General features: G+C 72.1%; 49 protein-coding genes, 2 tRNA genes and 2 pseudogenes (1 of these 53 cut by a window edge). 24 read left to right on the forward strand and 29 right to left on the reverse strand.

Annotation, left to right across the window (positions count from 1 at the left end):
- Positions 1–131 precede the first annotated feature (131 nt).
- The 7 genes from ACZ5WC_RS09930 to ACZ5WC_RS09960 form a co-directional block, all read right to left on the reverse strand.
- The gene (locus ACZ5WC_RS09930) at positions 132–1,121 is read right to left on the reverse strand and encodes a clavaminate synthase family protein (protein ID WP_468540320.1); all 990 of its coding nucleotides are present in this window, start codon (positions 1,119–1,121) and stop codon (positions 132–134) included.
- Positions 1,118–3,010 carry a WD40 repeat domain-containing protein gene (locus ACZ5WC_RS09935; protein WP_468540321.1) on the reverse strand — a complete coding sequence of 631 codons (1,893 nt, stop codon included), beginning with the start codon at positions 3,008–3,010 and terminating at the stop codon, positions 1,118–1,120. Before ACZ5WC_RS09935 ends, ACZ5WC_RS09930 begins: the two co-directional genes overlap by 4 nt.
- 128 nt (positions 3,011–3,138) lie before the next feature.
- The gene (locus tag ACZ5WC_RS09940; RefSeq protein WP_468540322.1) at positions 3,139–4,329 is read right to left on the reverse strand and encodes a ubiquitin family protein; all 1,191 of its coding nucleotides are present in this window, start codon (positions 4,327–4,329) and stop codon (positions 3,139–3,141) included.
- A complete protein-coding gene (locus ACZ5WC_RS09945) occupies positions 4,326–5,645 on the reverse strand; it encodes an MDR family MFS transporter (protein WP_468540323.1) in 1,320 nt (439 codons plus the stop codon). The genes ACZ5WC_RS09940 and ACZ5WC_RS09945 overlap by 4 nt, the downstream gene beginning before the upstream one ends.
- Positions 5,642–6,847: a glycosyltransferase family 2 protein gene (locus ACZ5WC_RS09950; protein WP_468540324.1), complete on the reverse strand. Its 1,206-nt coding sequence runs from the start codon at positions 6,845–6,847 to the stop codon at positions 5,642–5,644. The genes ACZ5WC_RS09945 and ACZ5WC_RS09950 overlap by 4 nt, the downstream gene beginning before the upstream one ends.
- Positions 6,844–7,917 (reverse strand): bifunctional diaminohydroxyphosphoribosylaminopyrimidine deaminase/5-amino-6-(5-phosphoribosylamino)uracil reductase RibD, encoded by a 1,074-nt coding sequence (ribD, locus tag ACZ5WC_RS09955; protein ID WP_468540549.1) that lies wholly within the window; start codon positions 7,915–7,917, stop codon positions 6,844–6,846. The genes ACZ5WC_RS09950 and ribD overlap by 4 nt, the downstream gene beginning before the upstream one ends.
- Before the next feature lie 49 nt (positions 7,918–7,966).
- Positions 7,967–8,611, reverse strand: coding sequence for a GTP cyclohydrolase II (locus ACZ5WC_RS09960; protein WP_468540325.1), 645 nt, complete (start codon positions 8,609–8,611; stop codon positions 7,967–7,969).
- A 316-nt stretch (positions 8,612–8,927) separates the two neighbouring features.
- Here ACZ5WC_RS09960 and ACZ5WC_RS09965 point away from each other — a divergent pair, with 316 nt between their 5' ends.
- The 7 genes from ACZ5WC_RS09965 (at position 8,928) to ACZ5WC_RS09995 (ending at position 17,911) form a co-directional block, all read left to right on the forward strand.
- Complete coding sequence (locus ACZ5WC_RS09965) at positions 8,928–9,947, forward strand: LuxR C-terminal-related transcriptional regulator (RefSeq protein ID WP_468540326.1); 1,020 nt, start codon at positions 8,928–8,930, stop codon at positions 9,945–9,947.
- A gap of 208 nt (positions 9,948–10,155) precedes the next feature.
- Complete coding sequence (locus ACZ5WC_RS09970) at positions 10,156–11,256, forward strand: radical SAM protein (protein WP_311120398.1); 1,101 nt, start codon at positions 10,156–10,158, stop codon at positions 11,254–11,256.
- An 88-nt stretch (positions 11,257–11,344) separates the two neighbouring features.
- Positions 11,345–13,429: a DegT/DnrJ/EryC1/StrS family aminotransferase gene (locus ACZ5WC_RS09975; RefSeq protein WP_468540327.1), complete on the forward strand. Its 2,085-nt coding sequence runs from the start codon at positions 11,345–11,347 to the stop codon at positions 13,427–13,429.
- Positions 13,426–14,634 carry a hypothetical protein gene (locus tag ACZ5WC_RS09980; protein WP_468540328.1) on the forward strand — a complete coding sequence of 403 codons (1,209 nt, stop codon included), beginning with the start codon at positions 13,426–13,428 and terminating at the stop codon, positions 14,632–14,634. The genes ACZ5WC_RS09975 and ACZ5WC_RS09980 overlap by 4 nt, the downstream gene beginning before the upstream one ends.
- Positions 14,631–15,767, forward strand: a complete 1,137-nt coding sequence (locus tag ACZ5WC_RS09985; RefSeq protein ID WP_468540329.1) for a hypothetical protein — start codon at positions 14,631–14,633, stop codon at positions 15,765–15,767. The genes ACZ5WC_RS09980 and ACZ5WC_RS09985 overlap by 4 nt, the downstream gene beginning before the upstream one ends.
- Before the next feature lie 63 nt (positions 15,768–15,830).
- Positions 15,831–16,700: a phytanoyl-CoA dioxygenase family protein gene (locus tag ACZ5WC_RS09990; protein WP_468540330.1), complete on the forward strand. Its 870-nt coding sequence runs from the start codon at positions 15,831–15,833 to the stop codon at positions 16,698–16,700.
- Between the two features lie 29 nt (positions 16,701–16,729).
- Positions 16,730–17,911: a glycosyltransferase family 2 protein gene (locus ACZ5WC_RS09995; RefSeq protein ID WP_468540331.1), complete on the forward strand. Its 1,182-nt coding sequence runs from the start codon at positions 16,730–16,732 to the stop codon at positions 17,909–17,911.
- Here the strand turns inward: ACZ5WC_RS09995 and ACZ5WC_RS10000 are convergent.
- The 3 genes from ACZ5WC_RS10000 to ACZ5WC_RS10010 are packed head-to-tail and all read right to left on the reverse strand — an operon-like array spanning position 17,892 to position 21,227.
- Positions 17,892–18,857, reverse strand: a complete 966-nt coding sequence (locus tag ACZ5WC_RS10000) for a Gfo/Idh/MocA family protein (RefSeq protein WP_468540332.1) — start codon at positions 18,855–18,857, stop codon at positions 17,892–17,894. The two genes, ACZ5WC_RS09995 and ACZ5WC_RS10000, sit on opposite strands and share 20 nt — an antisense overlap.
- The gene (locus ACZ5WC_RS10005) at positions 18,854–19,849 is read right to left on the reverse strand and encodes a zinc-dependent alcohol dehydrogenase (RefSeq protein ID WP_468540333.1); all 996 of its coding nucleotides are present in this window, start codon (positions 19,847–19,849) and stop codon (positions 18,854–18,856) included. The genes ACZ5WC_RS10000 and ACZ5WC_RS10005 overlap by 4 nt, the downstream gene beginning before the upstream one ends.
- Positions 19,836–21,227 carry an MFS transporter gene (locus tag ACZ5WC_RS10010; protein WP_468540334.1) on the reverse strand — a complete coding sequence of 464 codons (1,392 nt, stop codon included), beginning with the start codon at positions 21,225–21,227 and terminating at the stop codon, positions 19,836–19,838. The genes ACZ5WC_RS10005 and ACZ5WC_RS10010 overlap by 14 nt, the downstream gene beginning before the upstream one ends.
- Positions 21,228–21,522: 295 nt before the next feature.
- On the opposite strand from ACZ5WC_RS10010, the gene ACZ5WC_RS10015 reads away from it, so the two are divergent.
- Entirely contained in the window at positions 21,523–23,037 is a 1,515-nt protein-coding gene (locus ACZ5WC_RS10015; RefSeq protein WP_468540335.1) for a glycoside hydrolase family 3 protein, read from the forward strand.
- A 20-nt stretch (positions 23,038–23,057) separates the two neighbouring features.
- On the opposite strand, the gene ACZ5WC_RS10020 is transcribed toward ACZ5WC_RS10015, so the two are convergent.
- A complete protein-coding gene (locus tag ACZ5WC_RS10020; protein ID WP_468540336.1) occupies positions 23,058–23,804 on the reverse strand; it encodes a formylglycine-generating enzyme family protein in 747 nt (248 codons plus the stop codon).
- Positions 23,805–24,301: 497 nt separating this feature from the next.
- Between ACZ5WC_RS10020 and ACZ5WC_RS10025 the strand changes: the two genes are divergently transcribed.
- The 5 genes from ACZ5WC_RS10025 (at position 24,302) to ACZ5WC_RS10045 (ending at position 27,937) form a co-directional block, all read left to right on the forward strand.
- Positions 24,302–24,466 carry a hypothetical protein gene (locus ACZ5WC_RS10025; protein WP_468540337.1) on the forward strand — a complete coding sequence of 55 codons (165 nt, stop codon included), beginning with the start codon at positions 24,302–24,304 and terminating at the stop codon, positions 24,464–24,466.
- 42 nt (positions 24,467–24,508) lie between these two features.
- Positions 24,509–24,802 (forward strand): Dabb family protein, encoded by a 294-nt coding sequence (locus ACZ5WC_RS10030; RefSeq protein WP_218525555.1) that lies wholly within the window; start codon positions 24,509–24,511, stop codon positions 24,800–24,802.
- A gap of 198 nt (positions 24,803–25,000) precedes the next feature.
- Positions 25,001–25,870 (forward strand): RNA polymerase sigma factor SigF, encoded by an 870-nt coding sequence (locus tag ACZ5WC_RS10035; RefSeq protein WP_468540338.1) that lies wholly within the window; start codon positions 25,001–25,003, stop codon positions 25,868–25,870.
- A gap of 234 nt (positions 25,871–26,104) precedes the next feature.
- A complete protein-coding gene (locus ACZ5WC_RS10040; protein WP_096626612.1) occupies positions 26,105–26,971 on the forward strand; it encodes an RNA polymerase sigma factor SigF in 867 nt (288 codons plus the stop codon).
- A gap of 63 nt (positions 26,972–27,034) precedes the next feature.
- Positions 27,035–27,937: a hypothetical protein gene (locus ACZ5WC_RS10045; RefSeq protein ID WP_468540339.1), complete on the forward strand. Its 903-nt coding sequence runs from the start codon at positions 27,035–27,037 to the stop codon at positions 27,935–27,937.
- 56 nt (positions 27,938–27,993) lie between these two features.
- Here ACZ5WC_RS10045 and ACZ5WC_RS10050 read toward each other — a convergent pair whose 3' ends face one another.
- On the reverse strand, positions 27,994–28,209 hold the full coding sequence (locus ACZ5WC_RS10050) for a hypothetical protein (RefSeq protein ID WP_468540340.1): 216 nt from the start codon (positions 28,207–28,209) through the stop codon (positions 27,994–27,996).
- 228 nt (positions 28,210–28,437) lie between these two features.
- Between ACZ5WC_RS10050 and ACZ5WC_RS10055 the strand changes: the two genes are divergently transcribed.
- The 3 genes and pseudogenes from ACZ5WC_RS10055 to ACZ5WC_RS10065 all read left to right on the forward strand — a co-directional run bounded on the left by ACZ5WC_RS10055 (position 28,438) and on the right by ACZ5WC_RS10065 (position 31,649).
- Positions 28,438–28,944, forward strand: coding sequence for a MarR family winged helix-turn-helix transcriptional regulator (locus tag ACZ5WC_RS10055; protein WP_468540341.1), 507 nt, complete (start codon positions 28,438–28,440; stop codon positions 28,942–28,944).
- A gap of 136 nt (positions 28,945–29,080) precedes the next feature.
- Positions 29,081–30,640: pseudogene (locus ACZ5WC_RS10060) on the forward strand (MDR family MFS transporter); the annotation flags it as partial.
- Between the two features lie 10 nt (positions 30,641–30,650).
- A complete protein-coding gene (locus tag ACZ5WC_RS10065) occupies positions 30,651–31,649 on the forward strand; it encodes a D-2-hydroxyacid dehydrogenase (protein ID WP_468540342.1) in 999 nt (332 codons plus the stop codon).
- On the opposite strand, the gene ACZ5WC_RS10070 is transcribed toward ACZ5WC_RS10065, so the two are convergent.
- Positions 31,643–32,431: a TetR/AcrR family transcriptional regulator gene (locus tag ACZ5WC_RS10070; RefSeq protein ID WP_468540343.1), complete on the reverse strand. Its 789-nt coding sequence runs from the start codon at positions 32,429–32,431 to the stop codon at positions 31,643–31,645. The genes ACZ5WC_RS10065 and ACZ5WC_RS10070 overlap by 7 nt on opposite strands.
- 85 nt (positions 32,432–32,516) lie before the next feature.
- Positions 32,517–34,103 (reverse strand): MFS transporter, encoded by a 1,587-nt coding sequence (locus ACZ5WC_RS10075; RefSeq protein WP_468540344.1) that lies wholly within the window; start codon positions 34,101–34,103, stop codon positions 32,517–32,519.
- 220 nt (positions 34,104–34,323) lie between these two features.
- On the opposite strand from ACZ5WC_RS10075, the gene ACZ5WC_RS10080 reads away from it, so the two are divergent.
- The gene (locus ACZ5WC_RS10080) at positions 34,324–35,181 is read left to right on the forward strand and encodes an endonuclease/exonuclease/phosphatase family protein (RefSeq protein WP_468540345.1); all 858 of its coding nucleotides are present in this window, start codon (positions 34,324–34,326) and stop codon (positions 35,179–35,181) included.
- Between the two features lie 98 nt (positions 35,182–35,279).
- Here ACZ5WC_RS10080 and ACZ5WC_RS10085 read toward each other — a convergent pair.
- The 4 genes and pseudogenes from ACZ5WC_RS10085 to ACZ5WC_RS10100 form a co-directional block, all read right to left on the reverse strand.
- Positions 35,280–35,511 (reverse strand): annotated as a pseudogene (locus ACZ5WC_RS10085) (two-component sensor histidine kinase); the annotation flags it as partial.
- Between the two features lie 24 nt (positions 35,512–35,535).
- Positions 35,536–36,282 carry a response regulator transcription factor gene (locus ACZ5WC_RS10090; protein WP_468540346.1) on the reverse strand — a complete coding sequence of 249 codons (747 nt, stop codon included), beginning with the start codon at positions 36,280–36,282 and terminating at the stop codon, positions 35,536–35,538.
- A gap of 90 nt (positions 36,283–36,372) precedes the next feature.
- A complete protein-coding gene (locus tag ACZ5WC_RS10095) occupies positions 36,373–37,290 on the reverse strand; it encodes an amidohydrolase family protein (RefSeq protein ID WP_468540550.1) in 918 nt (305 codons plus the stop codon).
- Complete coding sequence (locus ACZ5WC_RS10100) at positions 37,268–38,158, reverse strand: DUF2797 domain-containing protein (protein ID WP_468540347.1); 891 nt, start codon at positions 38,156–38,158, stop codon at positions 37,268–37,270. Before ACZ5WC_RS10100 ends, ACZ5WC_RS10095 begins: the two co-directional genes overlap by 23 nt.
- Positions 38,159–38,244: 86 nt before the next feature.
- On the opposite strand from ACZ5WC_RS10100, the gene ACZ5WC_RS10105 reads away from it, so the two are divergent.
- Complete coding sequence (locus ACZ5WC_RS10105) at positions 38,245–39,189, forward strand: RNA polymerase sigma-70 factor (RefSeq protein ID WP_468540348.1); 945 nt, start codon at positions 38,245–38,247, stop codon at positions 39,187–39,189.
- Positions 39,190–39,283: 94 nt separating this feature from the next.
- Positions 39,284–40,498, forward strand: coding sequence for an NAD(P)/FAD-dependent oxidoreductase (locus ACZ5WC_RS10110; RefSeq protein WP_468540349.1), 1,215 nt, complete (start codon positions 39,284–39,286; stop codon positions 40,496–40,498).
- Here the strand turns inward: ACZ5WC_RS10110 and ACZ5WC_RS10115 are convergent.
- The 5 genes from ACZ5WC_RS10115 to ACZ5WC_RS10135 all read right to left on the reverse strand — a co-directional run bounded on the left by ACZ5WC_RS10115 (position 40,485) and on the right by ACZ5WC_RS10135 (position 44,605).
- Positions 40,485–41,036, reverse strand: coding sequence for a YcxB family protein (locus tag ACZ5WC_RS10115; protein WP_468540350.1), 552 nt, complete (start codon positions 41,034–41,036; stop codon positions 40,485–40,487). The genes ACZ5WC_RS10110 and ACZ5WC_RS10115 overlap by 14 nt on opposite strands.
- A gap of 306 nt (positions 41,037–41,342) precedes the next feature.
- Positions 41,343–41,558, reverse strand: a complete 216-nt coding sequence (locus ACZ5WC_RS10120; protein WP_468540351.1) for a hypothetical protein — start codon at positions 41,556–41,558, stop codon at positions 41,343–41,345.
- 144 nt (positions 41,559–41,702) lie between these two features.
- Complete coding sequence (locus ACZ5WC_RS10125) at positions 41,703–42,443, reverse strand: class I SAM-dependent methyltransferase (protein WP_468540352.1); 741 nt, start codon at positions 42,441–42,443, stop codon at positions 41,703–41,705.
- Positions 42,440–43,153 carry a hypothetical protein gene (locus ACZ5WC_RS10130; RefSeq protein ID WP_468540353.1) on the reverse strand — a complete coding sequence of 238 codons (714 nt, stop codon included), beginning with the start codon at positions 43,151–43,153 and terminating at the stop codon, positions 42,440–42,442. Before ACZ5WC_RS10130 ends, ACZ5WC_RS10125 begins: the two co-directional genes overlap by 4 nt.
- Before the next feature lie 1,224 nt (positions 43,154–44,377).
- Positions 44,378–44,605, reverse strand: coding sequence for a hypothetical protein (locus ACZ5WC_RS10135; protein WP_468540354.1), 228 nt, complete (start codon positions 44,603–44,605; stop codon positions 44,378–44,380).
- Between the two features lie 149 nt (positions 44,606–44,754).
- Between ACZ5WC_RS10135 and ACZ5WC_RS10140 the strand changes: the two genes are divergently transcribed.
- Genes ACZ5WC_RS10140 through ACZ5WC_RS10150 form a run of 3 tightly spaced genes read left to right on the forward strand, consistent with a single transcriptional unit; the run spans position 44,755 to position 46,754 of the window.
- On the forward strand, positions 44,755–46,098 hold the full coding sequence (locus ACZ5WC_RS10140) for a tetratricopeptide repeat protein (protein WP_468540355.1): 1,344 nt from the start codon (positions 44,755–44,757) through the stop codon (positions 46,096–46,098).
- A gap of 48 nt (positions 46,099–46,146) precedes the next feature.
- A complete protein-coding gene (locus tag ACZ5WC_RS10145) occupies positions 46,147–46,548 on the forward strand; it encodes a hypothetical protein (RefSeq protein ID WP_468540356.1) in 402 nt (133 codons plus the stop codon).
- Positions 46,509–46,754: a tyrosine-type recombinase/integrase gene (locus ACZ5WC_RS10150; RefSeq protein WP_468540357.1), complete on the forward strand. Its 246-nt coding sequence runs from the start codon at positions 46,509–46,511 to the stop codon at positions 46,752–46,754. The genes ACZ5WC_RS10145 and ACZ5WC_RS10150 overlap by 40 nt, the downstream gene beginning before the upstream one ends.
- Before the next feature lie 103 nt (positions 46,755–46,857).
- Here ACZ5WC_RS10150 and ACZ5WC_RS10155 read toward each other — a convergent pair.
- A tRNA-Arg gene (locus tag ACZ5WC_RS10155) sits at positions 46,858–46,930 on the reverse strand.
- 229 nt (positions 46,931–47,159) lie between these two features.
- A tRNA-Ser gene (locus tag ACZ5WC_RS10160) sits at positions 47,160–47,250 on the reverse strand.
- A gap of 287 nt (positions 47,251–47,537) precedes the next feature.
- On the opposite strand from ACZ5WC_RS10160, the gene ACZ5WC_RS10165 reads away from it, so the two are divergent.
- Positions 47,538–48,104 (forward strand): SSI family serine proteinase inhibitor, encoded by a 567-nt coding sequence (locus ACZ5WC_RS10165; RefSeq protein WP_468540358.1) that lies wholly within the window; start codon positions 47,538–47,540, stop codon positions 48,102–48,104.
- 405 nt (positions 48,105–48,509) lie between these two features.
- A complete protein-coding gene (locus ACZ5WC_RS10170) occupies positions 48,510–52,775 on the forward strand; it encodes a PAS domain-containing protein (RefSeq protein ID WP_468540359.1) in 4,266 nt (1,421 codons plus the stop codon).
- Between the two features lie 99 nt (positions 52,776–52,874).
- On the opposite strand, the gene ACZ5WC_RS10175 is transcribed toward ACZ5WC_RS10170, so the two are convergent.
- From ACZ5WC_RS10175 to ACZ5WC_RS10190, 4 genes are all read right to left on the reverse strand, one after another.
- The gene (locus ACZ5WC_RS10175) at positions 52,875–54,527 is read right to left on the reverse strand and encodes a long-chain fatty acid--CoA ligase (protein ID WP_468540360.1); all 1,653 of its coding nucleotides are present in this window, start codon (positions 54,525–54,527) and stop codon (positions 52,875–52,877) included.
- Positions 54,528–54,730: 203 nt separating this feature from the next.
- A complete protein-coding gene (locus ACZ5WC_RS10180) occupies positions 54,731–55,297 on the reverse strand; it encodes a SigE family RNA polymerase sigma factor (protein WP_468540361.1) in 567 nt (188 codons plus the stop codon).
- 158 nt (positions 55,298–55,455) lie between these two features.
- Positions 55,456–56,622: a lipid-transfer protein gene (locus ACZ5WC_RS10185; RefSeq protein ID WP_468540362.1), complete on the reverse strand. Its 1,167-nt coding sequence runs from the start codon at positions 56,620–56,622 to the stop codon at positions 55,456–55,458.
- On the reverse strand, positions 56,619–56,699 hold the end of the coding sequence (locus ACZ5WC_RS10190) for a MaoC family dehydratase (RefSeq protein WP_468540363.1). 459 nt of this gene lie beyond the right edge of the window; 81 of the gene's 540 nt are visible here — the last part of the coding sequence; its start codon lies off the right edge, out of view; its stop codon occupies positions 56,619–56,621. Before ACZ5WC_RS10190 ends, ACZ5WC_RS10185 begins: the two co-directional genes overlap by 4 nt.

A 56,699-nucleotide genomic window follows, 5' to 3' on the forward strand; every position in this document is an offset into this window, starting at 1 on the left:
ATGCGATGTTGCGGTTCGTGTTTCGCTTGTCTATCGTTTGTGTCTTGTTTTGTTGCTATGTTGGCGTCTGCTCTTCCCCTCCCCCCCTCCACCCCCCCCCCCCCCCCCCCCCCCCCCCCCCGCCGAGGTGCTCAGTGGCTCAGTACGTAGCCGTCGCCGGGGCGATGGCTACGGGAGCGGCGCAGGTCGGCCACCGCGAAGGTGCGCAGCAGCCAGCGGTCGCCCCCGTCGTAGCGCGGCCGGAACGCGGTCCTGCCGTGCGTGGTCACCCGGTTGTCCACGATCGCCAGGTCCCCCGGCGTCAGCCGGACCGTGTGGGAGGTGGCGTTGACGGCCGCCTCCAGCTCGACGAGCGCCTGGCGCGCTTCGAGCGTCAGAGCCGTCGTGGCGGAGAAGTCCACCCGCAGATCGGGGTCCTCCGGGTCGCCGTACAGCACCGGGCGCGGCGGAGTGGTCCCGTCCGCCGACCCGAAGGAGGGAGGCGGCTGGGTGCTGAACTCCGGGCGGGCGAGGACTTCCCTGGTCCGCTCCGAGAGCGTGGGCAGCGCCTGGCGTATCGATCCGGTACGCAGGCCCGCCGTGCCGTCGTGGTCCGCCCGCAGGCACAGCAGCATCACGAAGTCCGGGCGGTGGACGTGGAAGGCGTTCTCGATGTGGAAGGAGAGCAGGGTGGAGCCCGCGTTGCCCTCGAAGTCCTCCCTGCCCGGCACCGGTACGACGTCCTGCACCAGCGCGCCGGACTTCTCCGGTGCGTAGGCGGCCGGGTCGCCCAGACCGCCGGCGGCGGTCATCAGCAGGGCGGCGGCGGGCACGGTCGCCTCCCGGCGGACCGAGCCGTCCACCGTCGGGGTGGGCGGCAGCAGGGCCTCGTCGACGGGCAGGCCCCGGAACAGCATCACCCCGCAGTCGCCCGAGTCCCGGCGGAAGTCGCGTACGGCCGACCGGAACCGGCCCGGCAGCTCCTCCCAGCCGCCGCGTGCCGCGGCCGCCGTATCGGGGTCGTCCAGCCGGCCGCCCCCGGCCCGGCACACCACCTCCGCGGCCCGCCGGAATGCCGCCGTCTCGGCGTCGGACAGGGCGAAGGAGGGGGGTGAACTCAGTTTCAGGCTGAGGGATTTCATCGGGAGACCTCCGTGGCCTTCCAGTCCGTCGCCAGCTCTGCCTGGGCCGGCGCCCGGGTGGGGTCGGCGTCCGGCGTCCAGGCAACCACCCTGCTGTCCCAGGAGGCGGTGACCGCGTCGTCGCCGCGCCAGGTCACGGCGCTGACCGCGCTGCCGTGGCCCTCCAGCACATGGCTGTGGAGCGGGGCGAGGGTCTCCGGGTCGAGGACCCACAGCCGGCCGGTGTAGTCGTACGAGCCCGTGACGAGCAGCGGCTTCCCGCCCGGGTGCCAGGCCGCGCACTTGGCCGACTCGTCGTGGCCGACCAGCACCTGGAGCAGCTCCCCGGTGTCCAGGTCGTAGACGCGGCTGGTCCGGTCGCGGGAGACGGTGGCGAGCAGCGCCCGGCCCGCCACGCTGGTCACCGAGCCGCCGTTGATCAGCTCGCCGTGGCCGCCGAAGGAGCGGATCAGCTTGCCCTCGGCGGTGATCAGGTGGGCCTGGCGGTCGGTCGAGTAGGTGACCAGGCGGTCCGCGTCCACCCAGGAGACGTCCTTGATGGACCCGTCGTGGCCCTCGTAGTGGATTCCGGGCACCAGCTCGCTGCCCGTCCAGGTGTAGAGGTCGAGCCCGCCCTCGTAGTCGGCGACGGCCAGCCGCTTGCCGTCCGGCGACCAGGCGGCCCGGTTCACGGGATGCGCGCGCTCGACGGCGGCCACATCACGTCCGGTGACGGCGTCGGCGACGCCGACCCGGCCGGAGAACGAGCCGTAGGCGACGAGCCCCGGCAACTGCTCGGACACGGCGACGGTGTTGATCAGGCTGCCGTTGCCCACCGGCACCTCGGTCGCGGTGGCCCCGCGGTGGCTCCAGACCCGGACCGTACCGTTGTCGCTGCCCGCCGCCAGCACCTCACCGGCGGCCGAGACGTGGTTGACGCCGTGCGTGGAGACCGGCGATTCGAGGGTGATCTCCCGGACCTCGCCGGGCAGGGCGTCCGCCGGGACCTCGGGTACGTCGATCACTGCGGGCAGGGCCGAGAACGTACCGGCGATGATGGTCCTGCCGTCCACGGACCAGTCGACCGAGCGGGGCCACAGGTGCGCCCCGTACCAGCGCACCAGCGGGCGGCAGTCGGCGATGTCCCAGAGGGTGATCGTGCTGTCGTAGGCGCCGATGACGATGCGGGAGCCGTCCTGGGACCAGGCGACCGACTTCACGGCGGCGGTGTAGGGGCCGACCTTGGTGACCAGTTCGCCGTCGGTCCGCACGATGTGCACGAAGCCGTCGTCGCAGCTGGCGGCGAGCAGGGTGCCGTCGGGCGACCAGCGGCACATCTCGGCGTGCCCGGCCTGCGGCAGGTCGCGCAGCAGGGCCCCGTTGGTGTCCCAGAGGCGGATGGTGGCGTCCTCGCCACAGCTGGCCAGGACGCCGGTGGGCGCGGCGTCGACCGACATGCAGTGGTCGGCGTGGAAGATCACGCCCTCTTCGAGAACGCCGGTACGGATGTCCCAGATGCGGCCCGTGCCGTCCTGCGAGACGGTGACCACGCGGTTCTCGTCCAGCCAGGCCAGGGCGTTGAGGTCGTCGGGCTGCCGGGCGAGCAGCTGGATCTGGCGGCCGGTGGCCACGTCCCAGATGCGGCAGGTCTTGTCGGCCGAGCCGCTGGCGAGGAGTCGGCCCGACGGCGAGAACCGCACACCGTTGACCAGCCGTGCGTGATGCCCGACCCAGCGCGGGGCGGTGCCGGAGCGGTCCCACAGGGCCACCCGGCCGTCGTACCCGGCGCTGGCGTAGTGGACGCCGTCCGGGCTGAACGCCACGGAGGTCTGGGGGGAGGCGTGCACAGCGGTGGTGTCGCCGGTGCTGTCGCCGGTGGCCTGCGGGTGGAATACGTCGACTGTCCGCATGATCTTCGAACTCCTGACAGAGCGGATGGATGGGCTGAGGAAGGAAGAGGTGGAGAGGGAGAGCAGGTCTGGGGCGAGCAGGGCAGAGGAGGGCAGGTCCAGGAAGGACGGGCCCGGGGCGAGCAGGTCTAGGGAGCGGTGCCGAGGGGTGCGGCCGACGCCAGTTCCGCACCGGCGTTCAGGCCCTCCTCGGTCAGCCTGCGCAGCGGGTCCATGACCCGGCGCAGCAGCGGGAGCCCGACCACCTGTGCCAGGCCGCCCAGCGGGATGGTCTCGACGGCACCCGCGCGGACAGCGGGGTCCGGCGTCCGGCTGTCGGCCGGGGCGGTGCCCGTGGTGGCCGTGAGGCGTTCCAGGGCGGCCCCGTACAGCACGGCCGCGGTCCAGGCAGCGGTGGCGTGGTGGATCTGGAGTCCGGCGCCCGCCAGGTCGCGGAAGAGCATCGCGGGGGTCGGCTCCCACCGGGCCAGTTCCCTGATCCGGTCGGGGTCGATGCCCAGCGTCTGGACGCTCTCGTCCCAGTAGGTCTTGACGTAACGGCCGCCGGGCCCCGTGGGGGTGAGGCCGTAGACGTGCCCCTTGAAGAAGTGGGGGTAGAAGTCCAGCGCCCCCAGCGTGCCCGTCCCGGTCCGCCGGGCGCCCGGCGCGTCGTCCACGAAGCAGGGCGAGAGCCTCGGCCCCTGGTTGTCGTTGCCCACCAGGCTGCCGCCCCCCTTGTGTTCGACCAGGTTGGGCACGGCGATGAACAGGGCGGTGTCGCGCCCCCGCAGGAACGCGGCCAGGGCCTCGTCGTCCGGAGGCGTGTCGCTGCGCAGCAACTCCTGTGCGTAGTGGGCGAATTGCTCGGCCAGGGCGCGGGGAAGCGCCACGGCGAGGGAGGGCGCGTACTCGTCCGGGATCGCCCGGGCCCAGCCGGCTCCGCTGAGTGCGGCGAGCCGCACGGCGGAACCGTTCCAGTGGTTCCAGTTGCTGTAGAAGGCGATGGGGTCGCGGGGCCGGTTCCCGATGGCCTTGGCCACCAGGTCCAGGAAGCCCTCGGCGGGCAGGACGTCGTCCTGGAGGACGAGCCGGTGGCTCGCCGTGCCGTACGGTCCGGCCCAGGCCGCCGCCGCCGTACGCAGGGGGCTCGGCGGACCGTCCGGGTCCGGATCGAGGACGAGCAGCGGGTCGTCGGCGGGGAGCCGGTCGTCGGCGTGCGGGCCTTGGGCGTACGGCAGTCGGGCTTCGGCGTTCAGCTCGGCCAGCAGGGCTTCCGCCTGCTTCCGCCGCCGGGGGTGCGCCATGACCCTGATGCCGGGGTACCGGGACGTCTCCGTCATGTCACATCCTTCGTGGTTGCGGGGGCGAGTCCGGCGTCCGGGCCGCTCCCGGGGGAGGCCGGTCCGTCGTGCGGCTCGTCGTGCGGTTCCGCCTCTTCCTCCTCCGTGCCGGCCGGGGCGATCCGGTACGCGGTGAGCTGGACCCCGACCGCCGCCAGCAGGGCGATCCCGCCGAACGCGGCGCACACCCACAGGGCCCCGCGGTCGAGGACGAATCCGGCGAGCAGGGGGATGAAGAGGCCGGAGATTCCCCAGGAGAGCTGGAAGAGCGACATGTACCGGCCGCGGATCGCGGCGGGCGCACTGCTCGCCACCAGGGCGTTGGCCGCGGGCAGGCTGATCATCTCGCCGAGCGTGAAGATCAGCATCACGGGGACGAGCACCACGATCGCGGTGGTCGCCGGGAGTTCGGTCACCAGGTACAGCCCGGTGAAGACCACGGCGAAGATCAGTCCGGCCCGGACGATCAGCCGCTGCCGGGGGACGTGGGAGACCTTCGCCGTCACCGGCATCTGGGCGAGCATGATGGCGACGCTGTTGACGCCGAGGAAGAAGGCGGGCGCCCAGCCGGGCAGCTTCATGATCTCCACCGCGTAGGCGGGCAGGATCGTCGCGGGCAGCGCCCAGGCGAAGGTCAGGAGCATGAAGGAGAAGCAGAAGCCGGTGAACGCGTGGTCCTTGAACGCGGCCCGCCAGCCGGGCTCCTTCCCCCCGCCGCCCGCCTCCTCGGCCGGACGGTTCGACGAGACGCGTACCCCGGCCAGGAGCACCGCCGCGATGAGCGAGGTGACCACGTTCAGGGCCAGGACCAGGTCGGCGGCGCCCCGGCCGAAGAGGATGGTCAGTCCGGAGCTGGCCAGGGCCCCGGTGGCGACGGTGAAGTTCTTGATGGTCCCGACCGCCGCGTAGGTGGCGTCGAGCTTGCGGCCCGATGCCAGGTCCACCACGATCACCGGCCAGCTCGCCCAGTACAGCCGGTCCCCGGCCATCACGAGGAACGTCGCCACCGCGATCAACATCCACTCGGAGGCGAACGGGTAGAGGCCGTAGCCCACTGCCGTGACCAGGTTGCTGGCCACCAGCACGGACTTCGGGGAGAACCGGTCGACGAGCCAGCCCGCCAGCAGGGCCACCGGCAGGGAGGCGAGCGTTCCGGCGCTGACCGCCGAGCCGATGGCCGAGAAGGACAGCCCGGTGCCGAAGGAGAAGTAGAGGAAGGCCAGCGGGGCGAACAGGCCCCAGCCGAAGGTGTCGATGAAGACGGAGGAGAAGATACGGCCGCGCTGCGGGATGCGGGGCAGACCCAGATCGATCATGTCGGGCCCTTCCCCGGCGTCGGGCTCTGCCCCGTCGTCGTCACGTCCCTCTCGGTCGTCGTCGGGCCCTCCCCCGTCGTCGGGCCCTTGCCCGCCTCCGGCCGGACCGAGTGCCAGGTGTCACGACCCGTCGCCAGCTCCCAGACCGCGCGCCAGGCCGAGGTCGACTCCAGGAGTTCGAACGGCAGCAGGAACACCCACCCCGAACCGACCCGGAGGACCTCCCACACCGGGTCGCGGGAGACGCTGCGGATGCGCAGCGCCTCTCCGGCGAGCAGCGCGGCGGCGGGCAGGCGGAGCGAGCGGTAACGCACGGCCCCGGCCATCACGGGCAGCACACTGAGCTGGCCGAGCAGGCTGAGGGTCATCAGCGTCACGGCGGTCCGCGGCCGGGCGGGCAGCGGCTCTCCGCCCAGGAACCGGAAGCCGATGTCGAGCTGGCCCCTGATCCACCGGGTGCGCTGGCGCAGCGCGGGCCCGACCACCGAGGTCCGGGTGCCGTACGAGAAGGAGACGATGCGCCCCATGCGTACGCCCGCGGCGGCGGCCCGCACCGCCCACTCGTACAGCTCCTCGACGCCGTCCTCGCAGAGCGGTCCGACCTCCTCCAGCGCCTTGCGGCGGAAGTAGATCGAGCTGCCGAGCAGCATGTGCATGCCGGTGCGGCGGTTGACGTACTCCATGGCGCCGAAGAACGCGGCCGACTGCGCGAGCGTGATCCGGTTGACCAGGTCGCCGCCCGCCTCGGGCAGTTCGATGGCGTCGACGACGTCGAGGTCGCGGGCCTCCAGCGCGGCGACGGCCTGGCGGAGCTGGCCCGGGTCCGGCACGGTGTCCGCGTCGTAGACGGCGACGATCGGGTCGTCGACCTCGCGGAGCACATGGTTGAGGGCCTTCGCCTTCGGGGTCATCGAGGGAACGGCCACCACCCGCAGGTCACCGCCGAAGCCGGCCCGGGCCGGCCCGGCGACTGCCTCGGCTGCCGCCACGTCCTCGGACCGGCGAGCGTCCACGAGCCAGCGCACGGACAGCTTCTCGTGCGGGTAGTCCAGGAACTGGAGCATCCCCGCGGAGCGCCGCAGGATCTCCGGGGTCTCCCGGTAGAAGGGGATGAGGAGGGTGACCGGGGGCAGCTCCGACGCGTCGGCCCTGGGCTGCTCCCGTGGTGCGAGACGGGCGTTGGGGAGGAGAAATCCAGTCACTGTGTTCCTCTGGTCCAGGCGGCGGGCCGGAGTTCGACCCGCAGATCACTTCCGATCCGGTCCACGGCGGTGATGCGGAGCCGGTGCGCCTCACCGATCGATCCGACGCCCAGCTCGCCGACGGCGCTGACGCCTTCGGAGCCCAGCAGCAGTGGTGCGACGTAGGCGACGACGCGGTCGGTGAGCCCGGCGGTGACGAAGGCGGAGGCGAGGGCGGGGCCGCCCTCGACCAGCACGGAACGCACACCGCGGGTCCCGAGCGCTTCGAGCAGGCCGAGCGGGGGGAAGCGTCCGCGTGCGTCGGTCTTCAGACGCAGGACGTTCTCCTCGTCGACGCCCGCGAGTCCGGTGCCCGGCTCGGTCACCACGAGCGTGGGGATGCCGCCGTCCAGCAGCCGGGAGTCCGGCGGCAGTTCGCCCCGGGCGTCCAGCGCCACCCTCAGGGGCGGTTGCCCCACGACGCCGTGGCGCAGGTCGAGACGGGGATTGTCGGCCCGCCAGGTTCCGGACCCGACGAGGATCGCGTCGTGCCGGGCGCGCAGTGCGTGTGCGTCGGCCCGGGACTCGGCGGAGCTGATCCAGCGGGAGGACCCGTCGGCGGCGGCGCTGCGGCCGTCCAGGGTGGTGGCGAACTTCCAGGTGACGAAGGGCCGTCCGGTCCGTACGGCGGTGAGCCACATCTCCAGGACGGCTTCGGCCTCCTCCCTCAGGACCCCGCCGACGACGTCGATGCCCGCCTCGGCCAGGCGTCGGGCGCCGCCGGCCGCGACCCGGTTCGGGTCGGGCACCGCGTACAGGACACGCCGGACCCCGGCCTCGATCAGCGCGCGGGAGCAGGGGCCCGTACGGCCCTGGTGGTCGCAGGGTTCCAGGGTGACCACGGCGGTGGCGCCACGGGAGCGTTCCCGCGCCTGCCGCAGCGCGTCGGCCTCCGCGTGCGGGGTACCGGGGCCGCGGTGGACCCCCGTGGCGAGGGTGGTGCCGTCCGCGTCGAGGAGGACGCAGCCGACCGCCGGATTGACGCCGGTCGATCCCACCCGGTCCGCGGCGATTTCCAACGCCCGGCGCATGGCGGCCTGTTCATAAGGAGTCACGTCTCCTGCGGGGCCGGCGTGCGCCTCAGACCTCAAGGGCATGACCGGCTCGTTCGCGCTTGGCCGTCAGGTAGGCGTGGTTGTTCTCGTTGACGAAGGTCCCGGTCGGGACGATGTCGGATATCGCGACGCCGTGTGCCCGCAACTGGGCGCCCTTCTCCGGGTTGTTGGAGAGGAGCCGGATCTCGGGGACATCCAGGGCCCGCAGCATTTCGGCCGCCACCCGGTAGTCCCGCATGTCGTGGCCGAAGTTGAGGACCGCGTTCGCTTCGAAGGTGTCGAGCCCCTGGTCCTGAAGGAGGTAGGCGTCGAACTTGTTGTAGAGGCCGATACCGCGCCCCTCCTGCCTCAGGTACAGGATGATGCCGCCCTCGTGCGAGCAGATCGCGAGGGCCTCGTGGAGCTGCGGGCCGCAGTCGCAGCGCTGCGAGCCGAAGACGTCGCCGGTAAGGCATTCGGAATGCACCCTGACCAGCGGATCGCTCCTCCTGTCCCAGCCGGGGAGGAGGACCGCGATGTGCTCGCGATTGTCGTGCAGCCCATGAAAACTGACCATGGTGCTCGGCCGGCGCCCCAGGCCGGGAACATTGATCGGGACCTCGACCCGCGCCCTCACCCGTACGGCATCGGCGGGCGCGACGATGACGCCTTCATTTCCTTCTGTGCGCATTCCTGACCACCCTGCAGCTGGATTTACGAGTGACAAACATCGAGCGGACCGAGGAGGGTCATCCCCACTGCGAGTCATTCGTCCCGACGGACGAGGCGGTGACCACGGACTGCGGCTCGGAAGAAATCGCGGTGAACGATCCGAGAGCCACGGAAGCGGCAACGGCAAACGCGCCGATAACCTTAAGGAAATTCGCGTTCCTGAACATGCGGCTACCCCCTGTGCTTACCCGCCGTCAACGCCGGGTCGAGTTGTCGTGTTGCCTGCCGAGAATCTTGCTTCTTGTTTCAACCTTGCGACAGGGGAAATTTGTGGCATGATCATGCATCGCGAGAACCTGAAGGATGTACAGATGTGCACGAAAACGGACAAACTGAATAATGTCCAGGCGTCTGAGATCTGCGAGAGGGGGCTGGAGTTCTATGCGCGATTTTTGAAAGGTCACTCAATAAATCAGGAATGCCCCGAGTGCCTGACGCGCCTGGGACTTCTGCGGCGCACCGAGGACGGCCGGCTGGTCGCCATTCCGCCGGGGCTGGCCGCCGGCAGCCTGGTGCGGCCGATGGAAGCGGCCATCGACCGGCAGCAGCACGCGCTCGACGCCGTACGCACATCGATCCAGCGTGCCGAGCAGGTCTACCGCGACACCTACCGCGAGGACGGGGTCCAGGCCGCCCGCGTGATCAGCGGCGCGGACATCATCAGCACCACGCTCGCCTCGGCCGTGGAGTCCTGCCAGGAGGAACTGCTCACCGCCCAGCCCGGTGGCGGCAGACCGCAGGAACTGCTGGCGAAAGCGCTCGACACCGATCTTCCGGCGCTCGCCCGCGGGGTGCGGCAGCGCACGATCTACCAGCACACCGTGCGCACCCACAGCCCCACTCTTTTCTACGTCGAGCAAATATCGGCCGCAGGGGCGGAAGTACGGACCCTGGACGAGGTGTTCGACCGGATCATCGTGTGCGACCAGCGAATTGCCTTCGTGCCCGACCCGGGAGAACAGCGGAGCCAGACCGCCCTGGCCATAGAGCATCCGGGACTGATCCGCTATCTCGTCGGCATGTTCGAGCACGCCTGGGAACGCGCCACCCCGCTCCAGTACTCTCCCGGCGCGCACCGACCGCCGCTGCTCGCCGACGAAACACGCAGGTCCGTCCTTCAGCTCATGGTCAACGGCTATACCGACGAGGCCATCGCCGGGCGGCTCGGCATGAGCGTCCGCACCGTCGCCACCCATGTGCGCAAGGCGTCGGAGATCTTCAACAGCCGAAGCCGCGCCCAGCTCGCCTATCTCATCGCCAAAGCCGGAGTTCTCGACGAGGGTATCGATCCATGAAATCCCCGTCGTAGCCTGACTGTTGACACCCTTGAGAAGCTGCTCCTAGGGTCGGGAGCAAGGTCATCGAATAGGCGGCTGAACAGCCATATTTGGGGGTTCCGTGAATAGCTTTGGTGATTCTCAGGACAGCGCTGCGAAAGTTACGGAAGATCCGGTTCCGCTGCTCCCCGTCAGCCTCGATCAGGCCCATTCCCCCCAGAAGGTCATGGCCCACGGCGACCTGCTGAGACGGTTCGTGGCGGGCGACGAGTTCAAACCGATCCATATGCGCATCGGGATCATGGGCGCCTGCAACATGCGGTGCAACTTCTGCAACTTCCACTCCCCCAACGAGGAGCAGTTCTACGACCTGTTCTCGTTCAAGGACTCCATCAAGACCGACAAGGCCGTCACCCTGATGCGGGAGTTCGCGGCCAACGACGGCCGCGCCGTGACCTTCTGCGGCAGCGGTGAGTGCACCATCCATCCCGGGTACGCGCAGATCAGCCGGGCCGCGAACGAGGCCGGGCTCCGCATCGGGCTGATCACCAACGGCTCCCGGCTCGGCCGCCCGGCCATCGCCGAGGCCGTCGCGGACACCCACACCTGGGTGCGCATCGGGCTGAACGCCGGGACCGAGGCCACGTTCAACGAGATCACCCGGGACCGCGAGCAGACCTTCGCGTCCTTCATCGGGGCCGTGGGACGGCTGCGCGAGACCGCGGTGGCGCCGGACTTCCGGATCGGCTTCAACTTCGTCATCACGCAGGCGAACCACCGGGAGATCCTCGACGCCGCCCGCATCGGCCTGGCGTCCGGGGCCCACTACGTCCGCTTCGAGCCGGAGTTCTACAGCGCGCTCGGCCACGAGACCATCGAGGCGGTCATGCCGGAGATCACCGAGGCCCTCCGGGAGGCCGCGGAGCTGTCCACCGACGACTACGAGGTCTCCGTACCCAAGCTCGACCGGGGCCCGATGGACCAGGTCGAGGATGTCGAGGGCGACTTCGAGCGGTGCCACTACAGCCGGTTCGTGACGGCGGTCGGCGCCGACGGCAACCTCTACCCGTGCCCGCAGGTCCACCTCAACAGCCGCTATCTGATCGGCAACGTGCTGGACCAGGGCTACGCGGAAGTGCTGGAGGGCGGCCCGCGCGCCGAGTGGGAGGCCGCCAACCCCCGCCGCACGGACCTGTGCAAGTCGTGCTTCTACCGGCCGCAGAACGAGCTGCTGGAGCATCTGCACCGCGGCCAGATCCAGCTGGACCGGGCGCTGGACTCCTACGCCGTGGAAGTCCCCAGCACCCTGCACGCCGACTTCATCTGACCCGACGTCACAGGGGCGGGCCGAACGCCCGGCCCCTGGTGTCCAGGGCCGTCCGCTCCCCTCTCACGAAACCGGTCCCACCATCACCATGCAGATCAGCTCCCTGCGCCGGCTCCTCGACACCGGGCCCACCGGTCACCCCGCCCCGCTCCGCTCCCGGGTCGAGCGCCTGGCCCGGGTCGAGGACGCCCACCGCGACGTCCGCGTCACCGCCTCCACCGTCACCGTGTCCGACGGGCTGCGGCGCGAGCGGATGACCCTCGGCTCCCCGGCACGCGGCGAGTTCCCCGCCGTCCTGCTCTCCCCCGACGACGAGGACACCGCCCCCCGCCCGGGCATCCTCGTCCTCGGCGGGAAGAACGCCCGGCTGGACCACCTCACCGGCGAGACGCCCCCCGACCACCCCGACCGCAACGTGGCCGAACGGCTGGCCCGGGCCGGGTTCACCACCCTGACCTTCGCGTACGGCATCGGCGGCGGGCTCGACCCCGAGCGGCTCGCGGGCCGCGACGAAGGGGCCCTGCTCGCCCACGCCTTCGCGCTCACCGGCCGCTCCCTGCTCGGCGCCCTCGTCGGCGACGCGCTCGGAGCCCTCGACGTACTGCGCAGCCACCCGCTGGCCGACGCGGACCGCACCGGGCTGTTCGGCCACAGCCTGGGCGCGGCCGTCGCCCTGCACACCGCGCTGCTGAGCGACGGTCCCCTCCCCGTCTGCGCGGCGAGCCACCTCGGCACCTATCCGGCGCTGTACGGGCGGCTGTTCACCGGATTCGAGGGGGCGGTCCTGCCCGGCATCCTCGAACACGCCGACCTTCCCGACCTCTATACGGCCCTGGCCCCCGCGCCCCTCCAGCTCCAGTACGGCACGGAGGACCCCTATCTGGAGACGGCCGACACCCGCGCCGCCGCCGAAACGATCCGCCTGGGCTACGGGACGGCGGGCGCCCCGAAGCCCGAGATCCTCGAACTCCCCATGGGACACGGCACGCACGCGGGCCACGCGGCGGAGTTCTTCGCCCGGGAACTGGCCGACGCCCCGGCGCACCCGGCCCCCGTGCCCGCCCAGCGCATCCGCTTCGACGTCACCGACCGGCGCACCGTGCTGGAGCGCGTCGACGGGGCGCTGGCCTCCGGCGTCCTCACCCAGGGCCCGCTGGTCGCCCGCTTCGAGGAGCTGAGCCGTACGTGGACCGGCACCCCGGGCGTCGCCGTCGCCTCCGGCTCCGCCGCCCTGGAGATCGCCCTGCGGGCCATCGGCGTGGCGGGCCGCACGGTCCTCGTGCCCGTCAACACGTTCTTCGCGACGGCGGCCGCGGCCGTGCGCGCCGGGGCCCGGGCCCGCTTCGTCGACATGGAACCCGACGGACTCGGCATGGACCCGGACGCCCTGCGCACCGCACTGGAGCGGTATCCGGACACGGCGGCCGTGGTGCCCGTCCACATCGGCGGGATCGTCTCCCCGGCCGTCGACGGGGTCCTCGCCGCGTGCGCGGAGCGCGGCATCCCCGTGCTGGAGGACGCGGCGCACGCCTTCGGCAGCACCCTGGGCGACCGCCCGTCGGGCAGCCTCGGCCGGTTCGGCGCGTTCTCGTTCTTCCCCACCAAGGTCGCCATCAGCGGTGAGGGCGGGCTTCTCACCTCCGCCGCGCCGGAGGACCGGGAGGACGTACGGCGCTGGCGCGACCACGGCAAGAGCGCCCAGGGCTCCACCCTGCACGACCGGCCGGGCAGCAACTGGCGGCTCAGCGAACTGCACGCCGCCGTCGGCACCGTGGACCTGGAGCGCTTCGCCGGGACCCTGGCCCGGCGGCGGTCGCTCGCCGCCCACTACGACACCCTGCTCGACGGCGTCAGCTCCCTGCGGGCGCACGCGGTGCCCGGGGACTCCCGGAGCAACTACTACAAATACCTGGTGTACGCGGACGGTTCCGTGGACCGCGACGCGCTGAAGCAGCGGCTGCGGGAACGGCACGGCGTCCAGCTCGCGGGCGAGGTCTACGACCGTCTCCTGTGCGACCACCCGTACTTCCGCGACGGCGGAGCGGACCCGGAGGAGGCCTTCGCGCGCGGCCGGTGGTTCGCCCGCCACCACATCGCGCTGCCGCTGTACCCCTCCCTCACCCACGCCGAACAGATACGGGTGGTCTCGGCGCTCCGCAGCGAGCTGCCGTGACGCGCCTCCTCCACGCCTTCCGCCGCGGCCACTGGCACCCGTCCCTCGACACCGCGCCGCTCCCCGGGCCCACGGGGACGCACCTCGCCCTCGTCCCGGAGATCGTGGCCGCCGCCGACCGCCGCCGCTGGGACACCGTCGCCCCCGGCCTGCCGCCCGCACCGACGGGCCGACGCCGGCTGCTGCTGCGCGCACTGGATCTGTTCGAGCACGGGACCCTGGACATCGGGGGGCTCGGGCCGCAGAGCGGCGAGGACTTCAGGGACGCCCTGTGGGAGACGGCCGGGATACCCGGCCCGCTGGCCGAGCGCTGGTGCGGGATGCTCCGTTCGACCCTGACGGCACGCCCCGAACCGTCGCCGGACAGCGCCCTGGCCCTCGTCTCGCTGCCCGGCAACACCTTCACCTGCCTGGAAGCGGTCCTCGATCAGCTCGAACGCTCGGCGGCCGTATGGGTGCGCCCCAGCCGACGCGAACCGCTCTCCGCCGCCCGGCTGGCGGCCGCCCTGCTGGCGGTGGGCTGGCCGCCGGAGCGGATCTCCCTCTACCCGACCGGGCAGGGCGCGCTGCGCGGCCTGATCCGGCTCACCGACCGGCACGTGGTCTTCGGCGGCTCCTCGCTCGCCGGTTCCGTCCGTGCCTCGGCCGGTCTCACCCTGCACGGCCCCGGCCGGGGCTGTGCGCTGGTGCCCGAGGACCTGGGGACCGAAGCGGCGGCCGACTGGCTGCTGCCGCTGATCGCCGCCGACTCCGGGCGGTTCTGCAGCAACGTGCGTACGGTCGTCACCGCGGGCCCGCCCGAACCGCTGGCCCGCGCCCTGGCGGCCCGGCTCGACGCGATGGGCCCGGAACTTCCGGGCAGCCCATGGCCGTTGACCGCGTTCCGGGAGCCGGGGGCGGCCGCCCGGGCGGCCCGCTCCGTGCCGGACCTGATGCGGCCGGGCGACCGGCTGCTCACCCGCAGGCCGCCGGTCGTGGAGACCGCGGAGGGCGATACGTACGTCACCGCGCACCTGGTGCTGGTCGACGGGGGGCCGCACGGCCGGCACGGCCCGCCCGGTCACCCGCTGCTCGGCCACGAGGTCCCGTTCCCGTTCGCCGCCGTCGTCCGGGCCACCGGACCGGCCGCCGAGGCGGTCGCCGCCCGGTCACTGTTCGTGTACCGCCCGCTGCCCGCAGCGGCCGCCCGGAGGGGAACCCCATGACGACCGTCCCGAGCACCCGGACCGGGCCCGCCGCGGCCTACCCGGCGATGCGCGAACGCGTCCCGGAACTCACCGTGGACCTCGACGCCTGGACGCGCCGCATGATGCGGTGGCACTTCTCGCCGGAGACGGGCTCCCCCTTCTGGGTCTCCCGCCGCGACTCCCTCGGCTTCGACCCCGAGAAGGACGTCGACGGCTTCGCGGCCCTGGAGCTCTTCGGCCTCTTCGACAAGGCCTCACTCCGCGCCGCCCGCGCCCGGGACCTCAGGCCGCGCGGCTACCGCGACCGCCCCTTCCGGATCTTCGAGACCGGCGGCACGACCGGCACCCCCTGCCGGATCGTCAACGTCACCCGGCTCGCGTACGACGTGGAGATCTACCGGCTCATGCTGGAGGCCCGCGGCCTGGTCGGCGGCGACGTCCTCGCGATGACCCCGATGGGACCGCACGCCTACGGGCACTTCGTGGAAGGGCTCGCGGACTCCTGGAACGGGGCCGTGCACGCCATCGACTTCGACCCGCGCTGGGTGAAGGCCGCACTGCGGTCGGGCGGCGAGGCGGACACGTACACCGACCATCTGGTCGCCCAGACGCTGCCGCTGCTCACCGCCGAGCGGCCCGCGCTCCTGTTCACCACCCCCCGGCTGCTCGTCGAGCTGGCCATGCGGCTGCCGGAGCCCCTGCACACGTACGGGGTCCGCGCCGTCTGCACCGGCGGGACGTCCTGCACCCCGGCCGAGGCACAGTTCCTGCGCGAGGAGCACCTGGTGGGCGTGGAGTGGATCGACACCTACGGCAACACGCTCGTCGGCCACGCCCTCCAGGCCGACGCGGTGCCGGGCGGCCCCCTCCTGCCCCCCGGCAGCACGCACTCGTACCATCTGCCGCCGCCCTTCGCGGTGCTGACGGTCGTCGACCCGGACGACCCGTGGCGGGAACTGCCCGTCGGGGAGCGCGGCCGGGTGCGGGTCACCACGCTCCTGGAGGACCTGTTCATCCCCAACCTGCTGGAGCGGGACAGCGCCGTCCGGACGGGGCCGCACCCCTGGTTCCCCTGGGACGGGGTGGCGGCGGTTCGCCCGTTCGAGCAGGACGAGGGCGGCGAAGAGGAAGCCGTGGAGGGCGTGTACTGACCGGCCCCCTCCCCGCCGCCACGGTTTGGACCCCGCCCGCTCGCCCGTGCCGAAGGACACCCCATGCCGGAATCGACGCTGTACTCCAACGGCGTACCCATCCGCTTCTCGCCGGACCTGTTCGGGCCCCTGCGGTCCGGTGCGGGCCTGCCCGACGACCCGGCCGCGCTGCGCGAGCGCCTGCGCACCGACGGGTATCTGTACCTGCCGGGCGTACTGGACCGGGACAAGGTGCTGCGCCTGCGCGGCGCCTACTTCTCGCTCTTCCCGGACGGCTACCTGGCCGAGGGGACCGACGCGAGGGACGGGCTGTTCTCCGGCAGCGTGCCGGAGAGCCTCCCGGCGTACGGGGTCGCCGGGCACCCCGCCCACGCCTTCGTCCGGTCGGCCGCATTCGAGGAGTTCGTGGCCGACCCGCTGCTCGCCGACCTCGCCGGGAAGCTGCTCGGCGGGGACGCCTGGATGCTGCCCCGGCAGATCCTGCGCCACTTCCACCGGGGCTCCCAGCTCGCCTCCCGGGCCCATGTGGACCTCGACTACATGAACGCCCTCTCCCCCGCGCCGCGGGTGCTCACCCTGTGGATACCCGTGGGCGACTGCCCGCCGAGCACCGGCTCTCTGGTCTACCTGGAGGGCTCCCACACCCTTGCGCCCGAGGAGTACGAGCCCCTGCGCGAGAAGGGGGACCGCCCCGGCGACCGGCGGCCGATCTCCCACGACCTGGAGCTGACCGCACGGCATCTGGGGCGGCGGTGGCTGTGGGCCGACTTCGCCGCCGGGGACCTCATGGTGCACGTCCCGCAGATCGTCCACGCGTCCCTGGACACCACCACCGACGCCATGCGTCTGTCCGCCGACGTCAGATTCGTCCGCTCGGACGACACACCCGACCCGCGGTGGCTCGCCCCGTGGTCGGCCGACGACGGAGCATGAACCCGACCCCAGCCGATCGGAGCACCCCCGTGTCCCACGCACCCGAGCCGACCGTTCCCCGGCTCGCCGCCCGCCTCACCGCCTACGCGGTGCTCGCCCACGACCCGGCCGTGCCGGGCATCGCCGCCGACTACTGGGCCAAGAGCGAGGAGCACTACCGCACGGTGGACGCCGCGCTCGCCGCCCTCGCGGCCGCGTCCCCGGACTCCGCGCGCGCCTACCGGGACGTCGTCGCCGACCCCGCGCACACCGCGCCCCAGCACGCCCTGCGCGAGTCCCTCGCCGGACTGCTGGAGGAACACCCGCTACAGCGGGCCGAGCTGGCCGACGCCGTGGCCGAGGCCGACCGGCACATCTGGATCGACTACCACCTCGGCGCGGAGTACACCTCCCAGGAGCCCCCCGCGGCCCCGGAGCCGTCAGAGCCCCGGCCGCGCTCCGAGCCCGCGACCGTGCACGTGGTGATCCCCTTCCGGGACCGCTCCGGCGGGCTGCGGACCCGTAACCTGCTGGCCTGCCTGAAGGCCCTGGCCGACCAGGAGGGCGGGCCCGGACACCGGGTCACGGTGGTGGAGACCGACAGCGAGCCGCGCAGCCGCGAGGTGCTGGAAGGCGTCGTCGACCGCTATGTCTTCGCCCGCAAGGACGGTCTGTTCAACAAGGCGTGGGCGGTCAACGTCGGAGTCGTCGAGGCGACCGGCGACGCCTCCTACGTCTGTGTCCTGGACGCGGACATCCTCGTCGACCGCCACTTCGTCGCCCGCAACACCGCCCGGCTGCGCGACGGCGGCCACGGCACCCATCTGCCGTTCCGCTGGTCGCTCTCGCTCGACGGCCCGTCCACCTTGCACGCCATCGGCCTGCGCAACGGCCGGGGGGCCGCCGATGTGCCCGACACCGTGCTGCGCGGTCTGCTGCTGCGGGAGCCGCCGGGCGGCTGTGTGTGGCTGCGCGCGGACGTCTTCCACGCGGTGGGGGGCTTCGACGAACGGTTCGAGGGGTGGGGCGGCGAGGACGACGACGTGGTCGCCCGGCTGGCCGCCGCCGCGCCCCTGACCCGCTACGACGACCCGCTGCTGCACCTGGACCACCCACGGCCCGCGATGACCCGGGAGGACGGGCTGCCCTTCAACGCCCATATCGAGCCCGTGAGCTGGACCCGGGAGCGCGGCTACGGGGACCGGGAGAAGTTCACGGCGGCCACGGCCTGACCGGCGCCCCGCCCAGGGCGTCGGACCGCTCCGCCGCCACCAGGACGTCATCGACCTGTACGGCCTCGGCCACCGGGCACACCGGTGGCCGCCCGGCCGCCACCGCCGCGACGAAGTCGGCGACGAGCGGCAGATGGGGGTTGGCGTCCGGCGGGCACCGGACGCGCCGGACGCCGCCGGGCTCCCGGAGCTGCAACTCCCCCGAATCCAGCGGGTCCAGGGTCAGGGAACGCCCGCCGCCGTGGAGGGCGAGCAGGTCCTCCGGCGGCCCGTCCCCCCACTCCGCCGAGCAGTGCGCCCGCAGCCCCGTGGCCCACTCCAGCTCCACGGTGGCGGCGCGCTCGGCACCTCCGGGGAAGCGCCTGCCGAGCCGGGCCCGTACCTCGACAGGCCTCCCGAACAGCATCAGCAGCAGGTCCAGGCGGTGGCTGCCCGCGTCGGCGAGCACCCCGCCGCCCGCCACGGCCCGCTCGGTGCGCCAGCGCATCGGATGGCCGGGCCCCGGCTCGAACGCGGACCGGAACCGCACCTCCACCCGCTCCGGCGACCAGCCGTGCAGCGCGCGGCGCAACTCCCCGACGACGGGAGCCAGTCGGCGGTAGTACGCGACGCCCGCGCACGCCCGGCCCGTGGCGAGCGCGGAGCCGCCGGGCCGCAGGGAACCGGCCAGCGGCTTCTCCACGAGCACCGGCAGCCCCGCGTCCAACGCCAGGGCGGCCAGCGGCACATGGCGGTCGACGGGCGTGGCGACGTACACCGCGTCCAGGCCCGCCGGCAGGCCCCGGGGGTCGCTGCCGGACGCGGTGATCCCCCACCGCAGGGCGGCCGCGGCCGCGCGCCCGGCGTCCCGCCCCCACAGGAACACCGGCTCCTGGCCCGCCGCGCGCAGCGCGGGCAGCACCCGCCGGGACACGACGTCACCGTGCCCGGCGATGCCCCACCTCACGGAACGATCGCCACCTTCAGCGTCCGGTGCGGCGGACCGTCGTACGGGGCCTGCTCGCCGTCCGGGTGGAGCGCGCGGCTGGCCGACAGCTGCTCCATCGCCTTGGGCAGGTCCTCCAGCGGGTAGGTGTGCGTCAGGAGCTCCGGGAGGTACAGCTCCTTGGACCGTACGAGCCGTTCGGCGGTGGCGAGGGCTTCCGCCCGTGCGGTGTCGAGGGGTTCGGCGGAGCTGTGGACCCGCAGCCCCTTGCGCTCCCAGGTGACCAGGTCGAGGGTGACGTGGGTGTCCACGTGGTGGGTGCCGAGCATCACCACGAGCCCGTTCTGCCGTACGAGGCCGACGCAGGCGTTGAGCGTCGTGGGCGTGCCCACCGCGTCGATCGCCACGTCGACACCGTCCGCGACCTCCCGCAGCGCGGCGGCGCTGCCGTCGACCCGGCGGGTGGTGTCGGCGCCGAGGAGGGCCGACCGGTCCAGGCGCCAGTCGTCCAGGTCGACGGCGGTGATGTGGGAGGCCCCGCGCAGCGCCGCCATCCGCAGCGCCATCAGGCCGACCGGGCCCTGGCCGATGACCGCGACCCGGTCCCCGAGCCGCACCCCCCGGGTGGCGTGGACGGCCAGGGGCAGCAGTTGCAGGATCGCGCCCTGATCGAAGGGCACCTCGTCCGGGAGGAGCCCCACGGCTATCTCGCGGGCCAGCGCGAAGTCGGCGTACCCGGTGGTCAGCGGGGTGCGGACGAAGACGCGCCGCCCCGGTGCCACGCGGGTGACGCCGGGGCCGACCGCCTCGACGACCCCGGCGACCTCATGGCCGAAACAGCCCTGGGCACAGTGCTCGCGCTCCCCGTAGTAGTGGTAGTACGCCAGGTCGCTGCGGTTGCAGACCGTGCAGGCCCGCACCCGTACCAGGACCTCCAGCGGCCCCGGCACCGGCACCGGGGCGTCGGTGACCAGGCGGATGTCGCGCCTGCCGACGAGCTCATACCGTCGCATGGTTCTTCTTCTCCTCCGTGTGCGGCACCGCGATTCTGCGGGCGATCGGAACGGCCGCGGCGGCGACCACGAGGGCGGTGCCGAAGACCGCCGCGAAGGCTGTCGCGTCCTGGCCCGCGCTCACGTGCGCCGCGTTGAACAGCGCCCCGCACAGGCCCACGAGCAGCACGCTGGACAGACTGTCGGACAACTGGAGCGAGGCCGAGTTCCGGCCCTGCTCGTCGACGGGCGAGTGTTCGAGCGTGAGGACGCCGACGCCGGGCAGCAGGAGCCCCATGCCGAACCCGGCGACCAGGAGTCCGACGGCGACGGTCACCGCGGGCATCGCCCGCAGCGCCCCGCCCAGGGTCACGGCCGCACCCGCCGCGTGGATCAGCGCACCGGCCAGGACGACCCGCTCGCGCGGCCAGGGCAGCCGGGGGTGCCCCTGGAGCCAGGAGGCGGCGAACCAGGTGAGGGCCGCCCCGGTGAGCGACATCCCGGCGGCCCCCGGCGACCACTGGCGTTCGTTGACCAGCATCAGCGGGATGTAGGTCTCGACGGTGAAGTACACCCCGGCCGAGACGCCGCGCAGCAGCACCAGCGACGGGATGCCGCGCCCCGCCCGCAGCGTGCGCGCGGGCAGCAGCGGGCGCAGCCACACCACCAGCAGGACCAGCCCGGCGGACACCGCGACCAGGCGGTGCAGGCCCGACTGGGACCCTGCGTACTGCAACAGCCCCGCCCCCAGGGCGACGGCCAGTGCGGGCATCGCGCGCAGCCCGCCCGGCTTCTCGCCGTCCTCGTCCCCGGCGGGCCGCAGCCGCCCCAGCGGACCGGCCAGCAGCGCCAGGGACAGCAGCCCCAGGACCGCGATGCCGTGGAACACCCAGTGCCACGAGAGGCGTTGGGCGACCGCCCCGGCGATCGGCGGGCCCACCATGGAGGGAACGATCCAGCACGCGGTGATCAGCGAGAACATCCGGGGCCGCAGCGCCGACGGATAGGCGCGCCCCACGACCACGTACAGCGCGACGGTGACCGCACCGCCGCCGAGACCCTGCACGTACCGCCCCAGCAGAAAGGGAACGATCGATTCTGCGAGGCCGGAGACCAGTGCGCCGCCGGAGAAGAACGCCAGCCCGGCGCAGAGCGCGGGAGCGGGACCCCGGCGGTCGGACCAGCCGCCCGCGAGCACGGTCCCCACGATTCCGGTGGTGAGGAATCCGCCGAACGCCAGTGAATACAGGCCGAGTCCGTCGAGATCCTGCACAGCGATCGGCATCACCGTGCTCAGCGCCAGACCGGCGAACGCGACCAGGACGAAGGTGCTGCTCACCGCGAGCGTGCGGGCCCGGTAGGGGCGGGAGAACACCCCGGGCGGGGCCGGTGCGGTCATGACGTTTCCGTGGCGGCTTGCATGGTCGTCCCCCGTCGCCTGAAGTGGAGCACCGGGAGGCTTGCACAGGCCCCCGATGGCGTCAACCCGTACCGATCAACAGCGGAAGGCGACATGACGACCCATCAGACAGAACCGGCGAGAGGGGAGAACCCGCGGGTCAGCCGCCGCTTCGGCGAACGATTGTCTTGACACTGAAGATTGGTATAGGCCAACATCCCCTTCATCCTGCACCATTGCCGCGGGGGTACGCATTTCCCTCGGCCCCGCATCGTGCCCGAGCTTGAGGATCTTCATGGCAGAGAACAGCCACCCCGGACTCATGAGGCTGGCCAACTCCGTGCTCCAGCCGGGCTTCGTCGGGACCACCGCACCTGACTGGCTGCTCCGCCGGGTCGGCGAAGGCCTCGGCTCCGTCGTCCTGTTCGGGCGCAACATCGAGACGCCCGAGCAGGTCGCCGCGCTCACCGCGTCGCTGCGCGCCGAGAACCCCGACCTGATCGTCGCCATCGACGAGGAGGCGGGCGACGTCACCCGCCTCGAAGCGCGCGACGGCTCCTCCTGGCCCGGCAACCTCGCCCTCGGCGCGATCGACGACATCGACCTCACCGAACAGGTGGCCCGCGACATCGGCCGGGCTCTGCGCGAGGTCGGCGTCTCGCTGAACTACGCGCCCAGCGCCGACGTGAACTCCAACCCGATGAACCCGGTGATCGGCGTCCGCTCCTTCGGCCCGCGCACCGAGGTCGTCTCCCGCCACACCGCCGCCTGGATCCGCGGCCTCCAGTCCGCCGGTGTCGCCGCCTGCGCCAAGCACTTCCCCGGCCACGGCGACACCAACGTCGACTCCCACCACGGTCTGCCGAGGGCCGGGGCGGACGCCTCCGCGATCGCCCGGACCGCCCTGCCGCCGTTCATCGCGGCCATGGAAGCGGGTGTCCGCACGGTCATGACCGCGCACATGCTCACCCCGGCGTACGACGGCGAGCTGCCCGCCACCCTCAGCCAGAAGATCATCAACGACCTGCTCCGCGACGAACTCGGCTTCACCGGCCTGGTGGTGACCGACGGCATCGAGATGGGCGCCGTCTCCGACCGCTACGGCATCGCGGGCGCCACCGTGAAGGCCGTGGCCGGGGGCTGCGACGCGGTGTGCGTCGGCGGCGAGAGCGCCGAGGAGTCCACCACCGTCGAGCTGACCGAGGCGATCGTGCGCGCCGTCCTGGACGGCACCATCCCCGAGGAGCGGCTGGCCGAAGCGGCCTCCCGTGTACAGGAGTTCGCCGCCTGGTCCGCCAAGCTGACCCGGGACGCCGCCCCCGACGGCCGGACCGCCGGCATCGGCCTGGTGGCCGCCCGGCGCGCGGTCACCGTCCACCGCAACCAGGACGCCCGGGCCGAGTTCCCGCTCGTGGGCGACGCCCACGTGGTCGAGCTGTCCCCCGTGACGAACCTCGCCATCGACGGCTCCACCCCGTGGGGCGTGGCCGGGCCGCTGCGCGCGCTGCGGCCCGGCACCACGTCCGTACGGCTCGGCGAGTCGGAGCTCCGGGGCGAGAAGGACCTGCTGGACCGGGCCGCGCTCGCACCCGCCACCGGACGCGCGCTGGTCGTCGTGGTGCGCGACGCGGCCCGCTACGGCTGGATGTCGCAGGCCCTGACCGGTCTCCTGCGCCACCGCCCCGACGCGTTGGTCGTCGAGATGGGCGTTCCCGGCGGCGACCGCCCGGGGGCCGTGCACGTGACGACGCACGGCGCGACCCGGGTCTCCGGCATCGCCGCCGCCGAACTCCTGGCCGGCAAGGGCTGACCGGGGCGGCCCGGGCGGGGCTACCCGGCGACGCGGGCCGACGCCGCCAGGCGGAAACCGATACCGATGGCCGCCAGGTCCTCCTCGTAGGCGCCGTGGCGGCGGGCGCAGCGGGCCAGGTCCACGTCGTGGCGGAACGCGCCGCCGCGGGTGATGTGGGGGTCGAAGGCCCAGTCCTCGACCTGCGGCACGTCCTCGGGGGCACCGGGGTAGGGGGCGTACAGCGTGGAGGTCCACTCGTCGGCGTTGCCCGCCATGTCCAGGACGCCGAAGGGGCTGGCCCCCTCGGGGAACGAGCCGACCGGAGTGGTCGTGCCGAGGCCGAGGTCCACCAGGTTGGCCAGCCCCGTGCGGTACTCGTCGCCCCAGGGGAACTCCCGGCCGTCGTCCCCGCGTGCGGCCCGCTCCCACTCGTCCTCCGTCGGCAGCCGGACGCCGGGGTCACCGGTGCGCTCGCCCAGCCAGCGGCAGTAGGCGCTCGCCTCGTCCCAGCTCACGCCGATGACCGGATGGTCCTCGGGGCCCCGGGGAGCGGGCCTGCCGGTGGCGGCGGCGAAGAGAGCCCACTGACCGGCGGTGACCTGGGTACGGGCGATCCGGAAGGCGGGGATGCGGAGCTCGGCGCTCGGGGCCTCCTTGCGGTACCACGCCTCCGGCACCCGGGTGCCGGCATAGCGGTCGGCCACCAGCGCGATGTCGTCGGCCGGGGTACCCCGCCGGAGCACTCCGGCCGGAATCTCCACCCAGTCCACCGGTGCGATCTGCATCGTTCCTCCTCGGCCAGGCCAGTAAGGCCACCATGATCGCCGGTACGGTCCCAGGAGTCATCGGCCCAGGGACGGAGACCCACAGGGACCGGAAGACCAGGACCCGGGCACGAGGAGGTGCCCGGGTCACAGGGAGTAGGTCGGGGGAAGCGGCATCGGGGGGACAAGCCGCTTCCCCCGGTGGGAACAGGGCCTGTCGGCCCCCGCCGCGGTCAGGGGGGTATCGCGCGGCGGCGACCCCACAGAGAGGCCCCGTTCCGGCCCTCCGGTTCCTGCCGGTCCGTCGGGCTCGGTATCCATCCTGCCGCGCCCCACCCGGCCGTACGGGCGGGCAAAAGGCCTCGACGGCCGGGCCGTAGGTCCTTAAAGGCCGCGTCAGTGATCGGGCCGGCGGCGGGCAGCGGCCACCGGATACGGCCAAACGTGCGGATACAATCGCCCGGTCGCACAGGGCTGCAGGCGGGGCACCGGCGGGGTCTACGGGGAGGCAAGGGCAAGTGGCGCAAGCGAAGAAGATCGCGCTCTACATACTGGTGGTCTTCGTGCTGTACACGATCATCACCTCACCCAAGCGGTCCGCCGAGCTCGTGGGGGTAGGGTTCGAGGGCGTTTCCAGCGCCGCCCAGAGCGTCGGCGACTTCATGTCCGAACTGGTCAAGTAGTTCAGCAGCTCACGTAGAGACGAAGCGGGAATAGGGATAGCCGTGATTCGCCACCTGGTCCTTTTCAAGCTCAACGAGGGCGTCGAGCGCGACGACCCGCGGGTGGTCGCCGGCGACCGGGCCTTCCGCGAGCTGGCGGGACAGATCCCCGAACTGGAGTTCTGGGAGTGCGCCTGGAACATCACCGACCGGCCGATCGCGTACGACTACGCCATCAACTCCGCCGTCGCCGACGAGGACGCCCTCAAGCGCTACATCGAGCACCCGGCCCACCAGGCGGCCGCGGGACAGTGGCGGGAGTTCGCCACTTGGGTGATCGCGGACTACCCCTTCTGACCGCTCCCCGCCCCCGGCCCGCCCCGGCCGCGCGGACCCCTCGCCGTTCAGGCGGGGGGTTTTGTCGTGCGATTAATGGGTTTTCGGGGTCAACACGGTGTTTTGCGGTGCTTGCACACAGTGGACATGTCTTGTGATGCTATGACCGCTTTTGACGGATGAGTTGACCGTAGTTGACCGCAAAGGGGTGGCGTCACCGTGCCGGCCAGTACAGCGCCTCAAGTGCCTCCCCAGAACGTCCAGACCGAGGACCTCCAGGACATCCAGACCGAGACCCCGGACCCCTCCGTCACCCCCGCCAGAGCCCGCGGCGCGGACACCCGGGCGCTCACCCAGGTCCTCTTCGGCCAGCTCAAGGACCTGGAGCCGGGCACCCCGGAACACCGCCGGGTCCGGGCCGCCCTCATCGAGGCCAACCTCCCCCTCGTCCGGTACGCCGCGGCACGGTTCCGCAGCCGCAACGAGCCGATGGAGGACGTCATCCAGGTCGGCACCATCGGCCTGATCAACGCGATCGACCGGTTCGACCCGGAGCGCGGGGTCCAGTTCCCCACCTTCGCGATGCCCACCGTCGTCGGCGAGATCAAACGTTACTTTCGCGACAACGTGCGCACCGTCCACGTCCCCCGCCGGCTGCACGAGCTCTGGGTCCAGGTCACCGGCGCCACCGAGGACCTGACGACCGCTCACGGCCGCTCCCCGACCACCGGCGAGATCGCCGAGCGGCTGAAGATCTCCGAGGACGAGGTACTGGCCTGCATCGAGGCCGGACGCTCCTACCACGCGACCTCGCTGGAGGCGGCCCAGGAGGGCGACGGACTGCCCGGCCTCCTCGACCGGCTCGGCTACGAGGACCCCGCGCTCGCGGGCGTCGAGCACCGCGACCTCGTACGCCACCTCCTCGTCCAGCTCCCCGAGCGCGAGCAGCGCATTCTTCTCCTGCGCTACTACAGCAACTTGACACAGTCCCAGATCAGCGCGGAGCTGGGTGTCTCGCAGATGCACGTGTCAAGGCTCCTGGCCCGAAGTTTCGCCCGACTGAGATCCGCAAACAGGATCGAGGCGTAACCGGAACGGGTAGACCGCCCAGAGAGCGGTTCTGACGGCACAAAAGCCCTGCACCCCCTGTTTCCAGGGCGGATTCGGCGCTGACTTGTCGACATGTCACTACAGCGTGTTGCCGACATGTGACATTCTGCTCGAAGCGCGTTTGCCGCAGCCCCGCCTCCGGTATTCAGGTGGAGGCTGCGTTCCTCCGATGGTCGCGGCCACCGCGACCGTCCGCGACCTCAAGGGGGTGGCATGTCCGCAGAACAGGGCAGCTCGAAGGTGCTCACGCTCACGAAGAGCGTGCCGGCACCCGCCGTGCTCACCAGCTCGCCGGAAGCCATCGACACCCGCACTCTCTCCCGCTCCCTGTTCCTGCGGCTCGCCGCACTCGGTCCCGCCTCGGGCCCCGAGGGAACGGACAGCCCGGAGCGTACCTATGTGCGGGACACACTGATCGAGCTCAACCTCCCGCTGGTGCGTTACGCCGCGGCGCGGTTCCGGAGCCGTAACGAACCGATGGAGGACATCGTCCAGGTCGGCACGATCGGCCTGATCAAGGCGATCGACCGGTTCGACTGCGAACGGGGCGTGGAGTTCCCCACGTTCGCGATGCCCACGGTCGTCGGCGAGATCAAGCGCTTCTTCCGCGACACCTCCTGGTCGGTCCGGGTCCCCCGGCGGCTCCAGGAGCTGCGGCTAGCGCTGACCAAGACCAGCGACGAGCTCGCCCAGAAGCTCGACCGCTCGCCGACCGTCCCGGAGCTCGCCCGCGCGCTCGGGGTCTCCGAGGAGGACGTGGTCGACGGTCTCGCCGTCGGCAACGCGTACACCGCCTCCTCGCTCGACTCCCCCTCGCCCGAGGACGACGGCGGCGAGGGCTCACTCGCCGACCGCCTCGGGTATGAGGACTCGGCGCTGGAGGGCGTGGAGTACCGCGAGTCGCTGAAGCCGCTGCTGGCCAAACTGGCCCCGCGCGAGCGCCAGATCATCATGCTGCGGTTCTTCGCGAACATGACGCAGTCGCAGATCGGCGAGGAGGTCGGCATCTCCCAGATGCACGTCTCCCGGCTGCTGACCCGTACGCTCGCCCAGCTCAGGGAAGGACTCATCGCCGACTGAGCCCGTGGACCGCTCCCGTTCACGAGGGTTCGTATTTGACGGGCCGTCAGCCATACTGGCGCGATGCGCCGTCAGATGCGTAAGACTCGTCAGATACGTCAGGTACGTCCGGCATTCGGCTTCACCGGCCGCCGGGGCAGCGCGATCGTCGCCTCGGCGGCCGCGCTGTGTCTGGGCGGGGCGCTGACCGCCTGCGCGAGCGGCCCGGACGGGAACGAGGGCTACGTGGCCGTGGGCGCGGCGGCCGAGGGCGGTAAGCGGCCGCCCGAGGGGGCCGGGCAGCCCTCGGGGGAGGTCACGCTGACCCCGCTCGACGGGGACGGCGACCGGGGCGGGGGACGGCCCGGAGAGGGGCCGGGCGACGGCCCGGGTTCCGGTAAGGGCCGGGCCTCGCCCCCGTCACCGGAGGCGGGCGCTCGGAGCGGCCCCGACAGCGGCGGCGGCGAGCGCACGCGGACTCCCGGCGGCCAGGGGGGCGCTTCCGCCGCGCGGCCGAGCGCGAAGCCCTCCGGCGGCGGTTCCGGGTCACCGTCCGCCGGACGGCCCGACACCCCGGCGCCGCCGAGGACGCCCGAACCGGGTGGCGGCAGCGGCGGCCGGCCCTCCGGGTCCGGTACGCCGAGCACTCCCGCCCCACCGCCCCCGCCTCCGCCCCCGGGCCCGGCCGTGCTGAAGCTGAGCGCCCCGCAGCGCGCGGCGGCGGACAGGCGGTGGTGCGAGAAGGTGACCGTGGAGTTCCGCAACACCGGTGGCTCCCCGGCGCGTTCGGGGACCGTCACCTTCGCGACGCACATCATCGGCGCGCTCGGTGTCGACTGGGCGACGATCAGGACGGCCCAGCCGCTGCCCGCCCCCATCGGCGCGGGCGCGGCGCGGACGGAGACGTACACCGTGTGCGTGGATTCCTGGCGGGTCCCCCTGGGGATGCGCGTCGAGACCCAGGACGTGTCCGCCGTCTGGAAATGACCCCGGGCCCCGGTCACGCGTACGCGCGGCCCGGGGCCCGGGGGCCGGACGGTTCGTCAGCCCAGTGCGAGCCAGGCCACCGCGCCGAGGACGAGAACGGCCGCGATCACGGCCGCGATCACCCCGGCTCTCGGCCCGGCCGAGGTCGCCGCGGGCCGCTGCCGCTGCCGCGGCTCCCCCTCGTCGACAAAAGCGCGGAACATCTGCGTGCTGCCCGCCGGGTCGTGGTTGCCCTCGGGGCCCGGCTGGGGGGCGTGGGGGTTGTGTGCCATGGGGCAGGACCCTAGCGAACCCGGGACTCGGGCCCAACCCCCGGGGCCGCTCCGGAGCCGTCCCGCGGGGCCCCGCAGGGCCTTGACCCGCAGCCTACGGAGGCTTTTGCGTTCCTTTACTTCTGCAAGCCCGTTTTCGTTTGCCTGTAGCAACCAACGGCTTCTATGGTTGCCCTAAGCAACAACATATGCGTCAACCACCTATGCGCCGACGCGTTGGGGGCTCCAGTGGCCGCACGGAGTAGTTACGAGGAACTGGCCCGGCAGCTCAGCGCCGTCGGGGCCGTCAAACGGGGGCTCACCCGCGCACTGCCTCCCGAGTGTCCCGGCGGTTCCGCCGCCGTACTGACGCTCCTGGACCGGCACGGCGAGATGCGGATCAGCAGGCTCGCCGAGCTGCTGGCCGTGGACATGTCGGTGACCAGCCGCCATGTGGCCCATGTGGCCGAGCGCGGCTGGATCGAACGGTCCCCGGACCCGGCGGACAAGCGGTCCCGCATCCTGCGGCTGACCCCCGCCGGGCGCGCTCAGCTCGACGAGCTGAGCAGGCGGGTGACCGAGACGTTCGCCCGGAACCTCGCGGACTGGTCCGACGACGACGTCGGACAGCTGAACGCGCTGCTGTCCCGGCTGCGCGACAGCTTCGCCTGCCGCGGGTCGGACGGCTGCGCCCCCGGAAGCCACACCGGAGGGTGCCGCACCCGTACCGGCGCTCACACCCGTACACCTGTGTAACAGAAGCGAATACGCACGGATAAGGAACTCAATGGCTACGACCACACCGACCGGTGTGCGGGGCGGCCGCGCCAAGCACGGAGGCCATGGCGGCCGCGGAGGTCACAGCGGCTCCGGCGCCCCCGACGGCACGCCGATGACGCACCGGCAGATCATGGAAGCGCTGACCGGGCTGCTGCTCGGCATGTTCGTCGCGATCCTGTCGTCGACGGTCGTCTCCAACGCCCTGCCGGAGATCATCTCCGACCTCGGCGGCGGCCAGAGCGCCTACACCTGGGTCGTCACGGCCTCACTGCTGGCCATGACCGCCACCACCCCGCTCTGGGGCAAGCTCTCGGACCTCTTCAGCAAGAAGCTGCTGGTCCAGATAGCCCTGATCATCTACGTGCTGGGCTCGGTCGTCGCCGGGCTCTCGACCAGCAGCGGCATGCTCATCGCCTGCCGGGTCATCCAGGGCATCGGCGTCGGCGGTCTCTCCGCCCTCGCGCAGATCGTGATGGCCGCGATGATCGCCCCGCGCGAGCGCGGCCGCTACAGCGGCTACCTGGGCGCGGTGTTCGCCGTCGCCACCGTCGGCGGCCCGCTGCTCGGCGGTGTCATCACCGACACCAGCTGGATGGGCTGGCGCTGGTGCTTCTACGTGGGCGTGCCGTTCGCGATCATCGCCCTGATCGTGCTCCAGAAGACCCTGAAGCTCCCGGTCGTCAAGCGCGAGGTCAAGGTCGACTGGTCGGGCGCGCTCTTCATCAGCGCCGCCGTCTCGCTGCTGCTGGTCTGGGTGACCTTCGCGGGCGACAAGTACGACTGGCTGTCCTGGCAGACGTACGTGATGGTCGCGGGCTCGGTCCTGCTCGGCCTGATCTTCGTGCTCATCGAGTCGCGGGCCAGTGAGCCGATCATTCCGCTGCGCCTGTTCCGCAACCGCACCATCACCCTGGCCTCGGTCGCCTCGCTGTTCGTCGGCATCGCGATGTTCGCGGGCACGGTCTTCTTCAGCCAGTACTTCCAGCTGGCGCGCGGCAAGTCGCCGACGATGTCCGGCGTCATGACGATCCCGATGATCGCGGGCCTCTTCCTCTCGTCGACGATCTCCGGCCAGGTCATCACCAAGACGGGCCGCTGGAAGGCCTGGCTGGTCAGCGGTGGCTTCCTGGTCACGGCGGGGCTCGGGATGCTCGGCACGATCCGGTACGACACCGCCTACTGGCATGTCGCCGTCTACATGTTCGTCATGGGTCTCGGCATCGGCATGATGATGCAGAACCTGGTCCTCGCCACCCAGAACCAGGTCGCCCCCGAGGACCTCGGCGCCGCGAGCTCGGTGGTCACCTTCTTCCGCTCCCTCGGCGGCGCGATCGGCGTCTCGGCGCTCGGCGCGGTCCTCGGCAACCGGGTCACCCACTACGTCAAGGACGGCCTGGCCGAACTCGGCCCGGAGGGTGCCGCGTTCGGCCACGGCGGTACGGGCGGCGGGGGCATCCCCGACCTGGACAAGCTGCCCGAGCCGCTCCGCCTGGTCATGGAGGCCGCGTACGGCCACGGCGTCGGCGACGTCTTCCTGTACGCCGCCCCGTGCGCGCTCGTCGCCTTCATCGTGACGATCTTCATCAAGGAGGTCGCCCTGAAGACGAACGCGGCGGACGAGGCGCCGGTCACCGCGGGCACCCCCGCCGGAGCGGAAGCAGCGGTCCCCGCCGGAAGGCGTGATGGTCAGTGACCGGCGTCCGGGGCGAGGCGCTGCCCGGGCGGAGGGGCCCCCGGTGACGGGCGACGCCCACCGGGCTCTCGCGCGGGCGCGGCTCCTGGTCGCGCCCGCCCTGAACGCTTCCCTGGTAGGGGAGTTGGAGCGGATCACCGGCCGGGGCGCGGAGCCCCTGACCGACGTACCGCCACCGCCCGGCGCCCCGCTGCTGTGCGTGGGGGACGCACTGCCCGAGGCGCTGCGGACGGACCGGCTGCTGTGGTTCCACAGCGTCAACGCCGGTACGGACTCCCTGCTTTCGGCGGGGCCCTGGCCCGCCGGGGCACTGCTGACCCGGACCGTGGGCCGGATGGGCGAGCGGATCGCCCAGTACGTCCTGGCCTGGATGCTCGCCGAGTGCCAGTCCGTGCCGGAGTTCACCGCACAGCACGCCCGCGCGCAGTGGCAGCGGCGCCCCTCGGAGCTCGCCGCCGGGCAGACCGCGCTGATCTACGGCACCGGCCGGATCGGCACGGCCGTCGGACGGCTGTTGCAGGCCTGCGGGGTGCACACGGTGGGCGTCGCCCGCACGCCGCGGCCCGGGGCGGGCTTCGACCGGGTGATCGGGGCCGACGCGGACCGGGAGGCGCTGGGCGCGGCGCGGTGGGTGGTCTCCACGCTCCCGTTGACCGAGGCGACGGAGGGCTTCTTCGGGGCCGACCGGTTCGGCGCGGTGCGGGGTGCGACGTTCGTCGGCGTGGGGCGGGGCGCGACGGTGGACCTGGGGGCGCTGGAGGAGGCGCTGCGGGGCGGCGGGGTACGGGGGGCCGTGCTGGACGTGCTGCCCGAGGAACCGGCCGCACCCGGCGACCCGGTCTGGCGGCTGCCCCGTACGGTGATCACCTCGCACTCCGCGGGGATCACCGCCGACGAGGACGTGGCCGTGGACTTCGCCGCGTGCTGGCAGGACGTGGCGGCGGGCCGCCTCCCGGCGTCGGCGGTGGACGTGGGGCGCGGCTACTGAGCGGCCTTCCCCGGCGCGGCGGAGGCCCGGTCGCGCATCGCCTCGATGCCCGCGATCAGCAGGTCCAGTGCGAAGACGAAGTCCCGCTCGCGCATCTCCTCCACGGTGTCCCCGCCCCGGGCCGCCATCAGGGCGTCGGACGCCTCGGCGATCTGCCGCAGGTGGGGCAGTGACCGGATCGTGCCCATCGCCTGCTGGTGGTACTGGTCCTGCGTCATCCCGGTCGCGTCGCACCGCGCCTTGAAGTGGCCCTCGACGGTGCCGAATCCGTACACGAACTGGAAGACCGCCGAGAGCGCGCCCGTCTGCCTCTCCAGCGGGAGGCCGGTGGCCCGGATGATGTCCTGGACGGCGTACGAGCACAGCATCGAGTTCGGGCCGATGTTGAGGAAGGTCCCGGCCAGTGGGGAGACCCAGATGTGGCGGACGAGCAGTTCGCGGTAGCTGCGGGCGAACTCCCGCAGCCGAACCCGCCAGTCGGCGTCCTCCGCGGGCGGGGTGATCTCGGCGTACACCGAGTCCAGCGCCAGCTCCAGGAGGTCGTCCTTGGTGTCGACGTACCAGTAGAGGGACATCGCGGTGACGTCCAGCTCGGCGGCGAGCCGGCGCATCGAGAACTTGGCGAGGCCCTCGGCGTCCAGCAGCCGTACCGACGCCTCGGTGATCCGGTTGCGGTCCAGGCCGGCCGGCGACTCGGACCTGCGGGAGCGCGAGGGCGTCCGCCGGTCCAGCCAGACGCTGGTCCGCGCGGGATTCTTCACACGGTCGGACGCGGACACCATGGCGCACTCTCCTCGTCTTGCTCGGGCCTGCCGGAGGGACGGCGTACCGGATGCTCACGGTCCGGTACGCGTGTCCCGTCCGATGCTATGCCGCCGGTCCCGTCGATCCTGCCCGGTCCCCGGCCTTTTCCACCTGGTCAACCGCCTCCACCGCATCCGCCTTCGTCGCCTCCGCCGCCGCCTCCGCCCGCGCGGCCCGGCGCAGCAGCAGCGCGGCGAGCAGGCCGCCCGCCAGCACCGCGACCGCACCCGCCAGCTGGCTCACCTCCAGGCCCGAGGCGAAGGCGTCCTTGATCAGCTCGCGCTCACCCGGGCCGTCGGCGGACGCCAGGGCGGCGGGCAGTGAGGCCGCACCGACGGCGGCCGGTACGAGGGCGGCGAACCGGGCGTTCATCACCGCGCCGAGCACCGCGACCCCGAGCCCGTTGCCGAACTCCGCGAGCGTGCCGTTGACCCCCGCGCCGACCCCGGCCTTCTCCGGCGGAATGGCGCTCATGATGGCGTTGGCCATCGCGGGCATCGCCAGCGCGATCCCCGCCCCCATCACGACCAGGCCGAGCAGCATCCCGCCGTATCCGCCGCGCCCGAGCACCGCGACGGCCGCGAGACCGGCCGCCAGCGAGGTCATCCCCGCCGCGATGACGGTGGGCGTGCCCAGCCTGCCGACCAGGCGGGCGCCCAGCCCCGTCAGATTGAGGGCGACCACGGTGAGCGCCATCGGGGCGGTCCGCAGACCGGCCTCCAACGGCCCGTAGCCGAGCACGAACTGGAGGTGCTGGGTGAGCAGGAAGAGCGAACCGCCCATCCCGAAGGCGACCAGGATCGCCCCCGCCACCGCGCCGATGAACTTCTGGTTCCGGAAGAAGTGCATATCGAGCATCGGGTACGGGATGTGCAGCTCCCACAGCACGAACCCGGCGAGTACCGCGACCCCGAGGAACGCCGTGAGCAGCACCCGGCCGGACGCCCAGCCGTGCTCCGGGCCGGAGATGATCGCGAACACGACCGCGGTCATACCGATCGTGGAGAGCAGCGCGCCCAGCAGGTCGGGCCGCTCCCCCCGGGCGTTCTTCCATTCCGGTACGAGCCGGACGACGGCGGCCAGAGCGATCAGGGCGACCGGAATGTTGATGAGGAAGATCGCGCCCCACCAGAAGTGGTCGAGGACGAACCCGCCGAACAGCGGACCCGCCGCGAAGCCGAGGGAGTTCACCGTCGACCAGATCCCGATCGCCTTGACCCGCTCGGTGTCGTCGAAGATCTGCACCACGACGGCGAGCGTGGTGGTGAGCAGCAGCGCACCGCCGACGCCCATCCCGGCGCGGGCCGCGATGAGCTGGCCCGAGGACTGTGCGAGCCCCGCCACCAGCGACCCGACGCCGAACAGGGCGAGGCCCACGATCAGCATCCTCTTGCGCCCGTAACGGTCCGCGGAGCTGCCCGCCGTGAGCAGCAGCCCGGACTGGACGAGCGAGTAGGCGTTGATCATCCACTGCACATCGGCGGTGGAGGCGTCGAGTTCCGTGGTGAGGGAGGGGATCGCGACGTTGAGGACGGTGTTGTCGAGCAGCACGGTGAGCTGGGCCAGGCAGATGACGCCGAGGATCAGCCAGCGCTGCGGGTGCCCTTGGGGGGCGAGGTCGTGCCGCTGTGCGGCGGCGGGCGTCGTCATGCGGGCTCCTTGAGCTCCGGGGGCTACGGCTCTACGGCTCTACGGCTCTACGGTGTATAGGACGTGGTCGGTGTACACCGTAGAGCAGCCCTTATACGGCGTACAAGTCAGTTCTCGCACCGCCGCACCGCCGCGCCGCCGCACCCCGGGGCGGCCGAGCGGTTACGGTTTCCGACTCAGACCTGACAAAGTGCGCGATTTTCCGGCCGGTTGGAGAGCCATGTCATCCCGCCCCCTTCGCCGTACGACGCAACTCCTGGCCGCCGCAGCACTGTTGGGCACGACACTCACACAGACCCCGGCCGCCGCGTCCGAGACCGCCCCCGACGCCCTGCCGCTGCGCGTCGCCACGTACAACATCCACGCCGGGGCGACCACGGACCACGTCTTCGACCTGGACGGCCAGGTGGCCGAACTGCGCGCGCTGGACGCGGACGTGATCGGGCTTCAGGAGGTCGACCGGTACTGGGGCGAACGCAGCCAGTGGCGCGACCTGGCGGGCGAGCTGGCCCGGCGGCTGAACATGTACGTGTCCTTCGCGCCGATCTACAGCCTCGACCCGGCCGAGCCTGGCGGCCCGCGCGCGGAGTACGGGGTGGCGATCCTCTCCCGGCACCGCATCCTGGCCGCCGAGAACCACGAGATCACCCGCCTCTCGACCCAGGACCCGAACCCGGTCCCGGCTCCGGCCCCGGGGTTCGGCGAGGTCGTCGTACGGGTGCGGGGCCTGCCCGTCCACGTGTACGCGACCCACCTCGACCACCGCCCGGACCCCGCCGTACGCGTCGCCCAGGTCGCCGACACGCGGCGGATCATGGCCGAGGACCGGGGCCCGCGCATCCTCCTCGGCGACCTCAACGCGGAGCCGGGCGCCCCGGAGCTGGCCCCGCTGTGGAGGGAGCTGACGGACGCCGACCCGGGCGCGCCGACCTTCCCCGCGCGGGACCCGGTCAAGCGGATCGACTACGTGACGGTGTCGGGGGCGGCCCAGGTGCGGCGCGCGTGGGTGCCGGAGAGCCTGGCCTCGGACCACCGGCCGGTGGTGGCGGACCTGGTGCTGCGGAGGACGGGGCGATGAGTTCCTGACGCCCGCAGAGCCCGCAGAGCCCGCAGAGCCCGCAGGACCATGCCTCACCGCCCCGCACCCGGAGGACAACCGGTCATGAACCCGCCGAACAAACCGCGCGATCTGCGGGCGCTGCTCGACCCGCTGTCCTGGACGACCTTCGACGCGGTGACGCCCCCGTCGTCGACGAGGGCCCCGAACGTGCCGAGCGGCTGCCCGCCCCCGCCGATGAACCCGAGCCGACCGGCGTCCCGCAGGGCCTGGGGTGCCGGCCGCGACGACGGCGATCAGGGAGACGGCGGAGACGACGAGCCGGGTCCGCAGCGTCCAGGGCCGCCGCAGCGCTCCCCTGCCCGCGCGCGCCCGCTACTCACCGGGCTTGATCAGATACCCCGCCCCGCGCCGGGTGTGGATCATCGGCGTCCGCCCGGCGTCGATCTTCTTGCGGAGGTACGAGATGTAGAGCTCGACCACGTTGGCCTGGCCGCCGAAGTCGTAGTTCCAGACCCGGTCCAGGATCTGCGCCTTGCTGAGCACCCGGCGCGGGTTGCGCATCAGGAAGCGCAGCAGCTCGAACTCGGTGGCCGTGACGTGGATCGCGTCCCCGCCCCGGCTCACCTCGTGGCTGTCCTCGTCGAGCACCAGGTCCCCGACGACAAGCCTCGACTCGCTCCGCCCGGCGGCGAGCGCCGAGCCCGAGCGGCGGATGAGCCCGCGCAGCCGGGCCACGACCTCCTCCAGGCTGAAGGGTTTGGTCACATAGTCGTCGCCGCCCGCCGTGAGCCCGGCGATCCGGTCCTCGACGGCGTCCCTGGCGGTCAGGAAGAGCACCGGCACATCGGCGTACTCGCGGCGCAGCCGGCCCAGCACGGAGAGCCCGTCCATGTCGGGGAGCATCACGTCCAGGATCACCGCGTCCGGGCGGAAGTCGCGGGCGGCCCGGACGGCGGCGGCCCCGTCCCCGGCGCTGCGCACCTCCCACCCCTCGTACCGCAGGGCCATCGAGAGCAGCTCGGTGAGCGGAGCTTCGTCGTCCACGACCAGGACCCGCACGGGGGTACGGTCCGGCCGGAGCAGTTCGGTACGCCCCTGGGGCGAGGTCGTCGTCGTCATGGGCCCACTCTGTGAGGCGCCGGTGAGAGAACCCTGACCCGTTTCTGTGATTTCCCTGAGAAAACGGCGGGGGCTGTCAGGGGAACCCTGTTACGGGAACAACGCGGCGGCGTTCCCGTGACAGACCGCCCGCAACCAGTCGTCGCCCAGCCCGAGCCGCTCCAGCGCGTCCAGCTGATGGACGTACGGATACGGGATGTTCGGGAAGTCGGTCCCCAGCAGGATGCGGTCCCCGAGGTCGGCGAGCCGCCCCCGCTCCGCCGCCGGAAAGGGGCTCAGCCCTTCACCGAAGTCGGTGAACGCCATGGTCGTATCGAGCCGCACCTCGGGATACCGCTCCGCCAGCGCGAGGAACTCCCGGTACTCCGGCATCCCCATGTGCGCGACGATCAGCCGCAGCCGCGGATGGCGCGCGAGCAGCCGCCCGACCGGCTCGGGCCCGGTGTACGCGCCCGGGGCGGGCCCGGACCCGCAGTGCATCACCACCGGAATCCCGGCCTCGGCGAGCAGCCCCCAAACGGGTTCCAGCAAAGGGTCGTTGGCGTCGTACGCACCGACCTGGAGGTGCGACTTGAACACCCGGGCCCCCGCCTCGACGGCCTCCTTCACGTACACCTCGACGCCGTCCTCCGGGAAGAGGGTCGCGGTGTGCAGGCAGTCGGGCGTCCGGGCGGCGAAGCCGGCGGCCCAGCCGTTCAGCCAGCGGGCCATGCCGGGCTTGTGCGGATAGAGCATCGCGGTGAACCGGAGCACCCCGAACGACCGCAGCACGGCGAGCCGCCGCTCCTCCTCGTACCGGTAGGTGATCGGCCACTCCAGACCGGTGAGCGGCCCGGCGGCGTCGAAGTAGGCCCACACCTTGCGCAGGACCTGTTCGGGCATGAAGTGGGTGTGCACGTCGATGATCCCGGGCAGCCCGAGCCGCTCCCGGAACCGCACCACGCCCCCGCTACCGTCATCCACGCTCAGGCTCCCTCGCCATCGTTCAGAACAACCCACCCTGCACACCGCCGCCCCCGATGTCGACCAGGGGAACACTGACGATCGCGGACGCATCAGGGACACCGGAAAGCTCCCACCCGGTGAACAGCCGGGTGTCGAGGACGACGACGGCGTCACCCCCGCCCACCGCGAGGTGGAGATCCGGCCCGGCGGCAGCGACGAGCCGCCCGGCGACGACACCTCCGTCGACGAGCTCCCGCACGGCCCGAAGAGGACCGCCCCCTCGCCCGATCCCGAACACCCCGACCTGATCGACGACTTCCAGCGGCAAAGGCTCCAACGACTCCGGCCAACCACGCCCTTGGAGCCCGACGGCGCGCGCGTACAGCTCCGCCACCGCCCCGGCCCTCTCCTCCGCACCCGGCAACCGCCCCCGCACGGACCGCTTTTGGGCGTACGGAATCCGGTCCGGCACCCCGAGGGCGGCCCGCAGCACCTCTTCGGTCCGCCGGGCGGCCATCAGCGGCCCGCGCCCCAGCCAGCTGAACGCGACGGCCCCCTGCTCCCGCAACCGGGCGGCACCCCGCTCCTCCCCGGTGATCCCGACCTTGACCAGGCCGGGCCCGAACCAGGCGAGATAGACGCGGTAGGTCCGCGGGTCGTCCGGCATCGTGTCGGCCGCCACCGAATGCGCCCGGTCCAGCCGCGCACACTCGGCGCACCGCCCCCCGGTGCTCCGCCCGGACACCACGGCCCCCAGCGGGCACTCGTTCCCCCGGGCCCCCGCACACCGCCGCTCCCCGACAGCCCGGAACCCGAGCCCGCCCCCGTACGCGAGCACGCTCACCCGCCGCTCACGCCCCCGCCGCCACCCCAGCTCAGGAGCCGCCCCCGGCCACCGCACCCCATCACACCGCCACCCGCCACCGGACACCCGGACTCCGCTCCCCTGAAACCTGACACCGCCGGCCGCACCGGCCCGGCGATGCTACGGCGTCGCCGCCAGCTAGGATCCGGGCCATGGCGCTGACCCAGGACCAGGTGGACCGGTTCAAGGCCTCCATGCCCCGTCTGGAGGCCATCGCCTACCGGCTGCTCGGCTCCGCGAGCGACGCCGAGGACGCCGTGCAGGACACGTTCCTGCGCTGGCAGGCCGCCGACGTCGACCGTATCGAGGTCCCCGAGGCCTGGCTGACGAAGGTCCTCACCAACCTCTGCCTCAACCAGCTCACCTCGGCGCGCGCCCGGCGCGAGACGTACGTGGGCCAGTGGCTGCCCGAGCCGCTGCTCGCCGGGGACCCGATGCTCGGCCCCGCCGACACCGTCGAGCAGCGCGAATCCGTCTCGTACGCGGTCCTCACCCTCATGGAGCGGCTGTCGCCCAATGAACGGGTGGTGTACGTACTGCGGGAGGCCTTCGCCTACCCGCACCGGAAGATCGCGGAGATCCTCGACATCACCGAGTCCGCGTGCCAGCAGATCTTCCACCGCGCCAGGAAGCACGTCGCGGAGGGCCGGACCCGTGCCGAGATCGACGAGGCCGCCGCCCGGCGGATCGCCGAGGAGTTCCTCACGGCCGCCACCAGCGGCCGGACCGAACCGCTCGTCGAACTGCTCACCGCGGACGTGGTCGCGATCGGCGACGGCGGCGGGAAGGTACCGGCCCGCGCCAAGCCGTTCGAGGGCGCGCGCGCGGTCGCGACGTTCATGCGGAGCCTGTTCCACCCCAACCAGGCCCTGCGCAATCTCCTCGGCGGTTCCGCGGAGGTCCACCTCTCGACCGCCAACGGCGCTCCGGCCGTCGTGGTGGTGGTCGGGGAGCGGATCATCGGCGTGATGCTCCTGGAGATGACCGCCGACGGCATCACCGCCGTCCGCAGCCAGGTCAACCCCGACAAGCTGGAACGCGCGAACGAGCGGTGGGCGGCCGCCGGCCACGGAGAGACCCTGCTCCACACCCTCTGACATCGACTGTGACGCGCGTCACCTCACCCTGCTGTCAGGAAACAGCGGGCTGCCCGGTTCAAGAGGCGAAACCGCGTGAGACAGGAGCCAGGACATGCAGCAGAACCAGCGTCGGCACCGCGTCATCGTCATCGGAGCCGGTTACACCGGAGCGAGCGCCGCCGGGCGCCTCGCCAGGCGGCTGCACCGCGAGGACGTCTCCATCACCCTCGTCAACGACGGGCCCGACTTCGCCGAGCGCGTCCGGATGCACCAACTGGCGGTCGGCCAGGACCTCAAGGCCCGGCCCTTCAGCAAGATGTTCGCCGGTACGGGAGTCGCCCTGCGGCTCGCGAGGGTCACCGGAGTCGACGTCGACCGCAGGACGGTGTCCGTCACCGACGCGAACGACCCCGGGAAGCGGGAGGACCTGGAGTACGACACCCTCGTCTACGCCCTCGGCAGCGGCTGGAACACCCATGGCGTCCCCGGCACCGCCGAGCACGCCCACGACATCACCGGCCGCCCCGGAGCCCTGCGCCTGCGTGCCCGCCTGGCCGCACTGGCCCCCGGGGAGCCGGTGGTCGTCGTCGGCGGCGGCCTCACGGGCGTGGAGGCGGCGACGGAGATCGCCGAGGCCCGCCCGGACCTCGACGTCGCCCTCGCCGCCCGCGGCGGGCTGGGCGACTGGCTCTCCCCCAAGGGCGCCCGCCACCTGCGAAAGGTCTTCGACGGCCTCGGCATCACCGTGCACGAGAACACCCCGGTCACGGCGGTCACCGCCACCCACGTCACGACCACCGGCCAGGACGTCCCGGCCGCGGTCACCGTCTGGACCGCGGGCTTCGCGGTCCACCCCGTCGCGAAGGCCACCGCCCTGGAGACGACCGGCACCGGCCAGATCGTCGTCGACGCCACGATGCGCTCGGTCTCGCACCCGGACGTGTACGCCATCGGCGACGCGGCCCTGGCAGCGGGCCCCGGCGACAAGCCCCTGCGCATGTCCTGCGCCAGCGGCATCCCCACCGCCTGGCAGGCCGCCGACGCCATCGCCGCCCGCCTGACCGGCGCCAAGATCCCGAGCATCCCGCTCCGTTACTTCAACCAGTGCGTCTCCCTGGGCCGCAGGGAAGGCCTGATCCAGTACGTCACCGCCGACGACCGGTCCGTCAGCGCGGCCCTCACCGGCCGCCCGGCCGCCCTCTACAAGGAACTGGTCTGCAAGGGCGCGGCCTGGGGCGTGGCGAACCCCACCTTCGGCCTGCCGACCCGACGCCGCCGGGTCGCGCAGGAGCCGACGGGAGCGACGGCGGCCGCTACAGCCGCTTGAGGTTCCGGTCGAGGATCGCCCTGAGGCGCTCCACATCCTCAGGGCCCACGGCGCCCCGCTTGGGCAGCACCGCGACCCCGGCGGAGCGCTCACCACCGAACAGGACGAAGAGCCGGGGGGTCTCCAGGTACCCCCGGTACACCGACCACTCGAAGGTGAACGACACCCGCTCACCGGTACTGACCGCGCCGCCCTCATCGGCCACCATGCGGCACTGCCCGTACGGCTCCACGACACTGAACACCCGCCGCGCCTCGGCGCGCAGCGCCATCAGGACACCCACGGACGCGAAGATCAGGGAGAGCACCACCGTGACGCCCCATACGGCAGGCGAGGTGTCGAAGAACAGCGCGAGAACGCACGCGGTGGCGGGAACCGCCAGCAACCCCATCAGCACCTGGGCCCGCCCCGCCCATGTCCTGCGCGCACGCGCCCGAAGCGCCTCTTCGAAGTCCGCGGCCGTCGGCCGGTAGACGAACTCGACGGCCGCCCCACGTGCCGTGGCGCTCTCGGACAGATCCCCACCCATAGTGTCCATAGGCAGGAACCCTAGCCAGAGCCACCCGGCGGGCGAACGCCGGAGGCCCCCAGGACTTCTCCTGGGGGCCTCCGGCTTGCTGTGCACTCGACAGGATTCGAACCTGCAACCTTCTGATCCGTAGGATCGGGCACTGCCTTGTGGCCCCCGGCGGCCTCCCGAACTGATCGCCCACGCTGGCAATCAGGTGCCACCGTGTCCCGTCGTCGCCGTCAGCTCCGCCGACTCCGGTTGGACTCCCCTGGCCCCCTCATACCCCTGGACCAGGGCAAAAGCAGTTCCCTGCGCCGCCTCCACCGCAATACCTCAGAACCCGGCCATGGACTTGTCGAGCACTCCACCCAGCGCACCGTAGGCGCTGCACCGGACCGAGTGCTTTGCTTTGCGGCGGAGCGCGAACCCCGTGATGAACGAGAACGCGAAGAGCCCACCGAGGACCATCGCGACGACCGGGTTGTAGACGAAATACGCGAAGACCGCGACGCCGGCCCAGACAAGGGTCGGCAGGAGTGAGCCGCGCAACACCGTCCCGAACCTGATCCGTTCTGAACCCGGCGGCAGCACACGTTCATGCCACACCATGAAGCCATCACACTAGCGACAGCTCGGGTCTGGCGGTGATCCGTAACAAACGGCCCACTCAGCTTCTCACCGCTCGTGATCAAGTCAGGTGTACCTGGCAACCGTGTACGCGGTCGGCCCGGTGAGCTTGGCTCCGGAGTCGTCGATCATGTCCAGGATCTCGAAGCCGACACGCTCCGCGTACTGTTCGAGCTCGCGCGGGAAGAGGACGCGTCTACGGATCTCGTCCTGGGCCTCGTCCCCCGAGGGGAGTGCCCAATGCCGGTGCATGGTGTTGATCTGGGTCCGCAGGTCCCACTCATGGCGGATCGTGACGGTTGCCGGACCGCTCGGGGTGTCGACCGTGGCAGTCATCGGATCGGCCCCCGTGACGGGTGCGACGGGGGAACAGAGGATCAGCAGGCTGCCCCGCTCGGCGTGAGCCGCGAACGTGGCGAAGACCTGGGTGATCTCGTTGTTGTTGTGGACATAGGCGAGGCTGTTGCCCATGCAGGTCACCACGTCCATGCACCGCCGCAGTCGCGCGGTGCGCATGTCCCCGATGTGGATATCCAGCTCCGGCCGGGCCTGGCGGGCGTAGTCGACCATGCCGGGCTGGAGGTCCAGGCCGGTGCACTCGTAGCGCTTGGCAAGGCTCTCCAGGTCTCTGCCGGTGCCGCATCCGAAGTCGAGCAGCGTCCGGGCGCCCGGCCGGTGCGTCTCGATCAGGGTCTGACACAACCCGGCGCTGGTGCTGTCGGACTGGATCACGTCGTACAGGGCCGGGTCCCGGTAGAGGAGGTTCGTCGCTTCCACTGGCTCCGCTTCCGTGTCGTGGCTGGTCACATGAGGCTCCGCAGTCCGACCTCAAGGGCGAGGACATCGCACAGCAGATCAGGGACAGTCAAAGCCGCATCAGCGTCCCTTCGAGCCTGAGCGAGTGCCTTGCAGTCAACGTAGCCAAGATCGACCAGGACGGATTCCTTGAGCATGTCGTCCAGTACGGGGAAGCCGTGGGAGCGCAGCCCCTTCTCCAGTACGGCAAGGAAGTTCTCCGGTTCGGCTGGCGACGCCACCGACTCCGGCAGCCCCGCTCGCCTGATCCGCTCACGGAACAGCGCCTTGCCTCGCTTGTACTCGTGCGGCAGCTGCTCCATGAAGCGGACGATCCGCGGGTGTACGAGCGGGCTCACCGGCCAGACGCCGGCCCGCAGGAAGCCGGGATTGTGCATCCCGAACGCCATCAGGGTCGGCACGGGCAGGACGGGAATGGGCGCCAGGTGCTCGTTCACCTCGGCCAGGGCGCGGACCACCTTCGGACCGAGCCACGGAACGGGTTCCGGCATCGGTAGTTCCGCGGCCGTCCTGGAGTGGTGGGCGTTGACCTCGTCCCCTCCGCTGCCGGTGAACATGACCTCGCACCGTCGGGCGGCTGCCTGCTCGCGTACGACGTCGAAGGCTTCCTGGTAGAACGCCCCCGCCGGATCATGTGGTCGGCGCAGAGCGCGCACGCCGCCGGGGCAGAACGGCGGGTGCTGCACGGCGGGGATGGCCATATCTCGGAAGCCGCAGTGATCCGCGTACGCCTGGCGGCGCTCGCTCTGCTGCCTGCCGGTGCTCCCCCAACCAGTAATCCGAAGCTGTGCACCTGGGGAAAGCGCGCCGCCTTCACGGCCAGGGCGACGTTCCCGGAGTCCGCGCCGCCCGACAGTTCGACGCCCACGCACCCCGTGGCGCTCGGCGCTTCGCGGATCACGTCGGTCAGCAACTCGTCGAGCATGGCGAGTGGATCGACACCGGGACGCAGCGTGCGCGGCTCCAGGACGTGTTCGGCGGGTTCCGGGTAGTGGATGCCGAGTCCGGCGGCGGTGAACGTGGCAGACGCCCGCTCAGTGAGGCGGAAGACGCCCTCGAACAACGTCTCGGAGGTGTAGCGATGCTGCCTCGTCAGCGTCCGCGCCACGACACGCGGCGCCAGGCGGTCAGTCGACAGATGCGGCCCCAGTGCTGCCACGTCCCATGACGCGTACAGCTCGCCGGCCTTCTCCATCAGATACAACGGGGCCGTGCCGAAAACGCCCGCCGTGAGACGGGCTTCCCCGGCCGTCATGACGACCTCGACGAAGTCGGCCTCGCCCCGCTTGCACTCCTTCACCCTCATCCGCACACATGGCGCCTGGTCGTCGCGGACCTCCATGACCAGCGTGGACACGTTCGCGGGCTCGATCCAGCTCTCGCCGTTGACCCAGCGACCTCCTTCCGGCCTCCATCGGGGCTCCTGGAGATCAGCCAGGCGCAGACGCATCGACAGCATGTCGTCCCTTTCCGAGGTCAGGCGGCGGGGCGGGGCCGCGAACGACCCCGCCCCGCCTGGCGTCAGCCCTGGATCACTTGGAGCAGTGGTCGCCGTTGTTGTCGCCACCGCCGGGCATCTTGTCGAGCAGCGTGGCCTCGACAGCCGGGACGCCGGTGATCAGGTCTCCGGTGAACAGCTCGTCCACGTTCATCGCGTTCTCCTCTTACGGTTGAAACGGACCCCGCGGCTGATGCTGCGGAGTTGAGCCCATCCGGCTGCCGGCCCATACGAAGAAGGCGGCCGGACGGGTACCCACCACTTCCGGCGGTGGGCCCTCCCTCGCCACACGTGGGGTTGGATGTGGCAGGGAGAAGTCAGGTGGGGGTGGATACGGCGGCCACGCCCAGGACGAAGCCGCTCGATGCAGAGATGGTGATGATCAGCAGCAGTCCGGCGTAACGGCCGACGACTGCGGCTAACCGCCTCACAGACGCTCTCCGCGACTGCGCTCGTTCGCCCTGCGCACGGCGGCGCTCATGTCGGCCGCGGCGTCCTGAGGCTCGGGACGGCTGTGCTGCGGGCACTCACACGGCGGGAACAGGTTCGAGCCCGGCGGCGGGTCCGCCCCCTCGTAGGTGTCGATCCTCAGCACCCCGTCCACGCCCCGCTCTTCGGTCAACTGGGCCAGTCGGGCCCGCGCTTCGCTTTTCATCCCTCAGTCCCTCAGACGATGGCTGCGGCGAGGTCTCGCCGTTCCCTGCTGCCTCTACGCAACCGCGTGACCACGCACAGCGGTACCGTTGCAGCAGCGCCGGGACTTGAAAGCCTTGAAAGTTCGCAAGGGCACGGGGAGTTGAAGGCATGGCCAAGCGTGAACCGAACGAGGCGCTCGGGCGCCTGCTCGCCGAGAGCCGCTGGACTTATCGCCAATTCGCGCGGGCGGTGAACCGCGTGGGCACCGAGATGGGCACGCCCCTGCGATACGACGAGTCGGCGGTGAGCCACTGGCTGGGCGGCACCGTGCCCCGCGGGGCCGTGCGGGTGTGCGTCCTGGAAGCTTTCTCTCGGCGTCTGGGGCGGCCCGTAACGCACGCTGAGGCCGGTCTGCCCGTTCCCCGCGATCGCTCCTCCACGACAGCCGCGGATACCGTGGAGGGGCTGATCGACCTCGGGAGGCAGGACATGGACCCATCGCGCCGCAGTGTCCTGGGGGCCGGCCTGTTCTCCGTCGCCCTCACGATTCCCGGGTGGCCGGATGTCATCGGCCGTGCCGAAGCGGTCCAATCCGGCCGCGCCCGCCAGATCGGCATGAACGAAGTGGACATGGTCATCGCCATGACCGAGCGCGTCTCGGAGCTGGACGACCAGTTCGGCGGTCGCCACGCACGGCCCATGGCCGCCTCGTTCATGGTGAACACCGTGGCGTCCTACCTGCGCGCCGACGCCCCCGACGACGTGCGAAAGGCCATGCTGTCCGCGGCCTCGGACCTGCTGTACCTGACCGGCTACATGGCCGTGGACGAGGGGCTGCACGGCCTCGCGCAGGGCTACTACGTCAAGGCGCTGGAGCTCGCGGGCGCTGCCGAGGACCACCTGACCTACTGCACCACTCTGCGCGGCATGAGCGTCCAGGCGATCGACCTTCGCCACGGAGGCAAGGCCATGGAGCTGGCAGACGCCGCAGCAGCCGCCTCCCCGAAGGCCGGGCCTCGCATGCTGGCGTTCCTCGCCGGCCAGCAAGCACACGCAGCCGCGCAGACCGGCGACCGGACGCGGGCGCTGCGGTACATCCGGGAGGCCGAGACTGCCATGGACCGTGCCGAGTCGCGCGGCAAGGCGTTCGGCTCGTACGACCCGGCGTCGCTCAACTACCACATCAGCCAGGTCCGTTACGAACTCGGCGACGTCTCGGGCGCCATCGAAGCCATGCAGCAGTCCGACAAGGTGCGCTACAGCGTCTATCGCCGCGCCCGCGTCCGACACCGCGCCATGCTGGCAGAACGGCAACTGGAGGTCGGCCGCCTGGAGGCGGCCTGCAACACCTGGCATCAGGCGCTCGACGACTACCCGATGGTGCAGTCCGGCCGAGCCGACGACCGGGTCAGAACCATGTTCGGGCTCCTCCGGCCGCACCTGAAGAACACCGCCGCGAGGGATCTCTACGACCGCGCACGAACGGTCGCGCCGCCTTCCCTGGTCAGCTGACCTGTGCCGTTGGCGGTCTCAGCCACAGAAGGTACGCCACGACGGCGGGTGCGCCAACCGACCACCCGCCACGTGTGTCTCCAGCAACCACCCGCCGGCCCCAGCCACGCTTCCCCGATCGGCCGAAGTCTGCGGGCGCGCTGGACACAGGACATCGACCTGGAGAAGGGCACCACCACGATCGGCAACACCCGGACCCTGGCTTACGACCCGGAGCGGCCGCGCGGGGAGCGGTCCGTGGTGATCGAGAAGGACGCCAAGTCCGAGGCCGGGGAGCGCGCCCTGCCCCTCCCCCTCCCCACGTGGAACGGGCTGCGCGCGTTCCGCAAGATCCAGGTGGCCGAGCGGCTCGCAGCCGGGGAAGCGTACGAGAACAGCGGCTACGTGATGGTGGGCAAACTGGGGCGGCCGTGGAGACGGACAAGCTGCGGCGCGAAGCGTACAAGCTGATGAACCAGCTTGAGGTGCGGCGGGTGACGCTCTACATAGCCCGTCACGCGATCCTGTCCTGGATGGCGAACAACGGCGTGCCGGACACCGTCGTGTCGGCATGGGCTGGCCACGCGGACCTGTCCTTCACGAAGCGGATCTACGTGCACCCTGACCCGCAGTCACTCCGGGCCGGGTCCGAGAAGCTGAACGAGTTGCTCGGCTGATCGGGCGACCAAGATCAATAGGGTGTGTGAGAAAAAGTGAGACGAAACGAGGAAGGCCCCGATCCTCCGGGGAGGTATCAGGGCCTTGACCTGGTGTTTCTTGTGCACTCGGCAGGATTCGAACCTGCAACCTTCTGATCCGTAGTCAGATGCTCTATCCGTTAAGCTACGAGTGCTTGGCGTTCCGGGCTTTTTTTCTTCCCGGTCGGCGTTGCGGGAACAACATTACATGACCTGCGCCGTGACGCGAAATCCATTGGCCACACCGCCACTGACCTGCGAAAACAGCCTCCCGGAGCGGATCTCGGCCAGCCCCGGCTCCGGGTCCCGGCGCGCCCTCCGCGCCCGTACACGGCCCGGAACGGCCGAAGCCCCGTGCCAGGGGCACGGGGCTTCGGGGTGGAGCGGAGGCGGAGGGATTTGAACCCTCGATGGGGTGTAAGCCCCAAACCGCATTAGCAGTGCGGCGCCATAGACCGGACTAGGCGACGCCTCCTCCACACACCTCGCGCGGACGCGAGTGGTGCGTGCAGATGATGACACAGTCGAACGTCGTGCCACCAATCGCCGCCAACGTTACTAGCCCTGCGGGTGCCAGGGCAAAGCAGTTCGGCGTGGTGGCGCAACGTCCGGGCGCGGTGCGCGTTAGAGGGGTGGGGGCCGCGGGTCTCCGTCAGCCGTCGTCGTCAGTCAGCCGTCCGTCAGCCGTCGCGTCGGGGCGCGTCAGCGATCGTCCCTGGCAGCCCGTGGCCGACCGTGCCGCAGAGATCCTGGAGCTTCCGCATGCTGCGCCGTCTCGCCCTCACCGCTCTCGTCCCGATCGCCGCGCTCGCCATCGCCGTACCGGCCTCCACCGCCACCGCCACCGGGTCCGTGCCCTCGGCCCAGCCCACCTCCGGGCCGCTGGCAGCCGCCCGGCCCGCCCTCGGGCCGCTGCCCCTGCCGGTCCCGCCGCTGCCCGGGTTCCTGGACGACGGAAAGGGCACGGGCGCGGCGGACGAAGCGCTGACCCGGCTCACCGTGACCGTGGGGAACACCGGGGTCGCCGGGTCCGACGGGACCTTCGAGCTGGAGTGCGGGCCCACCGGGCCCACCGGGGGCAGTCACCCGCGGGGTCAGGCCGCCTGTGACCGGCTGGCGGAGGCCGGGGCCACCCGGGCCGGGCGGCAGGAGCTGTTCCGGCCGACGCCCGAGGGCACCATGTGCACCATGATCTACGGCGGCGACGCCACCGCGCGCATCGTCGGCACCTGGGAGGGCCAGGCCGTGGACACCACCGCCAGCCGCAGCGACGGGTGCGAGATCGCCCGCTGGAACCGCCTGGTGCCGGTCCTCCCGGACGTCCGGTAGCTCCTTCCCTCCAGTAACCCCTTCCGTCCGGTAGCCCCCGCCATCCGGTGGCTGTTTCCGTGGCTGTTTCCGTCCAGCAGACCCTTCCGTCCGGTAACCCTTCCCTCCGAAAGCCCCTTCGGCCGGGGCGCAAAGCTGTTCGTCGCCCTCCCGGCGGCTCGGGCCTCGGAGGCCCGGAGCCAGGGGCGGCTTCCCGCGTCCGCGCACGTCACAGGGTGCGCGGACGCTCACGTCAGGGGCCCGTGACGTACACCGCGCGTACAGAACCTTGGTGAGAGCTCCCCCTCATCCGCCGTCCCCGGGGCCTCCCCTGCCCTTAGACTCCTCCAGTGACAGTCTGCGGCCCGAGGGGCAAGATGGGGCCCGCTGTCGGCAAGGTGCGGTAACCAGGGAGGAAGCGTCGTCGTGAGCAGCAGGCCATCCCGAGGCACTGCTCGCCTCGCAGCCATACTCGATGCCCTTCCGGACGGGCTTCTGCTCGTCAATTGCAATGGCACGGTCGTCAACGCCAACGCCATCGCCCTGGAGATGTTCGAGACGCCGGGCACCGCGCTCGTCGGTCGCGGACTGCTCGATCTGCTTCCGGAGTTCGACTCCAAGCTGATCCCGGGTTCGATGCGCCGGCCCGAGGCTGCGGACGAGCAGGGCAGGACCAAGCCGACGCGCATGATCGCGCGGCGCACGGACGGGCACGAGTACCCCGTCGAGGTCACCAGCGCGAGCCTCGACAGCGGGCAGGCCGCGTACAACGACATCCATTCCAGCTACACCGGCGACGAGCTCCTCATGATCGTCGTACGGGATCTCTCCGGAACCGTCGACACCGAGGCCGAGCTGGCCCGTTCGCAGCGGCAGACCGAGATGATCCTGCGCGCCGCGTCCGAGGGCGTCGTCGGCACCGACACCGACGGGCGCGTCGTCCTCGTCAACCCCGCCGCCGCCCAGATCCTCGGTTTCCGGGCCAGCGACCTCGGCGGCCAGGAGCTGCACCCGCTGATCCTGCACTCGCGGGCGGAGGGCGAGCCGTTCCCGTACGAGGACTCCCCGCTCGCCGACACCCTCAAGTCGGGGCGCAAGCACCGGGTGCGCGGCCAGGTGCTGTGGTCCAAGAGCGGCGCGCAGGTGCCGGTGGACCTGACGACCGCGCCGGTGCGCGACGGGGACCAGCTCGTCGGCGCGGTGATGACGTTCACCGACCGCCGCCCCTACGAGGAGCTGTCCGCCCAGCACAAGAACGTCGTCGCCGAGCTGACCGCCAGCCACTCCGCCGAGGTCGCGGCGCTCAAGGAAGCGCACGCCGCCGAGGTGGAGGCGCTGAAGGAGGCCCACGCCGCCGAGCTCGCCGACCGGAGCGAGCGGTACGCCGCCGAAGCCGAGGAGCAGGCCGAGCGGATCGCCGCCCTGGGCGACCGGCACTCCCAGCTCACCGCGGTCCTCGGCGGTTCGCTGCGCGGGCCCCTGGAGGAGCTGCGCGGCGAGCTGTCCACGCTCGCCGCCGACCCAGCCGGGCAGCTGTGGCCCGAGGCCAACCAGATCCTGCACCACCTAGCCGCCGGGTACGCCCGGATGACGACGCTCGTCGACAACGTGCTGGGCTACCAGCGCCTCGACGCCGGGGTGGAGGGGCTGCGCAAGGCCCCCGCGATGGTCGAAGGGATCGTGACCGGCGGTATCGACGGTGCTGTCGAGCTGATCGGGCCCGGGCGCGCCCAGTTCGCCGTGCACACCCCGCCGATCGAGGCGGAGGTCGACGCCCGTCGGCTCGCGACCGCCATCGCCCATCTCGTCGCGGACGTCTGCGGCGTCGATTCGACCGGCAAGGCCCGGACCGTTCCCGGGGGCGGTTACGTCGACTCGACCGTGGTCGTGGCCGCGGCCCAGCGCGGCGATGTCGTACGGATCGAGGTACGCGGGCCCTACGCCGGGGGCGACCCGGTGCACGAGCCGATCGTGCGCGGCATCGTCCGGGCGCACGGCGGGGTGCTCCAGACGCACGAGATGCCGGGCATGAACGGCAGCGCGTACGTGCTCGACGTGCCGATCGGCGCGGCTGCGGGCGCCATCGCGCCCCCGGAGACCCAGGAAGCCCCGGAGGCCCCGGAGGCCGTCGGACACGCCCCCGTGGCGGAGCCCGTTCCGGCGTCGCCCTCGTCGCCGGAAGGTGTCGGCGCGCCGGGCGTCACCAGCGGCGGGCGGCGGCGGGCCCGCAGGTCCTCCACCGACGCGTTCCTGGACAGCCCCGTCGGTACGCCGGAGGGCGCGGGCGAGGCCGAGGCCGTCGCGGCCTCCGCTCCCGACGACAGGGCGGGCGCCGAGCCGACCGGGCGGCGGCGGGCGCGCCGCGGGCCGGCCGCGGTGGAGGAACAGCAGGCCCCCGAGCTGATCCCGGCCCAGCAGGGCGAGGGCTCCGGGCGTCGCCGCGGCCGCCCCAGCCCGGCCGAGGCCGTTCCGGGGGCGGCGCGGGCGGCGTCGCAGGGGGCAGCGGCATCGGTGCCGGGTTCGGTTCCGGCGGACGTTCCGGGGGGTGTTTCGGGGGCGGTTCCGGGGGGCGCCGAGGGCGTCCTCGCGGAGCAGCAGCCGCAGCGGGGGGCGCTGGCCCTGACCGCAGCTCCTGCCACGGCTCCTCCCTCGGCTCCGTCCTCGGGTCCTTCAGCTCCATCGGAGGGGTCCGTCGTCACCGCCGCCGAGGGGGCTCAGGGGGGCGGGGGGCGTCCGCAGCTCGGGCAGACAGTGCCGCCGCAGGGCGTCCCGGTGGACCCGCAGCAGCCCGTTCCGCCCACCGGACGACGGGCCCGGCGGGACGGCGAGAGCCGCGCCCTCCCCGCCCTCGCGTCCGGCAACAGCAACGGCCATGCCAGCGGCGACCCCGTGGGCGCGGAGCAGCTCCAGCAGGCCCAGGCGCAGCCCCAGCAGCCCGGGGGGCGGCGGGCCCGGCGCGCGCTGGCCGCCGCCCAGGAGCGCACCGCCGCCGACGCCGGTCCGCGTACCGCCTTCGCCCTGCCCCCCGCCGACGCGGACCGGGCCCCCCTGCCCCCCGACGCCACGGCCGCCCACGGCGACGAGAGCGCCCCGCACCACGGGCGCAGCGCCCCGGAGGCCGGCCACACGCCGCCGCAGGCACACCCCATCGCCCCGGTGCAGCCCGGCTGGCCGGCCCACGGCTCCGCCGCCCAGGACCTCCCGCACGGGCCGGGCCGGGCTCCCGCACCGGAGAACGCCCCCTGGGGCGGACACGGCCGGACCGCCCACGCCACCGACACCAGCACCGGCACGGGCACCTCCCCGGCCGGCCTGACCCCGGATGCCCCGGAACGCCCGGCAGCCGACACCGGCCACCCCGCCAACACCGCGCACACCACTGGCACCACTGGCACCGCGCAGCCCGCACCCGAGTCCGTGGCGCACCCGGCCGACGGCGATGTGAGCGTCCCCGTTCCGGACGCGCGGCGGCAGCCGCTGCCCGCCGAGGAGCCGATGCCGGGCGGGAACCCCGACTCGACGCAGGGGCGGGCGTTCAGCGTGCGGACGCTGGGCCAGGGCGTGCCGTTCGCCCAGCACCTCGCCCATCAGCAGAACCAGCAGCAGAACCAGCAGAACCAGAGCCTCGGGGGCGCCGGACGCCGTCGCAAGCTCGCCGCCCCGCCCGAGGCCCGGTCCGGGCAGCACGAGCAACCCCAGCAACCCCAGCAGCCCGGACAACAGCAGAGCCAGGGAGCGGAAGGGCCCAGCGCGACCGGCCCCACAGCCCCCGGCAACCCCGCCATCGGCCTCCCCACCGTCCCCGGCTACGGCGACGGCCAGTTGCTCGCGCCGTCCGTCGGGGAGGGGCGCGCCTACGCGATAGGGGCGCCCGACGAAGGCGCCGAGGGGCCCGAGCCGCTGGACGGGCCGGGGGGCGCGGTCGAGGTGGCCAACCGGCCGCACCCGTATCCCGTCGACGACGAGCTGCCGCCCGAGCCGCTGGACAACCCGCGTCGGCTGCTCGTCTGGCCCGCCCCCGACGTACCGACCCAGCAGGCGCTGAGCGACCGGGGCTACCGTCCGGTGATCGTCAACTCCCGCGAGGAGGTCGACGCCCAGATCGCCGCGTTCCCCGCCGCGCTGTTCGTCGACCCGCTGACCGGGCCCATCACCCGTACCGCCTTGCAGTCGCTGCGCCAGGCGGCCGTCGCCGCCGAGGTTCCGGTGCTGGTCACGGCCGGTCTGGGGCAGGCGACCCGGGAGGCCGCGTACGGCGCCGACCCGGCCGTCCTGCTCAAGGCGCTGGCCCCGCGCGACAGCGAGCAGCATCCGCCCCGGGTGCTCCTGATCGAGGAGCACGACGAGATCGCGGTGGCCCTGACCCGGACCCTGGAGCGGCGCGGTATGCAGGTGGCGCACGCTGCGGCGGACAGCGAGGCCGTCGACCTGGCGAGCCGGATGCGGCCGAACCTGGTGGTGATGGACCTGATGCAGGTACGCCGTCGGCGCGCCGGGATCATCGACTGGCTGCGCGCCAACGGTCAGCTGAACCGCACCCCGCTGGTCGTCTACACCTCTGCCGGGATGGACCGGACGGAACTACCGCGGCTCGCCTCCGGGGAAACCGTTCTCTTCCTGGCGGAGCGGTCCACCAGCGACGAGGTGCAGTCCCGGATCGTCGACCTGCTGGCGAAGATCGGCACCAACTAGGCGTACGTAGGCGTACGCGGAACGCACAACAGGGCGGGTGCGGTACGGAGTTCCGTACCGCACCCGCCCTGTTTCACGTGAAACGACGAGCGCGGGGCCTCAGAGCTGCGTGACGTCCAGCTCCCCGGCCGCGTACTGCTTCCGGATCACCTTCTTGTCGAACTTGCCGACGCTCGTCTTCGGCACGGCCTCGATCACCGACCAGCGCTCAGGCAGCTGCCACTTGGCGATCCCCGACTCCGCGAGGAACGTCTTCAGCGCCTCGTAGTCGATCCCGGTGGCGCCCTCCTTGAGCACGACCGTCGCGAGCGGCCGCTCGCCCCACTTCTCGTCCGGGACGGCGACGACGGCCGCCTCCGCTACGTTCGGGTGAGCCATCAGCGCGTTCTCCAGCTCGACGCTGGAGATCCACTCGCCGCCCGATTTGATGACGTCCTTGGCCCGGTCGGTGAGGGTGAGGAAGCCGTCGGCGCTGATCACTCCGACATCGCCGGTCTTCAGCCAGCCGTCCTCGCTGAACTTGTCCTCGGGACGCAGGTGCTCGCCATCGGCCCCGCCGTAGTACGCGGCGGCGATCCAGGGCCCCCGGACCTCCAGCTCTCCGGCCGACTCGCCGTCCCACGCCAGGTGTTCGCCGCCGGGTCCGACCAGCCGGGCCTCGACTCCCGCCGGGAAGCGGCCCTGGGTGACGCGGTACGGCCACTCCTCCTCGGCGCTCAGCCCGGCGGGCGGGTGGGCCATGGTGCCCAGCGGCGAGGTCTCCGTCATGCCCCAGGCGTGGCAGAGCCGGACGCCGAGCTTGTCGTACGCCTCCATGAGGGAGGGCGGGCAGGCCGCGCCGCCGATGGTCACGTTCGCCATGGAGGTGAGGTCGCGCGGGTTGGCGAGGACCTCGGCGAGCAGGCCCTGCCAGATCGTCGGGACCGCGGCGGCGTGCGTCGGGCGCTCGCGCTCGATCATGTCGGCGAGCGGGGCGGGCTGGAGGAACCGGTCCGGCATCAGCATGTTGACGCCTGCCATGAACGAGGAGTGCGGCAGGCCCCAGGCGTTCACATGGAACTGGGGCACGACGATGAGCGTGGTGTCCCGGTCGGTCAGGCCCATCGACTCGGCCATGTTGACCTGCATCGAGTGCAGGTAGACGGACCGGTGGGAGTAGACGACGCCCTTGGGGTCGCCGGTGGTGCCGGAGGTGTAACACATGGCCGCGGCCTGGCGTTCGTCCAGCTCCGGCCAGTCGTACGTGGTGGGGCGGCCCGCGATCAGCTCCTCGTACTCGTGCACGCGCGGCGCGACCCCGGCGAGGGCGGAGCGGTCGCCGGGACCGGCCACGACGATGTGCTCGATGCCCGGCAGGTGGGGCAGCAGCGGCACGAGGAGCGGCAGCAGCGAACCGTTGACGATCACCACCTTGTCGTCCGCGTGGTTCACGATCCAGGCGAGCTGCTCGGGCGGCAGCCGGAGGTTGAGGGTGTGGAGCACGGCCCCCATGGAGGGAACCGCGAGGTAGGCCTCCAGGTGGACCGAGTTGTTCCACATGAGGGTCGCCACCCGCTGGTCGCCGTCGACTCCCAGCTCGTCGCGCAGCGCACCGGCCAGCTGCGTGGCGCGTGCGCCGATCTCGGCGAAGGTGGCACGGTGCGGCTCGGGTTCGCCGGTCCAGGTCGTGACCTGCGACTTCCCATGGATCGTCATCCCGTGGTGCAGGATGCGGGTGACAGTCAGCGGTACGTCCTGCATGGTGCTCAGCACGGCGTCCTCCCGGTGGGCGCTACGCGGCAGTAAGGTTCCGCTGATTCTGCTCACATACCACGTGGTATGTCACTACTCGCGGGAGAAAATTCCTGTCCGGGGCCGTACGGGGGGGGCGGACGGAACTGCGCGGACGGGCGCAGTCGGCCGGTCGGCCGACAACAGGAGACCGGCAACAGCGGCCCGGCCTCAGCGGACCGGCGTCAGCGGACCGGCGTCAGCTCCGGGTCCTCGCGGAGCTTGCCGAGGGCGCGGGAGACGGCGCTCTTGACCGTACCGATCGACACCCCGAGCACCTCGGCCGTCTGCGCCTCGCTGAGATCCTCGTAGTAGCGCAGGACGACCATCGCGCGCTGTCGGTCCGGGAGCTTGAGCACCGCGCGCCACATCGCGTCGTGCAGCGACTGCTGCTCGGCCGGGTCGGGCGCCGGGACCGTCTCCCGCTCCGGAAGCTCCTCGCAGGCGAACTCGTCGACCTTGCGCTTGCGCCACTGTGAAGTGCGGGTGTTCAGCAGGGCCCGGCGGACATAGCCGTCCAGCGCCCGGTGGTCCTCGATCCGCTCCCACGCGACGTACGTCTTGGCGAGCGCGGTCTGCAGCAGGTCCTCGGCGTCGCACGGGTTCGCGGTGAGTGAGCGCGCCGTGCGCAGCAGAACCGGCCCCCGGGCCCGTACGTACGAGGAGAACGACGCGTAGGGCGTGTGGGGGTGGTGGCCGGCGGAGGTGGCGGAGGCCGCCCGGGAGGCGCCTGCGCAGACTGGCGTGGTCATGTACTCAACGCTAGGAGCGCGGCCCGTCCGGGGGATCGGCCCCAGGTCGCGAAGCACCGTCCGCCTCAGGTTGTAGGGGCCGTACGCCCTGGACCTCCTGAAGGTGGACGGGACACCGCCCTCCGTCAGGGTCCGTCCCCGACCCGGTGCCGGGTGGTTCAGCCGTCCGCGCCGAGGACCAGACCCGACGTCGGGACCCCCGTACCGGCCGTGACCAGGGACCTCGCCGCCCCCGCCACCTGGTTCACCGAGGTGCCACGGATCTGCCGGACGGCCTCCGCGATGCCGTTCATCCCATGGAGGTACGCCTCCCCCAGCTGTCCCCCATGGGTGTTCAGGGGCAGCGCGTCCGCCGCGACGAACGCCCCGCCGTCCCCCGGACCGCAGAAACCGAACTCCTCCAGCTGCATCAGGACGAACGGCGTGAAGTGGTCGTAGAGGATGCCCACGTCGATGTCGGCCGGGGACAGTCCGGAGCTGCGCCACAGCTGCCGGGCGACGACGGCGGTCTCCGGCAGCCCGGTCAGCCCGTCCCGGTAGAAGCTCGTCATCTGCTCCTGCGACCGGCCCGCGCCCTGGGCCGCCGCGAGAACCACGGCGGGCGGCCGGGGCAGATCGCGGGCGCGCTCCACGCTGGTGACGACGAGCGCCTGGCCGCCGTCGGTCTCCTGGCAGCAGTCGAGCAGCCGCAAGGGTTCGACGATCCAGCGGGAGGAGGCGTGGTCGGCGAGCGTGATCGGCTTCCCGTGGAAGTACGCCGCCGGGTTCCGCGCCGCGTGCCGTCGGCCGGCCACCGCGACGTGCCCGAAGACCTCCGGCTCCAGTCCGTACGTGTGCAGGTAGCGCTGGGCCGCCATCGCCACCCAGGAGGCCGGGGTGAGCAGCCCGTACGGCAGGTTCCAGCCGAGCGCCGCACCCTCGGCGGTGGGCTCGCGCCGCTGGACGCCGGAGCCGAAGCGGCGGCCCGAGCGCTCGTTGAACGCCCGGTAGCAGACGACGACGTCCGCGACCCCGCTCGCCACCGCCAGCGCGGCCTGCTGCACGGTGGCACAGGCCGCGCCGCCGCCGTAGTGGACCCGGGAGAAGAACGACAGCTCGCCGACCCCGGCCGCCTGGGCAACGGTGATCTCGGGGCTGGTGTCCATGGTGAAAGTGACGAGACCGTCGACGTCGGCGGGGGTGAGACCCGCGTCGTCGAGGGCGGCGCGGACGGCTTCGACGGCCAGTTTGAGTTCGCTGCGGCCGGAGTCCTTGGAGAACTCGGTGGCTCCGATGCCGACGACGGCCGCTTTTCCGCCGAGGGAGTCGGCTCTGCGGACACTCATGCGCCGGTCTCCTTCGTGCTCTCGCCCACGCCCGCGCCCTTGCACGTGCCCGCGCCCGCGCTCGTGTCTGTGCCTGT

The organism is Streptomyces sp. NPDC033165, from assembly GCF_055577965.1.

Excerpts from the sequence above, each read along its gene's own strand:
- ACZ5WC_RS09930 (WP_468540320.1), bottom strand. The coding sequence starts at position 1,121 with ATGAAATCCCTCAGCCTGAAACTGAGTTCACCCCCCTCCTTCGCCCTG.
- ACZ5WC_RS09935 (WP_468540321.1), bottom strand. The coding sequence starts at position 3,010 with ATGCGGACAGTCGACGTATTCCACCCGCAGGCCACCGGCGACAGCACC.
- ACZ5WC_RS09940 (WP_468540322.1), bottom strand. The coding sequence starts at position 4,329 with ATGACGGAGACGTCCCGGTACCCCGGCATCAGGGTCATGGCGCACCCC.
- ACZ5WC_RS09945 (WP_468540323.1), bottom strand. The coding sequence starts at position 5,645 with ATGATCGATCTGGGTCTGCCCCGCATCCCGCAGCGCGGCCGTATCTTC.
- ribD (WP_468540549.1), bottom strand. The coding sequence starts at position 7,917 with ATGCGCCGGGCGTTGGAAATCGCCGCGGACCGGGTGGGATCGACCGGC.
- ACZ5WC_RS09960 (WP_468540325.1), bottom strand. The coding sequence starts at position 8,611 with ATGCGCACAGAAGGAAATGAAGGCGTCATCGTCGCGCCCGCCGATGCC.
- ACZ5WC_RS09965 (WP_468540326.1), top strand. The coding sequence starts at position 8,928 with ATGATCATGCATCGCGAGAACCTGAAGGATGTACAGATGTGCACGAAA.
- ACZ5WC_RS09970 (WP_311120398.1), top strand. The coding sequence starts at position 10,156 with ATGGCCCACGGCGACCTGCTGAGACGGTTCGTGGCGGGCGACGAGTTC.
- ACZ5WC_RS09975 (WP_468540327.1), top strand. The coding sequence starts at position 11,345 with ATGCAGATCAGCTCCCTGCGCCGGCTCCTCGACACCGGGCCCACCGGT.
- ACZ5WC_RS09985 (WP_468540329.1), top strand. The coding sequence starts at position 14,631 with ATGACGACCGTCCCGAGCACCCGGACCGGGCCCGCCGCGGCCTACCCG.
- ACZ5WC_RS09990 (WP_468540330.1), top strand. The coding sequence starts at position 15,831 with ATGCCGGAATCGACGCTGTACTCCAACGGCGTACCCATCCGCTTCTCG.
- ACZ5WC_RS10005 (WP_468540333.1), bottom strand. The coding sequence starts at position 19,849 with ATGCGACGGTATGAGCTCGTCGGCAGGCGCGACATCCGCCTGGTCACC.
- ACZ5WC_RS10010 (WP_468540334.1), bottom strand. The coding sequence starts at position 21,227 with ATGACCGCACCGGCCCCGCCCGGGGTGTTCTCCCGCCCCTACCGGGCC.
- ACZ5WC_RS10015 (WP_468540335.1), top strand. The coding sequence starts at position 21,523 with ATGGCAGAGAACAGCCACCCCGGACTCATGAGGCTGGCCAACTCCGTG.
- ACZ5WC_RS10020 (WP_468540336.1), bottom strand. The coding sequence starts at position 23,804 with ATGCAGATCGCACCGGTGGACTGGGTGGAGATTCCGGCCGGAGTGCTC.
- ACZ5WC_RS10040 (WP_096626612.1), top strand. The coding sequence starts at position 26,105 with ATGTCCGCAGAACAGGGCAGCTCGAAGGTGCTCACGCTCACGAAGAGC.
- ACZ5WC_RS10045 (WP_468540339.1), top strand. The coding sequence starts at position 27,035 with ATGCGCCGTCAGATGCGTAAGACTCGTCAGATACGTCAGGTACGTCCG.
- ACZ5WC_RS10050 (WP_468540340.1), bottom strand. The coding sequence starts at position 28,209 with ATGGCACACAACCCCCACGCCCCCCAGCCGGGCCCCGAGGGCAACCAC.
- ACZ5WC_RS10065 (WP_468540342.1), top strand. The coding sequence starts at position 30,651 with ATGGTCAGTGACCGGCGTCCGGGGCGAGGCGCTGCCCGGGCGGAGGGG.
- ACZ5WC_RS10070 (WP_468540343.1), bottom strand. The coding sequence starts at position 32,431 with ATGGTGTCCGCGTCCGACCGTGTGAAGAATCCCGCGCGGACCAGCGTC.
- ACZ5WC_RS10075 (WP_468540344.1), bottom strand. The coding sequence starts at position 34,103 with ATGACGACGCCCGCCGCCGCACAGCGGCACGACCTCGCCCCCCAAGGG.
- ACZ5WC_RS10080 (WP_468540345.1), top strand. The coding sequence starts at position 34,324 with ATGTCATCCCGCCCCCTTCGCCGTACGACGCAACTCCTGGCCGCCGCA.
- ACZ5WC_RS10090 (WP_468540346.1), bottom strand. The coding sequence starts at position 36,282 with ATGACGACGACGACCTCGCCCCAGGGGCGTACCGAACTGCTCCGGCCG.
- ACZ5WC_RS10105 (WP_468540348.1), top strand. The coding sequence starts at position 38,245 with ATGGCGCTGACCCAGGACCAGGTGGACCGGTTCAAGGCCTCCATGCCC.
- ACZ5WC_RS10110 (WP_468540349.1), top strand. The coding sequence starts at position 39,284 with ATGCAGCAGAACCAGCGTCGGCACCGCGTCATCGTCATCGGAGCCGGT.
- ACZ5WC_RS10115 (WP_468540350.1), bottom strand. The coding sequence starts at position 41,036 with ATGGACACTATGGGTGGGGATCTGTCCGAGAGCGCCACGGCACGTGGG.
- ACZ5WC_RS10130 (WP_468540353.1), bottom strand. The coding sequence starts at position 43,153 with ATGGCCATCCCCGCCGTGCAGCACCCGCCGTTCTGCCCCGGCGGCGTG.
- ACZ5WC_RS10135 (WP_468540354.1), bottom strand. The coding sequence starts at position 44,605 with ATGAAAAGCGAAGCGCGGGCCCGACTGGCCCAGTTGACCGAAGAGCGG.
- ACZ5WC_RS10140 (WP_468540355.1), top strand. The coding sequence starts at position 44,755 with ATGGCCAAGCGTGAACCGAACGAGGCGCTCGGGCGCCTGCTCGCCGAG.
- ACZ5WC_RS10165 (WP_468540358.1), top strand. The coding sequence starts at position 47,538 with ATGCTGCGCCGTCTCGCCCTCACCGCTCTCGTCCCGATCGCCGCGCTC.
- ACZ5WC_RS10180 (WP_468540361.1), bottom strand. The coding sequence starts at position 55,297 with ATGACCACGCCAGTCTGCGCAGGCGCCTCCCGGGCGGCCTCCGCCACC.
- ACZ5WC_RS10185 (WP_468540362.1), bottom strand. The coding sequence starts at position 56,622 with ATGAGTGTCCGCAGAGCCGACTCCCTCGGCGGAAAAGCGGCCGTCGTC.